Source organism: Streptomyces boncukensis (assembly GCF_011045075.1).
GTDB classification, from domain to species: domain Bacteria; phylum Actinomycetota; class Actinomycetes; order Streptomycetales; family Streptomycetaceae; genus Streptomyces; species Streptomyces boncukensis.
The window spans coordinates 1-56,625 of sequence record NZ_JAAKZZ010000001.1; the positions used below are offsets into that span (position 1 = coordinate 1).

At 70.5% G+C, this 56,625-nt stretch carries 62 protein-coding genes; 55 read left to right on the forward strand and 7 right to left on the reverse strand.

Annotated features, from left to right (window positions below; translation table 11 throughout):
• Nucleotides 1–2 precede the first annotated feature (2 nt).
• The gene (locus tag G5C65_RS00005; protein ID WP_165296445.1) at nt 3–290 is read right to left on the reverse strand and encodes a sigma-70 family RNA polymerase sigma factor; all 288 of its coding nucleotides are present in this window, start codon (nt 288–290) and stop codon (nt 3–5) included.
• 173 nt (nt 291–463) lie between these two features.
• Here G5C65_RS00005 and G5C65_RS00010 point away from each other — a divergent pair, with 173 nt between their 5' ends.
• The 40 genes from G5C65_RS00010 (at nt 464) to G5C65_RS00205 (ending at nt 36,237) form a co-directional block, all read left to right on the forward strand.
• Complete coding sequence (locus G5C65_RS00010) at nt 464–1,111, forward strand: hypothetical protein (RefSeq protein ID WP_165296446.1); 648 nt, start codon at nt 464–466, stop codon at nt 1,109–1,111.
• A gap of 64 nt (nt 1,112–1,175) precedes the next feature.
• Entirely contained in the window at nt 1,176–1,628 is a 453-nt protein-coding gene (locus tag G5C65_RS00015) for a hypothetical protein (protein WP_165296447.1), read from the forward strand.
• Nucleotides 1,629–1,689: 61 nt separating this feature from the next.
• Nucleotides 1,690–3,063, forward strand: coding sequence for a DUF3560 domain-containing protein (locus G5C65_RS00020; RefSeq protein ID WP_165296448.1), 1,374 nt, complete (start codon nt 1,690–1,692; stop codon nt 3,061–3,063).
• Nucleotides 3,060–3,365, forward strand: coding sequence for a hypothetical protein (locus G5C65_RS00025; RefSeq protein ID WP_165296449.1), 306 nt, complete (start codon nt 3,060–3,062; stop codon nt 3,363–3,365). Before G5C65_RS00020 ends, G5C65_RS00025 begins: the two co-directional genes overlap by 4 nt.
• A gap of 148 nt (nt 3,366–3,513) precedes the next feature.
• Nucleotides 3,514–3,855, forward strand: a complete 342-nt coding sequence (locus G5C65_RS00030; RefSeq protein ID WP_165296450.1) for a hypothetical protein — start codon at nt 3,514–3,516, stop codon at nt 3,853–3,855.
• Between the two features lie 55 nt (nt 3,856–3,910).
• Nucleotides 3,911–5,086, forward strand: coding sequence for a ParB/RepB/Spo0J family partition protein (locus G5C65_RS00035; RefSeq protein ID WP_165296451.1), 1,176 nt, complete (start codon nt 3,911–3,913; stop codon nt 5,084–5,086).
• A gap of 67 nt (nt 5,087–5,153) precedes the next feature.
• Complete coding sequence (locus tag G5C65_RS00040) at nt 5,154–5,984, forward strand: rRNA adenine N-6-methyltransferase family protein (protein WP_165296452.1); 831 nt, start codon at nt 5,154–5,156, stop codon at nt 5,982–5,984.
• Nucleotides 5,985–6,113: 129 nt separating this feature from the next.
• The gene (locus tag G5C65_RS00045) at nt 6,114–6,545 is read left to right on the forward strand and encodes a hypothetical protein (protein WP_165296453.1); all 432 of its coding nucleotides are present in this window, start codon (nt 6,114–6,116) and stop codon (nt 6,543–6,545) included.
• Nucleotides 6,546–6,621: 76 nt separating this feature from the next.
• Entirely contained in the window at nt 6,622–7,059 is a 438-nt protein-coding gene (locus G5C65_RS00050; RefSeq protein WP_165296454.1) for a hypothetical protein, read from the forward strand.
• An 85-nt stretch (nt 7,060–7,144) separates the two neighbouring features.
• Nucleotides 7,145–8,221 carry a hypothetical protein gene (locus tag G5C65_RS00055; RefSeq protein WP_165296455.1) on the forward strand — a complete coding sequence of 359 codons (1,077 nt, stop codon included), beginning with the start codon at nt 7,145–7,147 and terminating at the stop codon, nt 8,219–8,221.
• A 70-nt stretch (nt 8,222–8,291) separates the two neighbouring features.
• Complete coding sequence (locus G5C65_RS00060; RefSeq protein WP_165296456.1) at nt 8,292–8,741, forward strand: hypothetical protein; 450 nt, start codon at nt 8,292–8,294, stop codon at nt 8,739–8,741.
• Between the two features lie 86 nt (nt 8,742–8,827).
• Nucleotides 8,828–10,546 (forward strand): DNA cytosine methyltransferase, encoded by a 1,719-nt coding sequence (locus G5C65_RS00065; RefSeq protein WP_165296457.1) that lies wholly within the window; start codon nt 8,828–8,830, stop codon nt 10,544–10,546.
• A gap of 202 nt (nt 10,547–10,748) precedes the next feature.
• Entirely contained in the window at nt 10,749–11,258 is a 510-nt protein-coding gene (locus G5C65_RS00070; protein WP_165296458.1) for a hypothetical protein, read from the forward strand.
• Nucleotides 11,259–11,281: 23 nt separating this feature from the next.
• Nucleotides 11,282–11,551, forward strand: coding sequence for a hypothetical protein (locus tag G5C65_RS00075; RefSeq protein ID WP_165296459.1), 270 nt, complete (start codon nt 11,282–11,284; stop codon nt 11,549–11,551).
• Between the two features lie 2 nt (nt 11,552–11,553).
• Nucleotides 11,554–12,597 (forward strand): magnesium chelatase domain-containing protein, encoded by a 1,044-nt coding sequence (locus G5C65_RS00080; RefSeq protein ID WP_165296460.1) that lies wholly within the window; start codon nt 11,554–11,556, stop codon nt 12,595–12,597.
• A gap of 94 nt (nt 12,598–12,691) precedes the next feature.
• Nucleotides 12,692–13,366 carry a hypothetical protein gene (locus G5C65_RS00085; RefSeq protein ID WP_165296461.1) on the forward strand — a complete coding sequence of 225 codons (675 nt, stop codon included), beginning with the start codon at nt 12,692–12,694 and terminating at the stop codon, nt 13,364–13,366.
• A gap of 172 nt (nt 13,367–13,538) precedes the next feature.
• On the forward strand, nt 13,539–14,486 hold the full coding sequence (locus tag G5C65_RS00090; protein ID WP_165296462.1) for a phosphoadenosine phosphosulfate reductase family protein: 948 nt from the start codon (nt 13,539–13,541) through the stop codon (nt 14,484–14,486).
• A gap of 168 nt (nt 14,487–14,654) precedes the next feature.
• Nucleotides 14,655–16,019: a putative antirestriction adenine methyltransferase gene (locus G5C65_RS00095; protein ID WP_165296463.1), complete on the forward strand. Its 1,365-nt coding sequence runs from the start codon at nt 14,655–14,657 to the stop codon at nt 16,017–16,019.
• Entirely contained in the window at nt 16,016–16,201 is a 186-nt protein-coding gene (locus tag G5C65_RS00100) for a hypothetical protein (protein ID WP_165296464.1), read from the forward strand. Before G5C65_RS00095 ends, G5C65_RS00100 begins: the two co-directional genes overlap by 4 nt.
• Nucleotides 16,198–17,151 carry a ParB N-terminal domain-containing protein gene (locus tag G5C65_RS00105; RefSeq protein ID WP_165296465.1) on the forward strand — a complete coding sequence of 318 codons (954 nt, stop codon included), beginning with the start codon at nt 16,198–16,200 and terminating at the stop codon, nt 17,149–17,151. The genes G5C65_RS00100 and G5C65_RS00105 overlap by 4 nt, the downstream gene beginning before the upstream one ends.
• Nucleotides 17,148–17,774 (forward strand): hypothetical protein, encoded by a 627-nt coding sequence (locus G5C65_RS00110; protein ID WP_165296466.1) that lies wholly within the window; start codon nt 17,148–17,150, stop codon nt 17,772–17,774. Before G5C65_RS00105 ends, G5C65_RS00110 begins: the two co-directional genes overlap by 4 nt.
• Nucleotides 17,771–19,348, forward strand: a complete 1,578-nt coding sequence (locus G5C65_RS00115; protein ID WP_165296467.1) for a terminase large subunit domain-containing protein — start codon at nt 17,771–17,773, stop codon at nt 19,346–19,348. The genes G5C65_RS00110 and G5C65_RS00115 overlap by 4 nt, the downstream gene beginning before the upstream one ends.
• A 20-nt stretch (nt 19,349–19,368) precedes the next feature.
• Nucleotides 19,369–19,737, forward strand: a complete 369-nt coding sequence (locus tag G5C65_RS00120; protein ID WP_165296468.1) for a hypothetical protein — start codon at nt 19,369–19,371, stop codon at nt 19,735–19,737.
• A 92-nt stretch (nt 19,738–19,829) separates the two neighbouring features.
• The gene (locus tag G5C65_RS00125; protein ID WP_165296469.1) at nt 19,830–20,318 is read left to right on the forward strand and encodes a hypothetical protein; all 489 of its coding nucleotides are present in this window, start codon (nt 19,830–19,832) and stop codon (nt 20,316–20,318) included.
• A gap of 41 nt (nt 20,319–20,359) precedes the next feature.
• On the forward strand, nt 20,360–20,863 hold the full coding sequence (locus G5C65_RS00130; protein WP_165296470.1) for an NUDIX domain-containing protein: 504 nt from the start codon (nt 20,360–20,362) through the stop codon (nt 20,861–20,863).
• Between the two features lie 99 nt (nt 20,864–20,962).
• The gene (locus G5C65_RS00135; protein ID WP_165296471.1) at nt 20,963–21,220 is read left to right on the forward strand and encodes a hypothetical protein; all 258 of its coding nucleotides are present in this window, start codon (nt 20,963–20,965) and stop codon (nt 21,218–21,220) included.
• A gap of 131 nt (nt 21,221–21,351) precedes the next feature.
• Nucleotides 21,352–21,690, forward strand: coding sequence for a DUF1360 domain-containing protein (locus G5C65_RS00140; protein WP_165296472.1), 339 nt, complete (start codon nt 21,352–21,354; stop codon nt 21,688–21,690).
• Nucleotides 21,690–23,417, forward strand: coding sequence for a hypothetical protein (locus G5C65_RS00145; RefSeq protein ID WP_165296473.1), 1,728 nt, complete (start codon nt 21,690–21,692; stop codon nt 23,415–23,417). Before G5C65_RS00140 ends, G5C65_RS00145 begins: the two co-directional genes overlap by 1 nt.
• A 44-nt stretch (nt 23,418–23,461) precedes the next feature.
• The gene (locus G5C65_RS00150) at nt 23,462–23,653 is read left to right on the forward strand and encodes a hypothetical protein (protein ID WP_165296474.1); all 192 of its coding nucleotides are present in this window, start codon (nt 23,462–23,464) and stop codon (nt 23,651–23,653) included.
• Entirely contained in the window at nt 23,640–27,428 is a 3,789-nt protein-coding gene (locus G5C65_RS00155; protein WP_338146179.1) for a phage minor head protein, read from the forward strand. The genes G5C65_RS00150 and G5C65_RS00155 overlap by 14 nt, the downstream gene beginning before the upstream one ends.
• Before the next feature lie 334 nt (nt 27,429–27,762).
• On the forward strand, nt 27,763–29,409 hold the full coding sequence (locus tag G5C65_RS00160) for a major capsid protein (RefSeq protein ID WP_165296475.1): 1,647 nt from the start codon (nt 27,763–27,765) through the stop codon (nt 29,407–29,409).
• An 83-nt stretch (nt 29,410–29,492) separates the two neighbouring features.
• Complete coding sequence (locus tag G5C65_RS00165; RefSeq protein WP_165296476.1) at nt 29,493–30,347, forward strand: cupin; 855 nt, start codon at nt 29,493–29,495, stop codon at nt 30,345–30,347.
• A 9-nt stretch (nt 30,348–30,356) separates the two neighbouring features.
• Nucleotides 30,357–30,839 carry a C2H2-type zinc finger protein gene (locus G5C65_RS00170; RefSeq protein ID WP_165296477.1) on the forward strand — a complete coding sequence of 161 codons (483 nt, stop codon included), beginning with the start codon at nt 30,357–30,359 and terminating at the stop codon, nt 30,837–30,839.
• An 18-nt stretch (nt 30,840–30,857) separates the two neighbouring features.
• A complete protein-coding gene (locus tag G5C65_RS00175) occupies nt 30,858–31,511 on the forward strand; it encodes a glycosyltransferase (protein WP_165296478.1) in 654 nt (217 codons plus the stop codon).
• Nucleotides 31,508–32,932 carry an FkbM family methyltransferase gene (locus G5C65_RS00180; protein ID WP_165296479.1) on the forward strand — a complete coding sequence of 475 codons (1,425 nt, stop codon included), beginning with the start codon at nt 31,508–31,510 and terminating at the stop codon, nt 32,930–32,932. The genes G5C65_RS00175 and G5C65_RS00180 overlap by 4 nt, the downstream gene beginning before the upstream one ends.
• Nucleotides 32,933–33,032: 100 nt before the next feature.
• Complete coding sequence (locus G5C65_RS00185; RefSeq protein WP_338146180.1) at nt 33,033–33,695, forward strand: hypothetical protein; 663 nt, start codon at nt 33,033–33,035, stop codon at nt 33,693–33,695.
• Between the two features lie 13 nt (nt 33,696–33,708).
• On the forward strand, nt 33,709–34,422 hold the full coding sequence (locus G5C65_RS00190) for a hypothetical protein (protein WP_165296481.1): 714 nt from the start codon (nt 33,709–33,711) through the stop codon (nt 34,420–34,422).
• A complete protein-coding gene (locus tag G5C65_RS00195) occupies nt 34,422–35,243 on the forward strand; it encodes a hypothetical protein (protein WP_165296482.1) in 822 nt (273 codons plus the stop codon). The genes G5C65_RS00190 and G5C65_RS00195 overlap by 1 nt, the downstream gene beginning before the upstream one ends.
• Before the next feature lie 16 nt (nt 35,244–35,259).
• Nucleotides 35,260–35,847 carry a hypothetical protein gene (locus tag G5C65_RS00200; RefSeq protein ID WP_165296483.1) on the forward strand — a complete coding sequence of 196 codons (588 nt, stop codon included), beginning with the start codon at nt 35,260–35,262 and terminating at the stop codon, nt 35,845–35,847.
• A gap of 12 nt (nt 35,848–35,859) precedes the next feature.
• Nucleotides 35,860–36,237, forward strand: coding sequence for a hypothetical protein (locus G5C65_RS00205; RefSeq protein WP_165296484.1), 378 nt, complete (start codon nt 35,860–35,862; stop codon nt 36,235–36,237).
• Here the strand turns inward: G5C65_RS00205 and G5C65_RS00210 are convergent.
• The gene (locus tag G5C65_RS00210; RefSeq protein ID WP_165296485.1) at nt 36,234–36,956 is read right to left on the reverse strand and encodes a hypothetical protein; all 723 of its coding nucleotides are present in this window, start codon (nt 36,954–36,956) and stop codon (nt 36,234–36,236) included. The genes G5C65_RS00205 and G5C65_RS00210 overlap by 4 nt on opposite strands.
• Before the next feature lie 136 nt (nt 36,957–37,092).
• On the opposite strand from G5C65_RS00210, the gene G5C65_RS00215 reads away from it, so the two are divergent.
• From G5C65_RS00215 to G5C65_RS00240, 6 genes are all read left to right on the forward strand, one after another.
• A complete protein-coding gene (locus G5C65_RS00215; protein WP_165296486.1) occupies nt 37,093–37,638 on the forward strand; it encodes a hypothetical protein in 546 nt (181 codons plus the stop codon).
• 5 nt (nt 37,639–37,643) lie between these two features.
• A complete protein-coding gene (locus G5C65_RS00220; RefSeq protein ID WP_165296487.1) occupies nt 37,644–37,859 on the forward strand; it encodes a hypothetical protein in 216 nt (71 codons plus the stop codon).
• A gap of 107 nt (nt 37,860–37,966) precedes the next feature.
• A complete protein-coding gene (locus G5C65_RS00225) occupies nt 37,967–41,212 on the forward strand; it encodes a phage tail protein (RefSeq protein ID WP_165296488.1) in 3,246 nt (1,081 codons plus the stop codon).
• A gap of 2 nt (nt 41,213–41,214) precedes the next feature.
• Nucleotides 41,215–42,648, forward strand: a complete 1,434-nt coding sequence (locus G5C65_RS00230; RefSeq protein WP_165296489.1) for a hypothetical protein — start codon at nt 41,215–41,217, stop codon at nt 42,646–42,648.
• A 135-nt stretch (nt 42,649–42,783) separates the two neighbouring features.
• Nucleotides 42,784–43,779, forward strand: a complete 996-nt coding sequence (locus G5C65_RS00235) for a hypothetical protein (protein WP_338146181.1) — start codon at nt 42,784–42,786, stop codon at nt 43,777–43,779.
• A 19-nt stretch (nt 43,780–43,798) separates the two neighbouring features.
• Complete coding sequence (locus G5C65_RS00240) at nt 43,799–44,194, forward strand: hypothetical protein (RefSeq protein WP_165296490.1); 396 nt, start codon at nt 43,799–43,801, stop codon at nt 44,192–44,194.
• An 18-nt stretch (nt 44,195–44,212) separates the two neighbouring features.
• Here G5C65_RS00240 and G5C65_RS00245 read toward each other — a convergent pair whose 3' ends face one another.
• Nucleotides 44,213–44,845 (reverse strand): hypothetical protein, encoded by a 633-nt coding sequence (locus G5C65_RS00245; protein WP_165296491.1) that lies wholly within the window; start codon nt 44,843–44,845, stop codon nt 44,213–44,215.
• A 128-nt stretch (nt 44,846–44,973) separates the two neighbouring features.
• Between G5C65_RS00245 and G5C65_RS00250 the strand changes: the two genes are divergently transcribed.
• From G5C65_RS00250 to G5C65_RS00280, 7 genes are all read left to right on the forward strand, one after another.
• Complete coding sequence (locus G5C65_RS00250) at nt 44,974–45,678, forward strand: glycine-rich domain-containing protein (RefSeq protein WP_338146182.1); 705 nt, start codon at nt 44,974–44,976, stop codon at nt 45,676–45,678.
• A 260-nt stretch (nt 45,679–45,938) separates the two neighbouring features.
• Entirely contained in the window at nt 45,939–47,885 is a 1,947-nt protein-coding gene (locus tag G5C65_RS00255; protein WP_165296493.1) for a right-handed parallel beta-helix repeat-containing protein, read from the forward strand.
• Between the two features lie 17 nt (nt 47,886–47,902).
• The gene (locus tag G5C65_RS00260; RefSeq protein ID WP_206441062.1) at nt 47,903–48,397 is read left to right on the forward strand and encodes a hypothetical protein; all 495 of its coding nucleotides are present in this window, start codon (nt 47,903–47,905) and stop codon (nt 48,395–48,397) included.
• Between the two features lie 9 nt (nt 48,398–48,406).
• On the forward strand, nt 48,407–48,715 hold the full coding sequence (locus G5C65_RS00265; RefSeq protein ID WP_165296494.1) for a hypothetical protein: 309 nt from the start codon (nt 48,407–48,409) through the stop codon (nt 48,713–48,715).
• A 108-nt stretch (nt 48,716–48,823) separates the two neighbouring features.
• A complete protein-coding gene (locus G5C65_RS00270) occupies nt 48,824–49,096 on the forward strand; it encodes a hypothetical protein (protein ID WP_165296495.1) in 273 nt (90 codons plus the stop codon).
• Nucleotides 49,093–50,013: an N-acetylmuramoyl-L-alanine amidase gene (locus tag G5C65_RS00275; protein WP_165296496.1), complete on the forward strand. Its 921-nt coding sequence runs from the start codon at nt 49,093–49,095 to the stop codon at nt 50,011–50,013. Before G5C65_RS00270 ends, G5C65_RS00275 begins: the two co-directional genes overlap by 4 nt.
• 269 nt (nt 50,014–50,282) lie before the next feature.
• Nucleotides 50,283–50,681 (forward strand): hypothetical protein, encoded by a 399-nt coding sequence (locus G5C65_RS00280; protein ID WP_206441064.1) that lies wholly within the window; start codon nt 50,283–50,285, stop codon nt 50,679–50,681.
• 525 nt (nt 50,682–51,206) lie between these two features.
• Here G5C65_RS00280 and G5C65_RS00285 read toward each other — a convergent pair.
• From G5C65_RS00285 to G5C65_RS00300, 4 genes are all read right to left on the reverse strand, one after another.
• Nucleotides 51,207–51,680, reverse strand: a complete 474-nt coding sequence (locus G5C65_RS00285; RefSeq protein ID WP_165296497.1) for a TrmO family methyltransferase domain-containing protein — start codon at nt 51,678–51,680, stop codon at nt 51,207–51,209.
• A 39-nt stretch (nt 51,681–51,719) separates the two neighbouring features.
• Nucleotides 51,720–53,111 (reverse strand): NsdA family TPR-like regulatory protein, encoded by a 1,392-nt coding sequence (locus tag G5C65_RS00290; RefSeq protein ID WP_165296498.1) that lies wholly within the window; start codon nt 53,109–53,111, stop codon nt 51,720–51,722.
• A gap of 153 nt (nt 53,112–53,264) precedes the next feature.
• Nucleotides 53,265–53,804, reverse strand: coding sequence for a GNAT family N-acetyltransferase (locus G5C65_RS00295; protein ID WP_206441065.1), 540 nt, complete (start codon nt 53,802–53,804; stop codon nt 53,265–53,267).
• Nucleotides 53,801–55,078, reverse strand: a complete 1,278-nt coding sequence (locus tag G5C65_RS00300) for an NsdA family TPR-like regulatory protein (protein WP_241265431.1) — start codon at nt 55,076–55,078, stop codon at nt 53,801–53,803. The genes G5C65_RS00295 and G5C65_RS00300 overlap by 4 nt, the downstream gene beginning before the upstream one ends.
• A 467-nt stretch (nt 55,079–55,545) precedes the next feature.
• On the opposite strand from G5C65_RS00300, the gene G5C65_RS00305 reads away from it, so the two are divergent.
• Together G5C65_RS00305 and G5C65_RS00310 are read left to right on the forward strand one after the other, a co-directional pair.
• Nucleotides 55,546–55,980 (forward strand): ATP-binding protein, encoded by a 435-nt coding sequence (locus G5C65_RS00305; protein WP_165296499.1) that lies wholly within the window; start codon nt 55,546–55,548, stop codon nt 55,978–55,980.
• A complete protein-coding gene (locus tag G5C65_RS00310) occupies nt 55,980–56,375 on the forward strand; it encodes a DUF6415 family natural product biosynthesis protein (RefSeq protein WP_206441066.1) in 396 nt (131 codons plus the stop codon). Before G5C65_RS00305 ends, G5C65_RS00310 begins: the two co-directional genes overlap by 1 nt.
• The last annotated feature ends 250 nt before the right edge of the window (nt 56,376–56,625 follow it).

Sequence of the window (56,625 nt, forward strand, 5' to 3'; positions counted from 1 at the left end):
GGTCAGGAGTCGGGCCGGACCGTACGGCGGGGGCCGGGCTGCCGGGTGTGGCCCTGGACGATGTCGCTGACTCGCTGCGGTTTGCAGTTGATGCGCTGGGCGATCTCGTCGCGGCTGTGCGTGTGGCGGAGTTCGGTGACGACGCGGCCCCGTTCGGCCTTCAGCCAGCGCTGGAGCGCGGGCACGTTCTCGAGCGCCCGGGTAAGCGCCTCGGCCTGGGCGAGGGTCGGTTCGCCGTCGGCGAGGCGGGCCAGGTAGGCGTACGGCTCGGGGAGCTGACTGTGATCCATAGACCCATGCTATTGGGTACCCAATAGGCTTGACGATCAAGGTCTCGTGAGTCGTGTTTTCGCAGGTCAATACCCCGATAATCCGTCGCGATCCAGGTACCAAAATGAGTTTTCCAAAGCCGACTTATGGAATGATGTATATAGATCAACAAACCGCCCCGAAAGGACACGAGATGGACGCCGCGACCGCCCTGAAGCGCCTCACCAACCGCGCCGAGGCCCACATCGAGGCCGACGAGAAAGCGCGCACCGCGCTGGCCGACGCTCTCGCGAAGGCGCCCGCCACCGACCTGACCACTCAGATCGACGGCGCGTTCAGGGAGTCCGCGAACGCGAAGCCCTGGCGCCAGCTCATGAAGCGCGTGGAGCGCCACGGCGTGCGCGAGGGGCTGGCCAAGCAGAAGGCCGAGGCGCTGGAAGTCCTGCTCTCCTACGGGATGAGCATGAGCACCAGCATGGTCGCCAACGGCGCGCGCTTCGCCGAGCAGGACGGGCTGCGCCGCTTCCTCGACGTAGTCGACACGTTCGAGATCGACGAGGACAGCGACCCGGCCGGCGCCCCGGTCGAGGTTCCGGAGACGACGGAGAACCAGCGCGCGGTCCTGCGGGCCATCAAGGAAACCGGCGTCGTACTCAAGGAGGCACACGTCCTCGACGGCGGTGTGCGCACCGCGAACCGCGAGGGCACCATCGCGCCGACCGTCGACCGCATCGAGTGGTCGGTCCGGCAGGGCTGGGCCGTGGTGGACACCTCCGCCGAGCTGCGCGACGGCCAGGCCGTGACGCTCACCAGCCTCGGCGAGGCGATCCTCGCGGGCTGACCGCCGCACCCCGGGCGGGGCCGACCGGCCCCGCCCTCCCCACCGCACCAGAGAGAGGTCACCCATGCCCAGACAGCAGCTCACCCCCGACGAGGTCGAACAACTTGGAGAAGCCACCGGCAAGATCGCCGCACTCGCGGCGAAGGCCCTCAACCGCACCTGGCCGCACCTGGCAGTGGAGGACTTGGTCGAGCAGTTCACGCGGGACGGCGCGCTGGAGATGATCGCCGCCACCTACCTGGGCGGGATCGAGCGCGGACGTACGCCGGGCGAGGCGGCGGGCGAAGCGGGCACCGCCCTGATCCGCGTGTGGGCGGACGCGCGGCTGGAGGCCCGCGCCCGGCTCGATGCCCAGCGAGCGGAGGACCCGGCCACCGAACCGGTCGTCGTGTGCACCTGCGGGACCTCAGTCCACGACAACGACGAGGCTCGTCGCGGCCACGCCGATGCCTGGCATTCCGAGAAGTCGCCGGCGGTGTGGGGGCCGCCGGTCATCCGAGGCCGGGCGACTACCTGACCACTGACCCGGGCGGGGCCGCCCGGTCCTGCCCGACCACCAACCGAAGGAGGTTCACGGCATGGCGACCGTGACCATCACCCACACCCCGAAGGACGGGACGCTGCTCGACGGCTCACGGAAGGGCGACGGCGTGTTCGACGTCGTCCGGCACCACGGGTTCCGCTCGTTCCGCTCCCTCGGGATGCTCGGCATCCCCCGGTCGCGCGACAAGGACGCGGACACCTGGCGGATCAACCGCGCGAAGGCGGCGCTGGAGGAGGCCGGGCACACCGTCACCGTCGAGATCGACAACGACGACGAGCGGTCGTTCTCGGAGGCCGAGGCAGAACGCGTCGAGCGGGCCGGTGACCGCGCCGAGCGGTTCGAGGACTACGCCGACAACGCGTCGCGGTCCTCCACCGCCCGGCTGGACGCCGCCCACAAGCGCTCGGAACGCTTCGAGTTCGGGCAGCCGATCCTCGTCGGTCACCACTCGGAGGGCCGCGCCCGCAGGGACGCGGCGTACATCGACAACAACATGCGTAAGGGCATCGCCGACGGCGAGCGCGCAGGGCACTGGCAGGACCGCGCGGAGACCGCGGCGAAGTACGAGGAGTTCCGGAACAACCCGCAGCGCACTCTGCGGCGGCTGGAGAAACTGCGGGCCGACCTGCGGTACCACGAGCGGCAGGGGAACGAGCGGCAGATGCGGCGCCTGCGGGAGGAGATCGCCCACTGGGAGGCCGTCGTCGCCAAGGCGAAGGACGACGGCGTGAAGCTGTGGGGGCCGGACGACTTCGCGCCCGGCGACTTCGCGGTTGTCCTCGGCTCATGGCATCAGGTGGCGCGGGTCAACCCCAAGACGCTGTCGATCGCGTGGAACCTGCGGCTCGCACCGAAGCAGGTGATGAGTCTGGAGGACGCGACGTTCGATGGCGGCCGGGTCGGCACGTTCACCGTCGACTACACGAAAGTGCGCGCCCGTTGCCCGGAGAAGGCGATGGCCGCATTCCGCGCCGAAGGCAAGGTTCCCGGCACCAGGGCAGCCGGCGAGGCGTCGGCGAAGTACCCGGCCGAGGACATCCGCCGGGAACAGGCGGAGGCGAAGAAGAACGCGCCGAAGACACCGAAGAAGCGCAGCGACCCGAAGATCCCCAAGCGCGTGCAGGTCGAGTGCGAGTTGAGCGCCAGCGAGGCCACGCTGACGTGGCTGAACGGCAACAGCCAGCCGCACCCCGCCCACACGCCGGAGACGATCACCGCCCCGGAGGGGGAGAAGTACCACCAGGCGACCTGGTCGCGGAACCTGATGAAGCAGGTGGGCGAGCTGCTGGCTGAGCGCGGATACGCACTCTCCGGAGAGTGGAAGCCGCGCCAGGGCTGGGCCACGGTCGCCGCTATCGTGCCCGCCCCGGCCAAGGACGGCGAGCCGAAGCAGGAGGAGCTGTCGTGATCGACCTCGACGAGCTGGTGCGGATCGGGCGGGAGACCCCGGCGTACCACACCGACGACGACTGCCTGGACTGTGACGCTGCGGCCGGCCAGCCGTGCGCGGTGAACTGCAAGCACCGCGGCGGCGAGGCGCGGCAGGCGGTGAAGGAGCGGATCGCCGACCTGGGCGACGTGGAGTTCCGCGACCTGCTGGACGCTGCACGGCACCGGCGGGGCTTCGACAAGAACGCGCCCGGGTTCTCGTGGGCGTGGCTGGCGATCGAGGACGAGGTCGAGGAGCGGGGCCTGATCCCCGTCGAGTAGGCGCCTGACCTGCGAAAATTCGTGGATTTTCGCGGATCACCAACTGTACGGGGTATTGGGTACCCAATAGAATTGATCTTGTTCACCCCCTCCCAACACCGGTTGGGAGGGGGTGCGACCCGCGCGCATCAAGAGAGAGGACAGCGACGTGATCACCTTCGACGAGCTGGTGAAGATCGGCCGCGACACCCAGAACGACGACCTCGGCGACGAGTGCCTGATCTGCCAGGCCGAGCCGGGCCAGCCGTGCGGCGTCGACTGCGACAAGCGCGGCGAGCTGGCCGCCCGCCGTGTGCGGGAGATGACCGTCAACCTGCCCGGCGAGCAGTTTGAGGAGCTGCTGGCCGCTGCACGCGAAGGCGAGGCCCGCGACGACGAGACGCCCGGCTTCTTCTGGGCCTGGCTCGCGGTCGACGAGGAGGCCACGGCGCGCGGTCTCGGCGCCGCCCGCCCCTCGCCCGCCGAGCACCTGCGGGACCTCTGGTCCTGACCACCCGCGATCTGCACACCACCCGACCGCTCCTCATACCCGAGAGGAACAGGCGATGACCGCCAAGACCGACACCCCGAAGAAGGCCACCGGCCACAAGGCACCCGCCAAGAAGACGGCGAACACGACCGCTCCGGCCCGGGCCAAGAAGACCGTCGAGCCGACGAAGGTCAGCAAGCGCCGCGACGTGGTTGCCGAGCAGGCCAAGGAGACGGCCGAGCAGGTGCGTACCGCCCTGAAGCGCATCCCGGTCGACCGGATCGACCGCGACCCGAAGCAGCCGCGTGAGCACTTCGACCAGGCCAAGCTGAACGAGCTGGCCGGCTCCCTGCGCCGGATCGGGCAGCAGCAGCCGATCAGCGTGCGCTACAACCCGGGCACCCGCCGGTACACGCTCATCATGGGCGAGCGCCGCTGGCGGGCGGCGAAGATCGCTGGCCTGACCGAGCTGGACGCGCTCGTGCAGCACGGCATCAAGGACGGCGACCGCACGATCCTGATGAAGGCCGTCGCCGAGAACGTGGGCCGCGCGGACATGACCGAGCTGGAAGAGGCCAAGGCGTTCCAGCGGCTCGTCGAGGAAGACGGCTACACGATCGAGGAGGTCGCCGAGGGCGTCGGCCGGTCGGCCGCGTACATCGGCTGGCGGATCGACCTGCTGAAGCTGTGCCCGACCGCCCTGGAGGCCATGAGCAAGGGCCACTTGCCGCCCGCGCTGGCCTGGTACGTGTCGAAGCTGTCGGCCGACAACCAGAGCCGGTTCCTCGTGAAGTACATGCGCGGGGAGTTCTCGACGACGCGGGATGCGGAGGCGTTCGTCAACGCGTGCCGGGCCGAGGAGGAACGGCGGGCGTCGCAGGGCAGCTTCTTCGTCCTCGCCGACGAGACGACCACGCCGGGGCGGTCCGGTGCGCAGGACGCGCTGCCGGGCGCGCACGACCTGCCCGAGGAGGAGCGCGAACGGATCGTCGCGGACCGCACGCGGCTGACGAAGCGCATCGACAAGCTCAGCACGGCCGGGGAGATCCTGTCGGAGCTGGTCGCCGCGGACCCCGACGAGCTGGCCGTGCTCCTCGCGGGCTCCGCTGGCGGCGGTCTCGGTGGATACCAACAGCGCATCGAGCACCTGCGCGACTTGACGACCAAGGCGATCAAGAACCTGCGGGACGCGAAGGCCATCGCCGCCGTCCGCGCGGGCGCCATCGAAATCAATCCCCAGGCCGCGGCCTGACGTTCCGCCCGGCCGGGGCGGCCCGATTCCGTCCCGGCCCAGCCCGATTCCTGCACCTGGAGGTGCCATGCAGTTCCCGCCCGAAGTGCTGCGCGTACTCACCGACCCGCGCACGATCATCCGAGACGACAAGGTCGGTGTGCCGTTCGAGATCGACCGGCCGGTGTACGAGCAGATGAACAAGGTGCTGAAGGAGATGGGCGGCGCCTGGGACGGCCGGAAGGCCGTGCGGGCGCACGTTTTCCCCTACAGGATCGAGGAGTTCATGCGGCAGTGCCTCACGGCCGGCGAGTACCCGTCGAAGTACGAGCAGGGGTGGTTCCCGACTCCGCCGAGCCTGGTCATGCAGATCTGCGACCTGGCAGGGATCTGCGCCGGGATGACCGTACTGGAGCCCTCGGCGGGGTCGGGCGCCATGACGCGCGAGATCGCCCGGCGCGGCGGGGTCGTGGACGCCGTCGAGCTGGACTCGCGCCGTGCGGAGGTTCTGCGCGAGCAAGGCGACTGCCGCCGCGTGATGCACGGCGACTTCCTCGACCTTGACCCGCTCGACTACACGGAGGAGGGATTCGACCGGGTGGTGATGAACCCGCCGTTCGCGGGCGGGCTCGACCACATCCAGCACGCGCTGGGGTTCATGAGCGACGACGGGATTCTCGTCTCGGTCATGTCCAACGGACTGATGTGGTGGAGCGACAAGGCGACGGTCGAGTTCCGCGAGATGGTCGAAGAGGTCGGCGGCGAGATCGAGGCCCTGCCCGAGGACGCGTTCGCGGTGTGCGGGACGAACGTCCGCACGTGCCTGCTGTTCCTGCCGGGGTACGCGGGCAGCCGGCTCCAGACGTACGACTGGCTCCTGCGGCAGCCGCGGCAGCTCGACCTGTTCGCCGCAGCCTGACACTTCCCAGATTTTCTGGGCTCGTTCCACTGGTTTATATATTGGGTACCCAATAGACTTGATCATGGAACACTGCTACACCCCCGGTCCGCCCGGGCCGGGGCAGCACAACGAGAAAGCGAGAGCAGCGTGACCCAACCGATCCAGTTGGCGACCTGCACGTACCAGGAATTCGCCCCCGACATGGGCACTCCCGTGCGCACCACGGTCGGTCACCCGCGATTCCCTCTCTCCTACCAGCTCGGCGGTGTCGCGCGCTCCGTGACGCCCACACGGCCTCTGTTGAGGATCGAGGCCGAGGACGCGTACGAGTGGGCGTACCGGCGGCTGCTGGCCGAGCGGGGTGTCGACGCGGTCCGCGAGGAATTGACCGCCATCGCCGGAGCGAACGATCTGGACTCGCCGGTCGTGCTGCTGTGTTTCGACAAGCTCAGCAAGCCCGGCAACTGGTGCCACCGCACGATGTTCGGCCGCTGGTGGACCGAGGAGACCGGCGAGCCGGTGCCCGAGTTGGGCGCCTCGCCGACGCCGAGGCCGACGCCGCCGCCGTCCCTGTTCTGACGACTGCATCCGACCGGGGCGGGCCTGGCACCAACAGTGCCAGGCCCGCCCCGACCCATGAGCGAAGGAGGAGACCGTGCAAAGCGCCATGGTCAGCAACAACGACAAGGACAAGTACCCGGCGGTCGTCGACCCGGACGAGTGCGATGACGAGGGGTACGTGAAGCCGTACTTCGACCTGCACACCGTGCGGGAGCTGGCCGCGAACACGCAGGCCGCCGCAGAGGAGTTCGGGCACGGCTCGATCGACACCGTGCACGTCGTCGACGGCGACGCGCAGGGCGACCCGCCCGCGCTAGTCGTCGTCGTGACCTGGATGGACATCGAGTCCAAGGGCGTCGCGGAGGCCACGACGATCGTCGAGCCCATCCGCCACCGCGAGGACGACAGCCAGGACAACGACCCCGAGGACGCCGGCGAATGGCTCTGGCCGGTCGGCGGCATCGCGTGGCGCTGGTACGCGTTCGGCCCCGACGGCATCCACCCGCAAATCCCGTACCAGCCCGAGCAGTAGAAGTCGGGCCACCTCCGGGCGGGCGCGGGCCGGGAATCCCCGCCCGCCCGGCAGCAGCGAAGAACCTCACCCAAGGAGAGCAGCAATGGCTGTGATCGACACCTACGTGTGCGTGGACGACGAGCACATTTACCCGGCCCTGGTGGACCCCGACAACCGGTGGAACGGCTGGGTCAGCCCCGGCTTCACCATCGACGCCGTGCGACAACTCGCCGCGCACACAGAGGAGATGGCCGAGGAATACGGCCACGACTGCACCGACCAGATCAAGGTCATCGAGGGCGGTCCCGTCCCCGTCGTGCTGCACATCCGGTGGCAGTACCTCGACGAGGAGCCCGCCAGCGCGGCAAACGTCGTCAAGCCGGACGACGACGGCCGGTACTGGATCGGCGGCTGGGAATGGACCTGGTACATCGTCGAGGAAGGGCCGCTGTTCTACAGCAAGAAGCGGGCGTTCAACGCCTGGCGCGGGATGCTCGACGCCACCGCCCGCCGCATCGGCGAGGTTGTACGCACCCAGATGCCCGACGCGCTCGCCGCGATCGTCGACCTCCACGGCCTCGGCCACATCCAGGCCGTCACCTCCGCCAGCGGCAACCACTGGCCAAGCAACGACAGCCGCGACGGCGACGACGGGTACGGCCCGTTCGACACCGAGACGCTGGGCGAGGCCGACGAGCTGATGCGCAAGGCCCTGGACTTCGGCCGCGACCCGGTCGAGCTGGAGATGGGCGGCTGGCGCCGCGCCCGCGACATCGGCCAGAACATGCACCGCCTCGTGTTCGCGCCGCAGGACGCCGAACCGGCCGGCGATGGCCCGCTGGAGGAAGCCCGCGAGCGGTTCACCGAAACCCGGCGGCAGCTCCTGACCGACTACGTGCCAAGCCTGGCCGCCGTGTGCCGCGAAGCAGTCCCGGACGCGACCGGCGTCATCGCCTCGCGCACCGACCCCCGGCGCCTGCTGTGGTTCGCCAGCGCGGACGAGGGCTTTTGTACGCGGACCGTCAGCATCCCCGCCGACAAGGCGCAGGCGGTCATCGACCGGCTGATGGACGTCTTCGCGTACGAGCCGACCGCCGAGGACCTGGCCGCGTGCGGCTGGACACCGGTCAGCGGCGAAGAGGACATCGACGCGCACCTGTTGATGTTCCCAGCCGCGTAACACCCCTGCATCCCGCCGGGGCGGCCCCCGTGCCGCCCCGGCCCTACCCATGCCCTGAAGGAGCACCCGAGTGGACACCGAAGCGAAGTCCTACCCCCTGCCCGACGGACGCGACATCGGCGAGGCCGTCGACTCGGCGCTGAAGGCCAGCCACGCGGCCGACCTGCGCCTCGGCCGCGTCATGGCCGTCGTCACCGCCGCGGCAGTCCGCGACGTCTTGACCGACTGCGACCACGACGCCCCGTTCGACGCCGAGTGGGTGGAGGTCACCGAGACCGGCGACGGCTCACTGTTCGCCACCGGCTGGTACTGGTCGGCGTCCGGCGAGCGCACCGCGTTCGAGGACGTCATCGGCGACCCCGCCAACAAGGTCTTCGACATCAACGAGTGGACGCCTCACCTCGACGAGACCAACCGCGAGGTGTGGCAGCCGATCAGCGAGCGCCTGCCGGACGACTCCGACGGCCGCGCCATGTGGCGCATCAACCTCGCGGCAGCAGCGGCTCTGCCGCTGGCCTGACCCCTTCCCGGGCGGGCGCGGGCCGGGAATCCCCGCCCGCCCGGATGACAGCAGCGATCAACCTCACCCCAGGAAGGCACGCAGCAATGGCGTACCGACACGACGGCACAGACCTCACCGTTCAGGACTGGTTCTGTGGCGCAGGCGGCTCCAGCCAGGCAGCCGAGAAGGTGCCCGGTCTCCGGGTGTCCTTCGCGGCGAACCACTGGAAGCAGGCGATCAAGTCCCACATGTTCAACTTCCCCGGCGTCGCGCACTACACCGGGGACATCCGGCGCGCCCCGGTGTGGTCCTGGCCGGTCGCTGACCTGCACTGGGGGTCGCCGGAGTGCACGAACTGGTCCATCGCGAAGGGCCAGAAGCGCAGCTTCGCGAAGGCCGTGCAGGGCGACCTGCTGGAGCTGTACGCGGACGAGGAGGCGGACAAGTTCCGCACGGCCGGCGACGGCGACCCGGACGGCCCGACAGAGGAGGAGAAGGAGAGCCGGGCGCTGATGGAGGAAGTGCCGCTCTACCTGCGCGGTGTGCAGGAGCGCGGTCGGTTGGTCAAGGCGGGCGTGGTCGAGAACGTGATCGACGTCCGAGCCTGGGCCGAATGGGACCGGTGGCTCGCGGAGTTCCACAAGCTCGGTTACCACACGAAGGTCATCGCGCTGAACAGCATGCACGCCGACCCGCGCAGCGTTCACCGAGCCCCGCAGAGCCGCGACCGGCTGTATGTGGCCTACTGGCACAAGAGCCTCGGAAGGACGCCGGACTGGGACAAGTGGCTCCGCCCGACCGCGTGGTGCCCGGACTGCGATGAAGTCGTGGCCGCGCAGCAGGTGTTCCGGCAGCCGGGCCGGGACATGGGCCGCTACCGGCAGGCGTACGACTACCGGTGCCCGAGGAAGACCTGCCGGGCCACCGTGGAGCCGGAGACGCTGCCCGCGTGGGCGGCGATCGACTGGAGCATCAAGGGCACACCGATCGGGAGCCGCCCCAAGAGCAAGGAAGCGCCCGAGGGCCTGGCCCCGGCGACGATGGCCCGCATCCGGGCCGGGGTCGCCCGGTTCTGGCCGCAGCCCGGCGGCACCGACGAATTCGACGGCCAGGGATCGCTGTTCGGCAACGACGCCGAGCCCATGCCGGTCGGCAGGGCCTCGCCGCTGCTCGTGCCGACGGGCGGCACCTGGCGCACCGGCGCGAGCAGCGTGGACTTCCCGATGCCCACGCGGACGACGACCGAGGGCGACGCCCTGGCGCTCCCACCGTTGCTGATCCCGTGTGAGGGCCGCGACGGCAAGAAGGCGATGCGGCTGGACGCCCCGCTGCGCACCCAGACCTCACGGGCCGAGACCGCCCTCCTGTACGCCCCGTTCGTGGTGCCCATGCGCGGCGGCGGCGACAAGGAGAAGGCGCGACACATCCGGCAACCGCTCCACGCCGTGACGGCCGGCGGCAACCACCACGGGTTGGTGACCCCACCGCTGCTGATGCCGTACTACGGCAACGGGCAGGTCCGCACCGCGCACGAGCCGGTCGGTGCCCTGCCGACGCGGGACCGGTACGCGCTCCTGGAGAACGGCGAGTACGACATCTCCAAGATCCTCTTCCGGATGTTGCAGCCGCATGAGATCGGCAGGGCCATGGCGTTCGCGGACGACTACCGCGTCCTCGGGTCCAAGCGTCAGCAGGTCAAGCAGTACGGGAATGCGGTGACGCCCCCGGCGGCCGAGGTGCTGCTGTGCGCGCTCGTCGAGTGCATCACGGGCCAGGACATCGACCGCTACGCCGACCCGGATCGCATGGCACTGGTCGCCTGACCAGCACATTCTCACCCAAAACAGGGTTACCAAAATGCCCTACGGGAAGAATGTGTATGTACCACCTTCCACAACAGCAAAGCGGCCGACGGGCGCTAAAAGCTGGGAATCCCGTCGGCCGCGCGCCCAGCAGCGATGGGCCTCACGACCCGACCAGGCGTGGCGCCCACCGTACCCGCAATCGAAGATCACGGAGATACGAGTGAGCAGCACAGAGCCCCGCTCCACGTGGAGCATCGACACCATCCGGGCCGCGGACCTCGTCGACAACGACGACGTCCTGATCAACGGCCGCTGGCGCGAAGTCCTCGACACCTGGCAAGACACCGACGACCCGGCCGCCCAGTTCGGCGACGACCACGAGACCACCAAGGCGATCGAGGCCAAGACCGCCTGGTGCTCCCCGTGCTGGATCGCCGTCCGCTACGTCGACGAGGACAACTCGACGCCCAACGAGATCGAGAGCCGCCTGCACTTCTTCCGCCTGCGGGATCTGGTGCAGGTCCAGCGCGAGCACAAGCCGGACCCCGCCGAGGACGACCCCCTCGCGGACGTCCTCGCCCTGATGAGCCCGCTCGACGTGCGCGGCGCACTCCGGGCCGGCGCCGAGCTGCACGCCACGGTCGGCGACCCGCACGACGAACTCAGCTCCTCGCAGCGCGCGAACCTCGACGCGCTCGCCGAGCACTTCACCCACCTCGATGACCAGTGACCGCCCGGAAGGACGACACCAGCATGAGTGACAACACCCGCGAGTTCATCCTCGTCGGTCAGGACCAGGGCGGTCACTACGACCTGTGGGACATCGCCCCGGCGCCGACTGACCCGACCGTCCGCGCGACGAAGCTCGAAGAGATCAGCGTCGACGTCATGGATGCCTTCGGCGACATGAGCACCGTGTGGGCCGCCGACGAGGACGCCGCGATCGAGAAGTTCCGCGCCGAGCAGGCCGAGATCAGCGGGCTGTCCGACTACCGCGTGGTCCGTCACGGACAGGAGGTGTGACCATGGGCTGCACTGTTCCCCGCCACTCCTCGTTCCTCGGCGCGTACTTCGCGGACGCGCACATGGCCGCCGACCGCGCCCGCGCCGACGTCCTCACCCGCGGCGCGCTGCTCCTCGCGCACACCATCCGCGAGGATGTGCCGGACGCAACTGCCATCACCGTCGAAACCAGCGAAGCGCATCTGCTGCGCGTCCAAACGGAGGCCGGTGTCGTCTGGGAGCACGACGCGCCTGCTCCGAACTCGCGGCTGCGCCTCACCACCGTCGACGACGTGCACCGCCTGCTCGCCGGGATGCTGGCCTTCGGCCGCGATGCGGAAGCGCTAGCGGAAGCCGGATGGGTGCCGCACCTGACCCGGGCCGGCGAGTACCACCTGCCGCTGCCGGACGCCGATCCGTGCGCCCCCTGTACCGGCCAGAGTGCCGACCGGTACGGGGTGGTGCTCACCACCTCGGCCGCCGGTGGCGTCCTGTACGGCGTCGACGCCGAAGTCCAGCCCGGGGTGCCCTCGTTCACGATCGAGGGCCTGGGCCGGTCCGCCAACGAGACCAGGGACAGGGTGCGCGCGGGGATCGTGAACGCGGGCCTTCCGTGGCCGCAGGCGCGGGTCACCGTCCGGCTCACCCCGGCCGGTGAGCCCGTCCGAGCCGGGACGAGCGCGCTGGACTTCCCCATCGCGGTCGCCCTCCTCGCGGCATCCGGCCGTCTGCCCGCCGAGTGCCTGGCCGGGGCCGCCATGTTCGGTGAACTCGGACTCGACGGGTCACTGCGCCCGGTTCACGGCATGGCCGCGAACGCGAAGGTGCTGGCACACCGGACGCTGATCGTGCCCACCGGCAACCTCGACGACGCCGAGCTGCCGTCCGACGGGACCGCCGTGCACGTCCTCGGGCTCAACGAGGCGATGGCCGACTTGGCGGGTCACGCCCACCACCCGGCGGACTGTCTGCACTGCGGACGCGGAGACCGGCCGCACGCCCCGTGCACATACCGCCTGCCGTGCCGCCCCTGCCGCGACGACGGCATGGAACCCGTCGGCGCCTGACCGCCGACGAGCCCGGGGTCGGTCGCGACGCACAGCGTCCCGGCCGGCCCCGGCCCATTCCCCTCAGACTTCGCTTCCCAGAGAGGACCCTGTGATGGGTTACGACCTGCCCGCCGTCCGCTTCAAGGCGTACGGCACTGACCGCTTCCTCCCCCACCTGCCGTTCGGCTCGTCCGGCTACCTGTTCACCGTGCCCGGCGACTTCCCGAGCGACCTGCCCGACTTCTTCCACATCACCAACTGGGAGATGGCTGTCTACCGCACCCGCGAGTCCGGCGCCCCGATGTGGGAAGTCCGCGACGTCAACGGCAACCGCCGCGTGTGGGGCGAGGACACCACCCGGCGGGGCGCTGTCGGCCTGGCCTTCGCTGAACTGGGCCGCAAGCGCCGGGAGAAGGCCGACGAGATCCGCGACCGCCGCGTCAACGCCCTCGGCCTGGAGCCCGTACCGCCGTTCCGCGTCGAGACCGCCGGAGGCGTCTGCCTCGTCCTCAGCCCGGCCGGCGTCGGCCGCCTTCGCCGAATCGAGCCCAACGGCGTCGGCACGGCGGCGACGTACCGGTACACCGACCTCGCGACCGGCAAGGAGCGCACGGTCACGGCCGACGGCCCGGTCAAGCTGCACGACGTCACGGCCGGTCTCCTCCACGACCGGTGCGCCTGCCCCGCGCCGGGCCTCGTCGGGCACCACGAGAACCGCGAGGACGCCGTCGCCCACCTCTCCGAGGAGTACGACGCGTGGTGGCCGTGCACCGGCCCCGCGGACTGACCGGCTCCCGCCCACGTGGGGCCGTGGCTGGTGGCCACGGCCCCACACGGCGATCCAAGCCGCCCATCGGCCGATGCTCACCCTCCTCCTCCACGCGGCACCATCGCGGCCGTCACAGGCCCCGTCACCGGCCTTCCCGACCGCGCACCGAACCGACCCGAAAGGCCCCAGGATGACCAGCACTGGACAGATCACGCTCGACCTGCCCGGCCTCGACGATGGCCCCGATCTCGCCTCGTACCGGTGGCTGCTGGCAAACATCAGCGGCGGGAAGGACTCGATGGCGATGCTCTACGAGTTGGTTCGCCAAGCCGACGACGCTGGCGTTCCGCGCGACCGCATCGTGTGCGTGCACGCCGACCTCGGCCGCGCCGAATGGGAAGGCACCCGCGAGCTGGCCGCCGAGCACGCCGCCGCGTACGGGCTGCGGTTCGAGGTCGTCGCCCGCGTCGGCCTCGACCTGGTCGACCGCATCGCCGAGCGCGGCATGTTCCCCGACGCCTCAAACCGCTGGTGTACATCGGACTTCAAGCGCGGCCCGGTTCGGCGCCTGATGACCGCCCTCGTCCGCGAAGCCGAAGAGGCCGGGCACCTCGGCCGCGTCCGCATCCTCAACGTCATGGGGCTGCGCGCGGATGAGTCCCCAGCCCGCAGGCGGCTTCGCGTCTTCTCCCACGACGGGGCACTGACCTGCCCCTGCCAGGACTGCCTGCTGCGCCGCACCGCCCTGGAGAGCGCCGAGCGGCACGGTGTGCCCTGCCCCAAACACAAGAAGCCCGGCCACGGCGCCTCGAACACCCTGCGGCACGTGGACACCTGGCACCCGGTGCACTCGTGGTCGACCGCCGACGTGTGGACCGTCGTCGCCCGCTCCGGGCTGCGCCCGCACCCCGCCTACGCCGACGGGATGCCGCGCCTGTCGTGCTCGTTCTGCGTCCTCGCGTCACGGCCAGCCCTCGTCCGCGCCGCCCAGCTCCGGCCCGACCTGGCCGCCGAGTACGCCGCCATCGAGGAGCGCATCGGGCACCGCTTCAAGAACGACGTGTCCATGAAAGAGATCATCGCGGAGGCCGCAGAGGCATCGCCCAAGGTCACAGCCATTCCGTGCTGGACGGGATGACCACGCGGAGTGTGTGTATCATCCCTCTCCGCAGTCGGCCGTCCTGAGCAGCGGCGCGGCCGACCGCAGGCGCCGGTGGTCGTAAGTAGCACGCTCGCCTTCCGGGCGAGAGGTCCAGGTGCAAGTCCTGGCCGGCGCTCTCCCCGACACCCGTTTCCAGGGGGCGCCATGTTCCACGGATCTATCCCGGCTCCCCTCCGCTCGATCATCTACGAGCACGCGGGGGCCTGGCCGGAGACCGACATCTACGTCGGCTGCTCGGGCAACTTCACCATCGAGCGCGTGCTGCACAGCAGATTCGGCAACGCGCGGCCGGTGCACGGCAACGACATCACCGCGTACTCGTGCGCGCTCGGCTGGTTCCTCGCCGGGGAGGAGCTGCCGTACAAGCTGCGCGAGGAGTACGAAGACGAGCTGGGGTGGGTCGCTCCGTACCTGGAGGACCGCACCGACCGGCTCGCGACGCTGATGCTCGGCACGCGCTTCCTCCAGTACGTCGGCAAGGAGGGTACGTATTACCGGCGGATGCTCGACGCGACCCGGGCGCAGTGGCCGCGGATGCACGAGAAGACCGCCACCAAGCTCCGGGCGCTGGAGACCAGCCTCGGCAGCTTCTACGCCGGCGACGTCCTGGACTACCTCCGCGACGAGGTGCCCCCGGAGGCGCCCGTCGTGATGTTCCCGCCCTTCTACGCGAAGGACTACCAGGCCCAGTTCGCGCCGATCGACGCCGCGTTCTCCTGGCCCGAGCCGCAGTTCGGCGAGCTGACCGAGGACGGCAAGGAAGAGATCATCCACCAGGTGCAGGACCGGCCGAACTGGGTGCTGGGCCTGCACATCGAGAGGCCCGAGCTGCGCCACCGCCTCGCCGGAGTCGTGCAGACCGCGAACCGCGGCCTGCCGATCTACGTGTACGCGGCCGGAGGGCACCGCCGCATCGTGCGGCCCCGGCAGCCGGTCGAGCCGATCCCCATGCCGAAGGTCGGCACGGACGAGGAGCTGGGCGACCGCATGACCCTGCACGTCCTCACGGGCGGTCAGTTCGCGGGCATCCGGTCCCAGTTCATGTCCAAGACGATCAAGCCCGGGTCGCCGCTCCTCGCGTGCGGTGTCGCCGTCGACGGCAAGCTGATCGGCGCCTTCGCGTACCTGCCGCCGAAATTTGACCCTTCGACGGCGTACCTCATGTCGGACTTCCCCGTGAGCTGGACGAAGTACCGGCGCCTGGCGAAGTTGATCGTGATGGCCGCGAGCACGTCCGAGGCGCAACTGCTGCTCCAGCGCAGCCTGTCGAAGCGGCTCACCGCCTGGTCGACGACGGCGTTCACCGACCGGCCCAACTCGGCGAAGTACGGGCGCGGCATCCCCGGCGTGAAGCTCCAGAAGCGCAGCGAGCCGGGCGACAAGGGCGACGGCATCCACCGCTACCAGCTCCAGTACGGCGGCCCCCTCGGCGGCTATGACCTCGCGGGCGCCCTGGACCTGTGGAAGCGCAAGCACGGCAACGACATCAAGAAGGACGGCGCCCGATGAATACCCCCAGCGAGGACGGCGCCTCAGCCACCCCCACCTACCGCGCCGAGATGGCCTTCTACGAGATCCGCGACGGCCGCCGCGTGAACGAAATGACCGTCGACGTACGCGGCTCCAGCAATGTCGTCACCCGTATGGCCGAGGCGGCTGCCGGCGCCTTCGAGGAGGAGACCACGCGATGAGCACCGACAACGCCCAGCCCGCCGGGAAGATCCGGCCGCGCCTCGTCCGCCGCTCACCGCGCGACCTGACCCCGCTCCCCGTGAACGCGAGGTACATGCGCAAGGAGGAGTGGGACAGGCTCGTCGAGAACGTGAAGGCCGACGGCTGCCTCACGAGCGTGCCGCTGATCTACGGCGCCGGCGAGTACCCCGAGGGCCACGAGCTGATCCTGTCCGGCAACCACCGCACCGCCGCCGCAGTGGAAGCGGAGCTGGACGAGATCGACTGCATGCTGATCGACGACCCGCAGGAGAAGGACGAGCTGCTGGCCCGCCAGCTCTCCCACAACGCGATCAACGGCCAGGACGACCCGGCGACCCTTCGCGAGCTGTACGACCAGATCGAGGACGTCGACTGGCGCGCCTACTCGGGCCTCGACGACGACCAGCTCAACCTGCTCGCCGAGGTCTCGCCCGAGGGCTTGTCGGAGGCCAACTTGGACTTCGCCACCGTGAGCCTGATCTTCCTGCCGAACGAGCTGGAGGCCGCGCGCACCGCGTTCGCCGACGCCCGCATGGGCCAGAACGAGAGCTGGCTCGCCGCACGCGCCGACTACGACCAGACGCTGGACACGCTCGCGTCCACGCACGCCGCGCACAAGGTCGGCAACGTCGCCACCGCGCTGCACGCCATCCTCGGCATCGTCGAGAACCACCTGACCGACCTCCAGGCCGGCTACCAGTCCCCAGACGGCGAGCCCCTGCACACCGGGCACGTCGGGCTGGAGACCGTTCTCGGCGCCCGAACGCTGCCCGCCCCCGCGGCCGTCACCCTCAACAAGGCCATCGCGGCGGCGGAGGGCAGGGGCGAGATTGAGACCGGGCAGGGCTGGCGGCTCCTTGAACGCCTCGCCGGTGAGTACCTGTCCGGCCCGGACCGTACCGCGGACGAACCCGCGTCCTCGGCATGAGCGCCCCCACGCCGATCACGCTCGACTCCACGATCCCGGCATGGGAGCAGCAGCCCGGCGAGACCGCCAAGCGCTACGGACAGTTCGTGACGTACCGGGATCTAGGCCGCGCCCGGACGCTACCGAAGGCTGCCGAACTGCTACAGCGGCACCCCGTGACCGTGCGGAAGACGAGCGCCGAGTTCCGGTGGCTGGAGCGCGCCGAGGCGTACGACCGGCACCTGGACAAGATGTACGAGGCGATGTGGCTGGAGGAACGCCGCAAGGCCGCCGAAGCCGACGCGAAGATCCTCGGCGCCGCCATCGGCAAGGTCGCGCAACGGCTGCCGTCGCTGAACGCGCAGGAGATGAGCGCGAGCGACGTGATCCGGCTGATGGACGTCGCGATGCGGCACCGGCGCGTGCTGTTCGGCGACCCCACGGACACGGTCGTCGTCACCGACCAGCCGTCGAGCCCGCTCGCCGGGCGCCTGGCCGAGTTCGCCGATCTGCCCGCCGACCAGCGGCACGCACGTCTCGCCGAGATGGCCGCCGCCGTCACCCGCCGCGTGCAGGCCGTCGAGGGCGACGACGATGACGACGAGGAGGCGTACCCGGCCGGCGAACAAGGAGGTGCGGGGTGAGCGTCGCCTACGCCGAGGAGCTGCCATATCTCGACGACGTGACGGTGTACCAGCAGCTCGCGGCGGCCGAGGAGTCCGTCAGCCGGGAGCTGCTGCGCGACCCGGTCACGCTCGCCCGTGGACTGGACCCGACGTACCGGATGCGCCCGCACCTGCGGGTCATCGGGAGCGCTCTGGCGGAGGTGGAGCGCGGCGAGTACGACCGGCTGCTGATCCTCACCCCACCCCAGGTCGGCAAGAGCACCACGGTCGCGGAGTGGTTCCCGTTCTGGTGGCTGGCCCGGCACGAGCGTGACAGGGTCGCGGTCACCTCCTACTCCGACGACCTGGCGCTGAAGCGCGGCAAGGCGATCCGGTCGTACGTGGAGGAGTACGGCACCGAGTACGAGCTGCTGATGAAGGCCGGGTCCGGCGCCATGCAGGACTGGGAGGTCACCAAGGGTGGCGGTGTGCGCTCCGTGTCGGTCGGCAAGGGCCTGACCGGCCACTCGGTGAACCTGTTGATCGTCGACGACCCGCACAAGGACAGGGCCGACGCCGAGTCCGAGGCGAGCCGTCGCGCACTGCACGACTGGTACAGCTCGACCGCGTTGAAGCGGCTCCAGCCGGACCGCAACGCGGTGGTGGCGATCCAGACCCGCTGGCACCCGGACGACTTCGCCGGGCGTCGCCTGGCCGAGGAAGGCCGCTTGGAGGACGGCGGCCGGTGGAGGGTCATCCACCTGCCTGCACTCGCGGACCCGAGGTTCGGGCCGGACCCGCTCGGCCGCGCACCGGGCGACCCGCTGCCCCACCCGAAGATCCCCACCCGCGACAGGCGGGCGCTCCTGGCGTGGTGGGCCGACATGAAGCGGACATCCATCGTGCGGGACTGGCACGCGCTCGCCCAGGGCGACCCGCAGCCTGCCGAGGGCGCGCTGGTCTCCGAGGAGCTGCTGCGGCTGCTGCGGGACACGAGCACCGCCGTGGAGCCCCAGAAGATCGCCGTGGCGATCGACCCGTCCGGCGGCGGCCGGGACGTCGCCGGCGTCGTCGGCGGCTTCCTCGGCGAGGACGGACGGGTGTGGATCACCGACGACGTATCCGCGGCGATGTCCTCGGCGGACTGGTCGATGGCCGCCTGCCGCCTCGCGCACCGCACCGAGGCCGCGATCATCTTCGTGGAGTGGAACTACGGCCGCGATATGTGCGAACTCGCGATCCGTACGAGCTGGGAGACGTTGCAGCGCGAAGGTGAGATCCCCGACGACGTCCTCATGCCGCAGATCGCCCCGGTCCGCGCGAAGCAAGGCAAGCTCTTGCGCGCCGAGCCCGTCGCTCAGCAGATGGTGCAGGACCGCGTCAGGCTGCGCGGTGTGTTCACCGACCTCGAACGGGAGTGGGCGACCTGGATGCCCACCGACCCTGACAGCCCTGGCCGCATCGATGCCTCGACCATCCTCGTGTACGGACTGATCCCCGACGCGAACAAGGGGGCCATCGTGCACGCGCCGCTGCCGCAGGCCCCACAGCCCGGCCGTTCCCCGCAGCCCCCGCAGGCCGCGTCGGCGTACGAACGCCGGATTGGCCGCTGACCGGTGGGACACTGACCCTCATGACCGACGACGAACTGACCTCGCTCGTACGGAGCCTCCCGTCACCGGACGCCGACTTGCTCGCCGCGCGCCGTGCCGCCGAGGAGCAGCCGGCACCCGAGCCAGACGTCGTACCGATGCCCGAGTTCGTGCCCGGCGGCATCGTCCGGTTCCACTGCGCCCACGGTTGCGGTTGGCACCACGACGAGAACCCTGGCCTGGACGACGCCGCCGAACCGTACGCAGTCCGGCTGCCCGCCGATCCGACGTCCGCCGACATCTCCGCGGCCCTCACCGAGGTTGCCGACTCCCGCGCGCAGGCAGTCCGCACCCGCGTAGAGGACACGATCGTCGAGCACTACCGCGAGAAGCACGGCACCGCAGCCTGACCATTCCACGATCAGGTTGGTCGCTCGGCGGATAGCGCCCGCGCCCTGTGGGTAACGTGTCGCTTCCACCTGTACAGCTCGGAGGGGGATTCATGCTCGGATGGAAGCGCAAGCCGCCGAAGAACGAGCGGCAGTTGGCGTGGCGCGTCCAGTTCTCGATCGCGACCCGGACACCATTCCTCGCCCCTGCCAACAATGCAGACCCTGATTCCCACGTCGGGGCGGTGATGTACGACAGCGGGCCGCTGGCCGACGCCCTGCAAGAGCTGGCACATGGTGTCGACCCCAACCGGCCCTTCGTCGTTACGTTGGTCGAGGCCGAGCGGGAAGTCATCAAACTCGCGGACATGCGCCCGTCGTGGATCGACTACTGCAACGAGCGTTCCGGGCTCGACCCGTCCGCCATCGACCCCAACAGCGAGATGTCCCGGCAGTACGTGAACGGCCCCGCCGTACGAGCCTGGCCCCGGTTCAACGAGGCACAAGCCGTTGTCGGCCCCGCCACGGAGGCCCTGCGCAAGCTACAAACGGAGCTGGCCAGCTTCTGCGGCAGCGACATCACCGGGAGCAGGGCCGCCTGATGCGAGGATCGCCCACGGGGTGGACACGAACGGCGACCGAGGTGGTGCATCGCGGCCCCTTCATCACCCTGAACCGCGACTCGGTGATCCGGCCGGACGGCAGCAGCGGCACCTACGACCACATCACGGTCAACAACGGGGTCCGCGTTGTTGCTCTCGACGACCACGGTCGGGTTGTCCTGGTCGAGGATGACTTCTACCTCCAGCGGCGCCGTGTCCTCCACCTGCCAGGAGGCGGCACCGGCGGCCAGGAACCGCAAGAGGCCGCATTGCGCGAGCTGGAGGAGGAGACGGGCCTCGTCGCAGGCAGCGTACGTCCGCTCGGCGTGATCGACCCGCTGCCCGCCGCGACGGTCGCGACAACGCACCTCTTCCTCGCCACTGACCTGCGCCCCGGCACGGTCCACCGAGACGACACCGAGATCGGCATGACCGTGCACTGGTGGAAGCTGAGTGAGGCCGTGGACGCCGTTCGTGCCGGTCACATCACCGAGGCAGGCAGCGTTGCCGCGCTGCTCCTGGCCGCGACTGCGTCAGGTGGCTGATCACCTCCCGGCTGACCCGCTGCTTGACCCTGGCCACAGCACCCGGGGAAGCGCGGAAAGTCACAGCGCGCCGGAGGCCGGCCGCGCCACACTGAGAGCATGAAGCTGCCCCGCGTCCCCTGCCCGCGCTGCGGCCGGCCCACCGCGGCCGGCCCGGTCGCCGGACGCATCAGCAAGGGCCGTCTGTGGCGGCACGACGACCCGGGGATGCTGCGCGTCCCGGACGGGCCGCTGGTCTCCTGCTCCGGCTCTTTGAGCCTGGTCGACATGCCTCTGCCGGGCCGTCAGCTCGAACTCGACGTCGAGCCGGAGGAGCTGTCCGACGTCGAGCCTGAGCCGACGATGGCCCTGTTCTGACCTCCACACCGCACAGTTATTGATCAGAAAACCGGGGTTGAGCTGCGGAAACTGTGCGGAATCGGGGCGCGCGGAGTGGTCTATCATCCACCGCTGACGTTGGCCGGATGATCTCCGCATAGGGGGCGGCAGTGCTCCAACTCCCCGAACTCGCCCTCCTTGCCCTGGCCGGGTACAGGGCGACCCAGCTCGCGGTGCACGACAGCATCCTCGATCCGGTGCGTGACCGGATCTTCGCCTGGTACGAGAAGCGGCCCGAGTCCGGCCCGCGCACAGCGGTCATCACCCTGATCTCGTGCGTTTACTGCATGGGCTGGTGGATCGCCGGGGCTCTCCTGGCGACCTGGCTGCTGGCGACCGGCGCCTGGCACGGTGAGCCGCTGGTCGTGCACGGTGCCGAGTGGCTGGCCGTCGCCGGGTCGGCTGTCCTCCTCAACCGGTGGGACGACTCCCTGAAGGACAGCGACTGATGACGCGCAGGGAGATCGTTGCCGCTGCCTCCCGGTACACGTCGCGGAAGATCCGCGGCCGGGGCACAGGTGACCAGTCGTGGCAGCTCCGCGCCTACGACATGTATCACCAGGTGCCCGAGGTGCGGTTCGCTGCGAACTGGATCGGCAACGCCATGTCCGGTGCCCGCCTGTACGCGGGGCGCCGCGACGACGACGGCAGCGTGGACCCGGCACCGCCCGGGCACCGCGCCGCCGAGATCGTCGACCAGATCGCGGGCGGCGCCGACGGGCAGGCCAAGCTGCTCGGACTGTTCGGGAAGCACCTGACCGTGCCCGGCGAGGGCTGGATCGTCGTCCGCCCGAACGAAGAGGTGCTGTCGCCGTACGTCCCCGAGGACGGGCACGACTGGCGCGTGCTGTCGGTCCGGGAAGTCCGGCAGCAGCAGGGGAAGTTGATCGCCGAGATCGACGGCGAAGAGGTCCCGATCCCCGAGGGCGACCCCGAGACGATGGACCCGGCTGGTCCGGTGGCCATCCGCGTGTGGGAGCCCGACCCGGAGCGCTCCATCGAGGCCGACAGCCCCGTACGGTCCTCACTGGAGCTGCTGGAGGAGCTGCTGCTCCTCAACGCCGCCGTGAAGGCCATCGCCCGCTCGCGGATCACCGGCCGGGGCCTGCTGTTGATCCCGAAGGGCACGCGCTTCCCGTCCGCCAAGCAGGGCGGCGAGGAAGACGACCTGATCGAGATCTTCATGACGGTCGCCGAGACCGCCATCCGCGATCCGGAGTCGGCCGCCGCGACCGTGCCGATCGTTCTCGAACTCCCCGCGGACACCATCTCCGAGATCAAGCACCTGAAGCTGGAGTCCGAGTTCGACGAACTCGCCCTGAAGCTGAGGGAAGAAGCCATCCGGCGGTTCGCAACTGGCCTGGAGATCCCCGCCGAGATCCTGCTCGGCCTCGGCGACGTGAACCACTGGGGCGCCTGGGCGCTCACCTCGGAGGCGATCCGCCTCGGCATCGAACCCAAACTCGCGACCGTCGCGTACGCCCTCACACAGCAGTGGCTCCGTCCGATCCTCGAAGCCGAGGGCGACCCGGAATGGCACCGCTGGATGGTCTGGTACGACACCAGCCCGCTCCGCGTCCGCACGAACCGCAGCGAGACCGCGCTTCAAGCGTTCGACCGGGGCGTCATCTCCGCCGACGCCCTCCGCCGCGAGACCGGCTTCGACGACTCCGACGCCCCCGACGAGACCGAGCAGCAGCAGAACCAGGACGAGGAAACCGAGGAGGAGACGCCGGCCGACACCCCACCGAGCGAGCCGGACCTTCCCGTCGACGAGTCCGAGGCCGAACCGGACACGCTGCCCGCCTCGGCCGGCCCGAGCGACGGGCTCCTCGCCGCCGCCGACGGCATGATCTGGGGCGCGCTCACCGCGGCCGGGGAGAAGCTGCGCAAGACCCCCGCCTGCCCACGCAGCGAGCGGGGCCGCGCCCGCGACGTCGAACCCGCCCGGCTCCACACGCTTCTGACGGTCGACAAGGGCCAGGTCGAACAGTGGCGGCTCCTCGACGGGGCATGGACCCGCGCCCCGGAGATCGCCAAGCGGTACGGCCTCGACCCGGACTGCCTCTCGTCGACCCTCGACCAGTACGCCCGCGAGCTGATCGCCGCCGGTGTCGAGCACGAGTACCGCATCGTGTCGAGCGTGCTCACCTCCTGCGTGGGCGGCGACCAGTGAACCGGCCACGCCCTCACACGCCGACGCGCACCCCGCGCGGTGACATGTCGCTGCACGCCGGGCACCTGCAATCCGGCTGGTGCCCGGCCTGCAAGGCGTACACCTACGTGAGCTGCGCGCTGCTGCTCCTCACCGAGCAGGGCGTCGCCACCATCGGCGAGTTGGGCTGGTGCGAGATCTGCGACGACCCCGACGACCCACTCCCGCCGAGGAGGATCGACCGTGCCGGATCGTGACGCCCAACTCGACGCCGCAGAAGCCGCATTCGCCCGGAACGTCGCCGCCGCCCTCACCGCCACGGCGGACGAGTTCACCGACGCCCTCACGGACGCGACCGAGCTGGTCGCCGCCCGGTTCTCCGTCGGCCGTATCGCCCGCATGTGGAAGGCCCGCGTCACCGGCCTCGTGCGCAGGCTCCTCGGCATCAGCGAGGAAGCCGCGCAGGCGGCGGCGGACGACGCCGGCACCGACCTGCCCGGCGGCTGGGACGACCTGCCCGGTCGTCACGCCGACGGCACCCTGCCCGAGGGCATCGGCCGGTACGCCACCGTCACCGAGGAGCTGCTGAACGCAGTCGGTGACCGCCTCGCCGACGCCGCCCGCCGGGAACTCGCCGCCGGGCTCGACGCCGGGGAGGACATCGACCAGCTCCGCGACCGGCTGCGCGCCGCGTTCGCCCGAGACGGTGCGCAGCTCGGCCCGGCGCGAGAGCAGCGCGTGGCAGCGACCGAAGCGACCCGGGCCTGGAACACCGCCACGCTGGAGGCCGCCAAGGCGTCGACCGATCCCGGCCGCGCCCTGGTCAAGCAGTGGCTCACCCGCCGCGACACCCGCGTGCGGGACTCCCACGCTGCCGTCAACGGGCAGCTCCGTCTCCTCGATGAGGAGTTCACCGTGGGCGGCGTCCCGATGCAGGCGCCCGGCGACCCGTCCGCGCCGCCCGGCCTCACCGTGAACTGCCGGTGCAGGATCGGTATCGCACCCGAACAGCCAACAGCCGCCTTGGAATCTCAAGCGCCGCCGTCGGCGGCGGTTTCAGACCGAAGGATGACCATGGAGAATCGGGTGACCGCCGCTGCGGGCGCGCAGACCGGCGCGATGATCGCGCTGGTGCCGACTACCGAGGACGCCGAACGCCTCGCCCTGCACTCGCCCGGAGCGGAACCGCACCACGAGCTGCACCTGACGCTGTTCTACCTGGGTGAGGCCGCCGACTGGGACGAGGAGCACCGCGCCGACCTGGTGCAGCGCCTCACCGACCAGGTCCCCGGCCTCGAACCCCTCACGGGGCGGGCCTTCGGCGCGAATCAGTGGAACGCCGACGGCGACGAACCGTGCTGGGTGTGGGCGGTCGGCGACGACCGTGACGCGGACGGCCCCGGTCTGGAGTCGGCCCGGCGCGCGGCCACGTCCGCCCTGGAGGACATGCACCAGCAGCCGGAGCTACCTGCCCAGCACTCGCCGTGGCAGCCGCACGTCTGCGCCGCGTACTCGCGCAGCCCGGCCCTGCTGACGGCGATGAACGAACGCCTCGGCCCCATCTCGTTCGACCGCCTGCGCGTCGCGTTCGCGGGCGAGCACACCGACATTCCGCTGGGACCGCCGACGGAGGAGGACCCCATGGAGGACGACCAGCACGACCAGGAGCAGGCCCTCGCGGCCCGCCCGTGGTCCACGCCCGGCGACACCGCGCTCGCCTTTGAGAACCAGCAGACCGGCGACGGACGCGTGTTCCGCCCCGGCTCGCTGTACTGGGACGGTGCCGGCCCCTGGCCGCTCCAGCACGCCGACGAAATGCTCATGGGCCACGAGGGTGCCGAACTCGCGGGCGCCATCCAGCAGATGAGCCGCGAGGGCGACCGTCTCATCGGCACCGGTGTCCTCTACCCGGGCCGCCCGGCCGGAGCCGACGCGCTGATGCTCCTGGAAGAGGGCGCACCGCTCGGGGTGTCTGTCGACCTGGACGACGTCAGCCTGGAGTTCGTCGACAACAGCGGGGAGGTCGTCGACGAGCCCGACGACGAGGTGGTGCTGCTCGCCGCGTCCCTGCCCAGCGCCTCGTTCCTCCGCCTGGAAGACGGTTCGTGGGCGGTGACCGCCACGGCGACCGCCGGGTGGACCGCCTCGGGACAGGTCATGTCCCGTACGGCGGCCGGGACGCAGCTCATCACCGGCCGCGACGGGCTCGTGCCCGCCGCCGCCGTACGGGCCGCGTTCGGCCCGACCGGCACCCTCACGGCTGGGGCAGGCGACCCGGACGCCGAGGACGGCGTCGTGCTGCACTCCGAGTCGTCCGGCGACCTGCTGATGCGCGTGACCCGCGCCCGGGTGCGCGGCGCGACCCTCGTCGCGATGCCCGCGTACGCGAACGCCCGCATCGTGCTCGACGACCCGCCCGAGGCCGACGACGAGCGCGAGGACGTGGCGGCGGCGGGCGGCCCCTCGGCCGCGCACCTACGCGTCGTGAACTACGTGAAGGCCGCCCCGGTGCCGGTCGGCGCCCGCGAGGTCGCCAAGGCTCTCGGCATCCGCATGGAAACCGCACGCGGCCACCTGACCCGCGCTGTGAAGGCCGGCCGTCTCGTCCGGCTCGCCCGGGGCCTGTACGTCGGTCCGGCGAATGAGGGCACCGAGCTGGCCGCCTCGGCGGTCGGGAACTTGGACCTGCCGATCCACGACGACCAGGACCGCACTTGGGACGGGCCGGGCGCGAAGAAGCGCATCCTGGCGTGGGCCACCAGCGGCGACGAGGTCGACCCGGACAAGCTCGCGCAGGGCTTCCTGTACCGCGACGACGAGGCCGACCCGGCGACGCAGAGCGCGTACAAGCTGCCGTTCGCGGACGTCGTCGGCGACCGCCTGGAGATCATCCCGTCCGGGGTGTACACCATCGCAGCCGTTCTGCAGGGCGGCCGGGGCGGCGTCGATGTGCCGCCGGACGACGAGAAGGCCATCCGCGGCCGGGTCGAGACGCTGTACAAGCGGATCGCGGAGAAGTTCGGGGACGAGTCGATCGTTCCGCCGTGGATGGGCGACGACGGCGACGGCACCGAGGACCGCGACGACGACAGTACGGCGTCGATGCGGGAGTTGGAGGCGTCGGCCTGGACGGCAATGCGCGAGGCCGCCCCCATGCCCGCCGAGTGGTTCCGCGAGCCGACCGAGGCCGAGCTGCCGCCCGGCAGCGGCGGCGTGCACTACGCCGACGGCCGGATCTACGGTTGGGTCGCGCAGGCCGGCGAGCCACACGCAGGATTCCCGGGCAAGAACCTCACGATCGAGAGCCTGGGCCGCATCGACCTGACGCACTTCCTGCGCGCGAAGTTCAAGCTCGACGACGGCAGCATGATCAAGGCGGGCGCCTTCACGATGAACGCGCCGCACCACCGCGACGGAGCCGAATGCGAAAGCGCCGCCTGCCAGTTCGACGATACGAGGACGGTCGCCGGGATCGTCACCGTCGGCATGAACAACAGGGGCATGTGGTTCTCCGGCGCGGCTGCGCCCTGGCTGTCCGAGTGGGACCGGAACGTGTTCTCCGCGTGCCAGCCGAGCTACCACATGAAGCAGGGCAGCGGCGGCGGTTGGCAGCTCCGCGCGGTGCTGTCGGTGCCGGTGCCCGGGCACTCCTCGCCGCTGCTCGCCACTGCCGTGGCCGAGCGGGCGAACCTGGCTCTGGCCGCGTCGGCGGCGGCTGTCCTGCCCGACCTGGACACCGTCCCGGACATGTCCGGCCAGTCCGTCGCTGACCTGCCCGGACAGCGCCCGGATGGTGTCCTGGACATGGCCGGACAGCGCCCTGTGCCGTCCGGGGACGTCGACCAGGTCGCGTACTCGCTCCTCGCGTCGGTGCCGTTCGTCGACGCCCTCCTGACGGCGATGGACCGCCGCCAGGAGCAGCGCGAGCAGGCCGCCCGCGCCGAAGCCGAACAGCTCGCGGCGTCCGTCATCGCCCCGGCCCGCGAGGAGATCGCCGCCGGGAACGCCACCGAAGAGAAGGGAGCCGCCTGATGTCGTGCTGCTCGAAGAACAGAGGCAAGAGGTTCCAGGTTGTCACCGCTGGCGGGAAGGTCGTATTCGAGACCGCCTCCAAGCCGACCGCAGACGCGGTCTCGAAGCGGTACCCCAACAGCAAGGTCGAGGAGAAGGCACCGCCCTCCACGACCGTCTCTACGCAGAAGACCCCGGGTGGTGCGTGACACCACAGCTTGACACCAGCCCGAACGGCACCCCTGGTTCGGGCTAGACTGATCCGCGGGGCGGCCGTCCGGCTATGCCGGGCCGCCCCGCAAAGCCGCTGGTTCTGGGCCGGGCACTCCACTGCTTCACCGGAGGCCCGGCTTTCATGGCTGATTTCGAGATCCCCGAGGACGTCACCGCACTCAGCGACGATGAGCTGAACGAGGCGCTGGAAGGCGCCGTCGAAGCCTTCGACGCCAAGTCGCAGTCCACCAGCGTCACCAGCAAGGATCTGGAGTCGCTGCGGTCCCTGGCGACCGCCGTCGACACCATCCGCACCGAGCAGGCCGCGCGCCGCGAGGCTGCCGAGCAGGCCGCCGCCGAGATCGACGCCCTGGCGGCGCAGGTCCGTGGAGGCGACGACGAGCCCGAGGCTGACCCGGAGCCCGAGGGCGACGGCGACGCGACCGCTTCGGCCGACGCCGAGCCCGAGGCCGAGCCGGAGCCCGAGCCGGCCCCGGCGAAGACCGCCAGCGCGGTCGTAACCCGCCCGGCCCTCAACCTCGCGGGCGTACGGCGCCGCCAGCCCCGGGTGCTGCCCGAGGCCCCGCCGCCCACCACGAGCATCACCGCGGCCGTCGACGTGCCCGGCTACGCCCCGGGCGCGCCGCTGGACTTCTCTGACATCACGGCCGGCATCATCTCCCGCGCCAACGCCTTGAAGACGGCGGGCGGAGGCGTGGGCCAGGTCATCAGCTACAGGCACCCTTACACGCACGACCTGATCGTCACCGACTCCAGCTCGGCGCCCGAGGGCACCACCGTGGCGATCAACGCGGCGAACCAGAGGCGCCTGCCGCAGGGCGACCTCATCGCCTCCGGCGGCTGGTGCGCGCCCAGCGAAACGATCTACGACATCGTGGATGTGGCGTGCCCCGACATGCTGTGGGACGCCCCCGAGATCCAGCTCGCCCGTGGTGGCCTCCGCTACTACAAGACGCCGTCGCTGGACGTCGGCGCAATGACGTGGATTCACACCGAGGCCGACGACATTTCCGGCGCGACGAAGCCCTGCTTCAAGATCCCGTGCCCGGACCCCGTCGAGATGCGCTGTGACGCGGTCGGTGTCTGCCTGGAGGCCGGCATCCTGACACAACGCCACTTCCCTGAGCTGGTGTCGTGGTACTTGCGCAACGCCATGGTCGCGCATGAGATCAGGATCAGGCAGGCGCTGTTCCAGCAGGCTGTTGCCATCGCGACGCCGGTCATCGTGCCCGAGACGATGGGCGCCCTGTCCGCCGTGTTCGCGGCCGTCGCGCTCCAGGCCGCCGACATGATCGAGCGTCACAGCCTGTGTGACGGCACCGCACTGGAGGTCGTGTTCCCCTGGTGGTCGCGGAACCTGTTCCTGGCGGACCTCGCACGCCGCAACGGTGTGACGATCGACCAGGTGTCGGCGCAGCAGGTGCAGGACCTCTTCACGCCGCTCGGCGTGATGATCCAGTGGGCGCGCGGCATCGGCCCCGCGGTCCCGACCGACATCGGCGGCCCCACCCCGGCGGCCAACTGGCCGGACGCGCTGAACTTCCTGATCTACCCGGCCGGTCAGCTCCAGATCGGCCGTGGTGAGGAGGTCAACCTCGGCGTCGTCCACGACTCGACGAAGTTCTCGACGAACGACTACACCGCGCTGTTCGCGGAGGAGTGCGTCGGCCTGGTCGATCGCAGCGTGGACACGCGGATCGTGACCGTCCCGGTCTGCCCGAGCGGTGAGTCCGGCGCGCAGACCCTCATCTCCTGCGACGCGTCCTGACCGGGCTCGTCCGTGACCGCGGTGGGCCGGTGCTTCGGGTGGCGCCGGCCCACCGCCCCCAACTCAGAAGGAGGTGAGGCGCGGTGGCTCCAGGACTGCGGAAGGCCGTCGAGGCCATCCCCGGCCGGCCCCTGCCGCACGGCATCCTCAACGCCGCGTGCACAGAGGTACGCGACGTCTCCGACGAGCACGAGCTGCTGGGCGTCGAGTGGCTGGCTCTCGGCTGCTGCCCGGTGCTCGCCTGGACCGATCCGTGCCTCGATGAGTCCCCGGGCGAGGAGTCGCCGGGAGACGTGTCCGGCGCGCTCGGGCGGAAGGAGTATTGCCGCCCCGAAATTGAGTTCGCCGACCCGATCAACCTGTACGCGGGCTCGGAGTGCTCCACGATCGGCTGGACCTACGCCGAGGCCCGCGCCCACGCCGAAGCGACGCTGGAGCTGGGCGAGCAGTACGGGCTGGAGTCCGCGTTCTGGCGGCAGAAGCTCACCGCCGATGCCATCGACCTGACGCCGGCCGACGGACCGCTGACGGTCCCGCAGGGCGTCGCCAGGCTGGAGGGATGTCTCGCCGAGGCGTACGGCGGCGTCGGCACCCTGCACGTCCCGGCCAGCGTCGCCGCCCTGCTGGGCTGCTGCGACCTGGCCCGGGAAGACCCGGGAACCGGTGGCCCATCCACCCTCGCGGGGAACTGCGTCGTCATCGGAGCCGGGTACAGCGCGGAGAACACCGGCCCCGGCCAGACCCCCGCCGACGAGGGCACGGCCTGGCTGTACATCACCGGCCCGCTCGTGATCCGCCGCGGCCCGCCCGTCGTCACCCCGGACCGGCCCGCCCCGTCAGTGAACACCCGAACCAACGACCGCAACGTGCTGGTCGAGCGCACCTACGTCGTGGGCACGACGTGCACCGTGTGCGCCGTGAACGTGCTGGTCCAGTAGGAGGCTGCTGTGTCTGACCTGATCCGCGTCGAGCCTGCGCGGGAGCGCCGTGTCGAGTTCGCTGCGTGGGCCGTGGCCCAGGACCCCAAGATCCGCACCGTGGCCGCGCACGCGTTCGCCGTCCCGGCCGCGCTGTTCACCGAGGCGCCGGAGGAGCTGCTGATCGGCGCCCTCGTGGACGGGCGGCCGTACGTCTCCCCGGACGCCGACGAGGACCAGGAGCCGCAGGACGACGTGCGCGCCGAACTGCTGGGCGTCGCCACCCCCGAGGGCCTGACCGCCCCTGTGGCCGAGGAGCGGACCGCCGATCCCGGCGAGCCGCTGCCCGAGGTGAACCCGGCGGCGTACGGACCGGACTCGGTGTCGCTGGACGCGCCGGACACAGCCTCGGACGACCAGCCGGAACGGTTCCCGTGCGACCTGTGCGACCGGACGTTCTCCACGGAGCGCGGCCGGGACACCCACCGTCGCCGCGTCCACGCGGGTGCGTGAGCGAGACGGCGACCGCAGGTGAGCCAGACCATCCCGCGGGTCATCCACTGGATCTGGGTGGGCGGCCCCGTCCCGAGCCGGTTCGCGGTCTACCGCGACACCTGGGCCAACCACCACCCCGGCTGGAAGGTCCGCGTCTGGACCGACGACAACCTCCCGCCGATGCGGAACCAACGGCTGTACGACCGGGCCGCCGAGTACGCGCCGCCGCCCGCCATCGGCCAGTTCCGGGCGGACGTACTCCGCTACGAGCTGCTGTGGCGGTACGGAGGCGTCTACGTCGATGCCGACTTCGAGTGCCTGCGCCCCGTGGCGCCGCTCCTTGACGGGGTCGACTGCTTCTCGGCGTGGGAGTCCGAAGGCCGGCGCATCGCCAACGGGCTCATGGGCTCGACACCTCGGCAGCCGTTCATCGACCGGCTGATCCAAGGGCTGGCGGCGCACGCCAACGAGCACAAGGGCAGCCGTCCGGCGATCTCCACCGGCCCGGCCTACCTGACCAAGACGCACCGTGCGCACCGCGGGCTCACGGTGTTCCCGTCCCGCTTGTTCTACCCGTACCTGTGGAACGAGCTGGACACACCGAAGGCCGAGCCTCCGTGGCCCGGCGAGTGCTACGCCGTCCACCACTGGCACAACCGCCGGAAACTGCGAGGGGAGCTACCACATTGAAGCGCGTCACTCTGTCCGCGCACGGAGCCACCGTGCGGCTCGATGTCGACTCGGGCGACCACATCGGCTCGCGGATCGCCCGCCGCCTGGACTGGTACGAACGCGACCTCCTGGAGGACGCGCGCAACCGCGTCCGGCGCGGCGGTGTCGCGGTGGACGTCGGCGCGCACATCGGCAACCACACGACATGGTTCGCCGCCGTGTGCGGCCTCCGGGTTGTGGCCATCGAGCCCAATGCGCAGTCACGTGCCCAACTGCTGCGGAACGTGCACCTGTCCCGGCTCGCCGACCAGGTCGACGTCATCGGCGCAGCCGCCGGCGCCGCCAAGGGCAAAGCGCGGCTCCAGCAGCCCCGCCGCAGCAACACCGGGATGGCCCGGGCGGTCCGCGACCGGGCAGGGAACATCCCAGTCGTCCCGCTCGACAGCCTTGGCCTGCGCGACGTGACCCTCATCAAGATCGACGTCGAGGGTGGGGAGATGGACATCCTGCGCGGCGCCCGCGAGACGATCGAGAGGGACCGGCCGGTCCTCTACATCGAGACCGAGGGGAAGCGGCTGCGGCAGGTCGACGACTTCCTCTCCGAGTACGGCTACGCGAAGTTCGGGCAGTACGCGATCACACCGACGTACGGGTACGCCCCCGCCGGGCACGGTCAAGTACGCCTGAGTACGGCGGTGATGGCACATCCCAAGCGGGAGCACTTCGTTCACGAGCTGCTGGAGGACCTGGACGGCCCGGCAGAGGTCGTCTGGGACCGCTACAACGACCGCTGGGACACCGGCCGCCGCTCCCTGCTGGCGCACGCTCCCGAGGCCACTCATCACCTGGTGATCCAGGACGACGTGCAGCCCTGCAAGGAGCTGCTGGCCGGGTGCGCCGAGATGCTGCGGCACGTGCCTCCCGGCAACCCCGTGGCGCTGTACATGGGTCGGTCGCGGACCCAGCCCCACCGGTTCCGCATGAGCGAGCTGGTCACGGCCGCGCAGGCGAGGGACGCCTCGTTCGCGGTCTTCGAGGGTCCTTGGTGGGGCCAGGCCGTCATCGTGCCGACCATGTCCATCCCCGGCATCGTGAGCTACGGCGACACCCACCCGGAGATCACGAACTATGACCACCGCATCGCCTACTACTTCGCCAGCATCGGCACGCCCTGCTACTACACGATGCCGTCGCTGGTGGAGCACCGCACCGGCCCGGACAACCCGTCACTGCTGGCCCACGGGAACGCCGTTACGCGGCGCGCCTCGTGGTTCGTCGGCCTCGACGAGACGCCCGCGAGGGTCGACTGGTCGCGCGGGGTGGTGACCCCGTCCGATCTGCCGGCGAAGGTGCGGGAGGCGTTTCCGCCCACGCCCAGCTATCCCCGCGTGCCCGTCCTGAGCAGGCCACGCCGCACGCGTACCCCCGTGCGCGGCTAGACTCCTGGTAGCCGCTGGTTATGGGCCGGGCCTACACCACATCACGTAGTGGAGGCCCACGATGCCCTGCCCCTTGATCGCGAATGCTGACGTGATCCGTGTGACCAGGGTCGACCGATGCGGTAGGCCGGTCTGCGGCGAGGACAACGGGTTCGTCTTCGACTGCTTCGCCACCCTGGCCATGAACGCGAACGTGGAGGAAGGCGAGGACGTCGCCTACACCGCCGCGAACGGACGGCAGTGCGGCTTCAAGCGCGGCTGCCCCACCTTCAACGGGTACGACATCGAGCTGAACTTCTTCTCTGTGAGCCCGGAGTTCGTGGAGATCACCACCGGCAACCCGGTGGTGTACGGCTTCGACGGCGAGCCGATCGGCTACGACGACTGCTCAATCCAGTGCAACAGCGGCTTCGCCCTGGAGCTGTGGGCCGAAGTCCTCGGTGAGGACGTCTGCGACGCCGACGCGACCGGTGATGGCGCGTGGATCTACTTCCTGATGCCGTGGGTGACCAACGGGCAGCTCGGGGACCTGGAAGTCGGCAACGAGGCCGTGTCCCTCGTCCTCAACGGCGCCACGCGGGCGGGCGGCGGCTGGGGCACCGGCCCGTACGACATCATGCCGACCGACGCGGCCGGCACCCCCGGCCCGCTGCTGACGCCGCTGGGCTCGAACTGCCACCGCCGTACGTTCGTGACGAGCGTCGCGCCGCCCGAGCCGGTGTGCGCGTACACCCCGGTCCTGTGCGGCGCCTCCCCCTCCTGAACGGCTGGACACGGTGACCACACCCGAGGTCGACATCGTCGTGCCGGTGCGGGTCGGCGCCACGAACCCGCAGCTCCGCTACGCGCTGCGCTCGTGGGCCGAGAACCTGCCGCACCGGCACGTCTGGCTGGTCGGGCACAAGCCCCCGTGGGTGCGCGGGGTGAAGCACCTGCCGACCCACCAGTCCGGCACGAAGTACCAGAACACGACCCACGCGGTCCGTACGGCGTGCATGACGGCCGGTGTGAGCGACCAGTTCCTGCTGTGCAACGACGACTTCTTCGTCATGCGCCCGCAGGACCAGGGGATGCCGGTGCTGCACCGCGGGCCGGTGTCCGCCGTCGAGACGTACTACGAAGGCCGGGCGTCCGGCCGGTACCTGCGCGGGCTGCGCGAGACCCGCGACCTGCTGGTGAGCCTCGGGCACGAGGACCCGCTGTCGTACGAGCTGCACGTCCCGCTGCCGGTCGAGAAGGAGGCCATGCTGAAGGCCCTCGGCATCGCGAAGCGGCTGGACGTCGTCCATAAGCGCACGCTGTACGGGAACTTGGCGGGGATCGGCGGCGACGAGATCCGCGACGTGAAGATCCTCAAGCGCGGCCCGAAGTTCGACCGCGCGAGCCCGTTCCTGTCGACGATGCCGGACAGCTTCGAGAACGGCTTCGTCGGCCAGCACATCCGCCAAGCCTTCCCCCGCCGTGGCCGCTACGAAGCGGGAGGCCGCTGATGCCGAACGTGTGCGACCCGTGGCCGACCGACCTGACGTGCTGCGACCTGCCCGAGGGCACCGAGACCGAGACGATCGACCGGTGGACCCGCGTCGCCAGCATCATGCTGTGGATGCTCTCCGGCCGCCGCTGGGGGCCTTCCTGCCCCGTGGAAGTGCGGCCGTGCCGCCGCTCCTGCCTCGACGGCTGGGGCTATGGCATCCGCTGGGACTCGTCCGGGCCGTGGGTGCCGTACAAGGGCGTCGACGGTCTGTGGCGCAACGCCTCCCCCTGCTCCTGCACGGGCGGCTGCTCATGCGGCGAGCTGTGCGAGGTGTACCTGCCCGGCCCGGTGTACGACATCGTGAAGGTCGACGTCGACGGCGACGAGCTGCCCGCCCCCGACCCTGACCAGGGCGTGATCGGCGCGTACCGGGTGGACGCGCCGGGGATGCTGGTGCGCACCGACGGCGAGTGCTGGCCGACCTGCCAGGACATGGCCGCACCGTCGGGCACGCCGGGGACGTTCACCGTGACGTACCGGACCGGCCTCCCCCTCGATGAGGCAGCCATCGCCGCCGTGTCCGACCTGGCGTGCCACTACATCAAGGGCTGCGGCGGCAGCTCGTGCGGCTGCAAGTCCAACAAGAACGTCTCCCGGCTCAACCGGCAGGGCTTCGAGATGGAGTTCGCCGACCCGACGCTGATCTACAGCGAGGGCCGCACCGGACTGCCGCTCGTCGACGCCTGGCTCGCGGCCGTGAACCCCGGCCGGCTCGCCTCCGCCTCCCGCGTGTACAGCCCTGACCTCCCGCGCCCCCGCGCGACGACCTGGCCGTGAACGGAGGCCCCCACTCATGCCGCTGACGCCGATGTCGCTGCACGAGCTGACCGAGACGGTCCTCGGCTGCGTGTGCGCCGCGCTCCAGGTCACCGCGGCCCAGGTCCCCGGCCAGCCGGGATGCCCGTGCCGGTCGTGCGTCGTGCCCGGACAGCCCGCATGGGACTGGTGCGACGACCCGTGCGGCGACCCGGGCGACGGTGGGCAGCTCTCCGTGAACCTGATCCGCCTGTTCCCCACGAATCCGTTCCCCAACGAGGACCGGTCCGTGATGGGCTCCCGGAACTGCCCCATGCCGACAACCACCGCGGCCGAGATCGCGGTGACGCTGCTGCGCTGCGCTCCGACACCGGACGAGCAGGGATGCCCGCCGTCGTGCGACGAACTCGACCAGGCCGCGAAGGTGCTGCACGTCGACTCGATGACCGTGTTCAACGCCCTGTACTGCTGCCTCAACGGCTCGGAGCCCGGCCGGCGACGCGGCCGGAAGTACGTCATGGGCCAGCAGCGCACCGTCGGCCCGCAGGGCGGCTGCGTCGGCATCGAGCAACGGGTGACGGTGGCCCTGCCCGGCTGCTGGCCCTGCCCCGAGGATTCCCCGTGAATGGAGACCGCCATGACGGTTGAAATGCGTATCGAGCAGGGACGGCTGGCGCGGGCGCTGCGTGCCCGGGGCGGGATCGCTGAGCGCTTCCTGGCCCGCCGTACGCGCCGCGTCGCCGACATCGCGCGCCGCGAGGCCCCGGGCCGCATGGGCGCCTACATCGACTGGAAGATCGAATCCGCCCCGAGCGGGCTGGAGGGCGTCATCGTCTGCGACCACCCGGCGACGCTGTACGTGCTGTACGGGACTCGGCCGCACATCATCCGGCCGCGCCGTGCGAAGGCGCTGCGGTTCGACGTGGGCGGGCGGACCGTGTTCGCCGCCGTCGTCCACCACCCCGGAACGAAGGCGAACGACTTTCTGGGCCGGGCGCTTCGCGCGGGCCGCTAGCCCTCGACGGCCGGGGCCGCGTCGGGCGCCTCGATGTCCGGGTAGAAGGCGCGGTAGTCCGCGACGTGCTCGGCGTAGTGCGCCCGGCCTTCCTCGGTGAACCGGTAGCGGCGCACGGCGCGACTCGCCTGACGGCCCGTGTAGGGCCGACCGTCGAAGTCCCGGGGCGTGTACGTGACGGTCTGCTCGTGGACGTGCAGGTAGGGCCGGTTCCCACGGTGCATGTCGTACCCGGCGACAAGGTAGAGGTGCGCGGACCCGAACAGCTCCTCGGTCGGCAGGCCCTCCGCCCCGGCCCGGGCGACCTTGGCCATCTCGCGCCACAGCCACTCGGACAGCTCCCACGGCTCCTTGCGCGGCGTCGGCACAATGCCCAGCCCGGCGCGGATCGCGGCGCGGCCGGCGCGGGTGAGGAGCGCGTACGGCGCTCCGCTGTCGGTGGTTCCCAGCTCGATCAGGCCGCGGTCGGCGAGCGCCGCCAAGGTGGAACCTGCGCCCGACTCCCACACCCCGCGCGCTCTCAGCGCCCTCGGGGTCGGGGCGTACTGCCCGGAGAGGAAGATCCGCCGCCACACGTGGGCGGGGTTCTTGGTGAACCGGCCTTGGGCGCCGAGGCGGCGCTGCTCCTCCTCCAGCCCTTGGTCCTCGGCGTACAGGACTTCCATGTAAGTGCGCTGACGGGCGTTCAGCTCGTCCCAGGCTAGTTGGGCTTTCCCCATCTCGGTCCCTCCCCTTCTCGTTCACGGTAGGGCGTCGCTCTGACGCCCAAGCAGACCCTCGCCGACCGCGTACCCTTCGGTGCGCGCCGCTGGTTGTGGGCCGGGCGCTCAGTACGAGCACCACGGGAGCCACCCGATGAGCCAGCGCCGCCAGTTCACCCTCAACACCGAGCCCCACGTCGCCGAGATCGGTTCGACCGAGCTGCTGTTCCAGCCCGAGGTGATGGGCGCCCAGTTCCTCGACGCGTACGAAGATCTGCAACAGACGCAGAAGCAGCTCGGCGTCGACATGAACGACCTCGCCAGGGTCGAGCCGGAGAAGCTGCGCTCCATCGTCCGGTCCCTGCGCGTGTTCCTCGCGCGGCTGATGCTGCCCGAGTCCGCTGAGCAGTTCGCCCGCTGGGATGTAGTCCAGGCCGGCGAGGTCGTGGAGTCGTTCGGCACCCCGGAGGAGGCCGTCGAGCACGCCGACGGCCTGGAGGACGCCGCGGTCGTCGACGCCGGGATGCAGCTCCCCGACCGGGTCCTGGTCGAGCTGCTGGAGTGGGCCGTCGAGCTGTATGGGGGCGGCCAGCGCCCTACTGGGTCATCTGGAGGCTCTGCGGCAGCATCGCCTCCTCCTGGGACTCGTGGGAGGGCGGCCTCGCCCTCCAAGGCGTCGACCCGCGCTCGTGGACGCTGACGACCATGCTCAACGCCTCGGAGGCGTCCATGGACGCCGCAGCCGAGGACGACGCCGAGCGGCAGCGGAACCGGGCCAAGCTGTACGCGCCCCCGGCGAGCGAACGCGGGCGCGGACGGCGCCGCCGACGGCCACCCGGCATGGGCATGGACCGGGCTCAGGCCCAGTCCCTCGCCGCTCAGCTCGCCGCTGAAGACGCGCGGCTGGGCGCCGGTGGCTAGCGGCTAACCTGGGGACACGCGCCCCGGGCCGGTCTATCAAGGCCCCTGCGGGCGCGTGACGCCGCTGGTTGTGGGCCGGGCACCTTCCTTGACGCGAGGGGTGCCCGGTGGCTGGCGAGGACATCGACTACGGGTCCGCGCGCATCACGATCGTCCTCGACGACGACGACACGGCGTCGGATTCGCGGCAGGTCGCCAACCGCATCCAGAACACCCTGGACCGGGGCACCCGCAACGTCGGCGTCCAGATCAGGCGGAACATCCAGCGCGGCCTGAACGCGGCGGCCGTGACGGTCCGCGTCGAGCCGGACCTGCGCCGATTCGACGCGGCGCTGATCAACGGGCTGCGTGACCTGGGCGGCATCAACGTCCCGGTCACCCCCGATCTGACGGGATTCGTCGAGCGGGTCCGGGCCGTCCTGGCCGGTGTCTCGATTCCGGTCCGGGTGGTCCCCGACCTCGACGGCTTCGACGCCCGTATCCGGGCGCACCGGCCGCCGGACGTCACGGTCCACGCCAACGTCGACACCGACCGGCTCAGCCGCACGCTGTCCGGCCTCGGTGGTATCGCCGGGCGGGTCGCCGGTGCGCTGCGGGGTCTCCTCGTCTTTGGCGCTGTCGGCATTGCAGCCGCCAGCGCTGCGTCCGCCGTCGGCGGCCTCGTCGCCGCGCTCGCCCCTGCGGTCGGGATCATCGCCGCAGCCCCGGCGGCGATCCTCGGCACCCAGGCCGCCCTCGGCGGCCTGCGCCTCGCCCTCATGGGCGTTTCGGACGCCTTCCAGGCGGCCTTGACCGGCAGCGCGGAGGAGTTCGAGGCGTCGCTTGAGTCGCTGTCGCCGAAGGCACGCGCCGCCGCGCTCGAAGTGCGGGCACTCAAGCCCGCGTTCGAGGACCTGCGGAACACCGTCCAGGACTCCTTCTTCGGAGTCTTCGAGGGGGAGATCACCCAAGCCGCCGAAGCGCTGAGCGGGCCGCTCACCAAGGGCCTGTCCTCCGTCGCTTCGCAGTGGGGCGTCATCGCCGGCAACGCCCTGGAGGCCATCCAGGCGCAGCGCTCCATCGCGGCGGTCAACAGCATCTTCGCGGGCACGTCCTCGGCCCTCGCCGGGGTCGGTGCGCAGATCGGGGAAGTCGTCAAGGGCTTCCTCGAAGTCGGAGGTGCGGTCTCCGAGGCGTTCGGGTCCCGGCTCGGCGCGGCGATCTCCAGCGCGTCGGCACGGTTCGCGACGTTCCTCCAGCAGGCGGCGCGCGGCGGCCAGGCGGTCGCGTGGGTGGAGACCGCCCTGGGCGTCTTCCAACAGCTCGGCGGCGTCATCAGCAACGTCGGGAGCATCATCTCCGGTGTCTTCTCCGCCGGGAACGCTGCCGGCGCGGGGTTCCTCGCCAACCTCCAGAAGGTCACTGGCGCGTTCTCCGACTTCGTCAACTCCGCCCGCGGCCAGGAGGCGATCGGAAACATCTTCGCCACGGTCGGGACGATCGCCGCGCAGCTCGGCCCGATCCTGGCAGCGCTGGTCACACAGGTCGGGGCGATTGCTCCCGCGCTGGCGCCTATCTTCACGGCGCTCGGCCCGGCGCTCACGAATCTGATCAACGCGCTCGGCCCCGCTCTTGCGGCCATCGCCCCGGCGGTCGCGGAGATCGGCGCGGCCCTGGCCGAAGGGCTCGGCATCATCGGCCCGTCCCTGGCCCCGCTCGGCGCGGCGATCGGATCAGTCCTCTCCGCGCTGGCCCCGCTCCTGCCGCTCGTCGGGCAGCTCGTCGCGGTCGTCGCGCAGATGCTCGCGCCGGTTCTCCAAAACCTCGCGACGCTGTTCCAGCCGATCATCTCTGCGCTGGTCGGCGCGCTGATGCCGGTTCTGCCGCAGATCAGCCAGGCGTTCACCACGCTGGTGCAGGCCATGGCGCCGCTGGCCGCCGGCGTCGGCCAGGCGGTCGGCCAGCTCGTCTCGTCCCTGGCTCCAGTCCTGTCAACGCTGGCAGGGGTGCTCGTGCGGGTGGCGACCGCGCTGGTGCCGGTCTACACGGCATTCGCGGACGCACTGCTGCCGGTGCTCCCGCCGATCGTGGAGGCGTTCAACGCGATCCTCCAGGCGCTCCTACCGATCCTGCCGCCGATCGCCGGATTGGTCGAGGCTCTGGCTCCGCTGGTCGTCCTGGCGATCCAGCTCCTGGCGCCCGTCCTCCAGCTCGCCGCCGGGTTCGCGTCCTGGCTGACGATCAACGCAGTCGTCCCGATCATCCAGGGCGTCGTCTCGGTGCTGACCTGGCTGATCAACGGCCTGTCGTCGGTGCTGACGTTCATCACGAACCTGCCGACGACGATTGTTACCGCGCTGACGACGCTCGGCACGACCATCGCCACGTTCTTCACCAACCTGGTGACGACGATCGGAACGTGGATCTCCACCGCGTTCACGTCGGTGGTGAACTTCTTCACCAGCCTTCCGGGCCGGATCATGTCCGCGCTGGCCGCGCTGCCCGGCTTGCTGGTGGACCTGTTCGTCAACGCGGTCGCGGCGGTCGGGATCGCCCTGCTGACCGCGCTCGCGGGCGTGATCTACCTGTTCACCTCGCTGCCAGGCAAGATCGTGTCCGCGCTGGCGTCGCTCGGCTCCGCGATCGGCGGCGCGTTCTCCCGCGCCGTGTCCTCCGCCCGGTCAGCGATCTCCTCGTTCATCAGCAGCGCGGTGTCGTTCTTCGCGTCCTTGCCCGGCCGGATCGGTGCCGTGCTGGCCGCGCTGCCCGGCCGGATCGCGGGCTTGTTCCGGTCGGCCGGTTCGTCCGCGCTGGCCGCTGCCCGCTCCTTCGGCTCGTCGGTCGCCTCGTTCTTCTCGTCGCTGCCGGGCCGGATCGTGTCCGCTCTGTCCGGGCTCGGTAGCCGGATCGCCGGGGTGTTCCGGTCAGCAGTCGGCGCGGCGCGGCGCGCCGTCTCCTCGCTGATCTCGTCGATCGTGAGCCTGTTCTCGTCGCTGCCCGGCAAGATCGTCTCCTCACTCGGGAACATCGGCTCCAGGATCGTCAGCAAGATCAAGAGCGGGTTGCCGTCAGCGGTCCGGTCGGTCCTTCCCTTCGCGGACGGCGGGATCGTCAAGTCGCCCGTCGTCGGCCTGGTCGGCGAGGCCGGCCCCGAGGTCATCATCCCGCTGACCAAGCCCGCCCGCGCTCGGCAACTGGCCGAGCAGTCCGGGCTCGCCGACATGCTGTCCGCCGCCTCTGGCAGCGCAGACAAGACGGGGCCGCCCGCGCCCACCCGGCAGGGACCGGTGTTCCACATCTACGAAGCAGGCGACGGCCGTGTGACGGCGCACCGCGTCGCGTCCCGTCTCGCCCTGGCCGCTGGAGTGATCTGACGATGGCGATCGAGGACTACCTGACTATGGGCGGCGTGGAGATCACCAACAGCGCGCGGCTGGCCACGTATCTGGAGACCGTCGGTTCGCCGCTCGCAGACCCGGGCGTGTGCGGCTGCCCGACCCTCACCGCGGAAGTCCTGGGCGACGCCCCGTACAGCACACCCGACGCGGACGAAGCCCCGTGGTACGACCCGGATGTGCCCGAGTCCGCCGACTTCGCGGGGTTCCGCATCCTGTCCATCGACGGGCTGGACGACTACCCGATGCGGCGGGCCACCACCAGCGCCGTGAGGGGCGGCGCCGCGCTCGGACCGTCCCAGGTGATGCCGCGGACCGTCACCATCACCGGCATCCTCCTCGGCGCCACGTGCTGTGCCGTCGAGTACGGCCTGCACTGGCTCGGTGAGGCGATGGCCGGGTGCGCCGGGGCCGGGTGTGACGGCGACTGCATGGAGGTGTTCAACTGCTGCCCGGGCGACGACGAGGACCCGGAGCTGTTCCGGGCGCGGCACCTGCGCACCGTACGGCGCGTGGCGCTCACCCAGGGGCCGACGGTCACCGCCCGGAACGGCACCGGCTGCACCGTCGGCGAGTGCTCGATCGGCGCCGACGTCATCACCGTCGAGATCATTCTCGTTGCCGCCACCCCGTGGTTGTGGACGGAGCCCACTCCGGTCCTGGACGTGCCCCTGCCCTCGGACGACTCCGACGCGTGCGTGACCTGGTGCATCCACGGGGCGACGCCGCCGAGCTGGTGCGTGGAGATCACGGACGCCGAGTGTGCGCCCGGCAGTATCGCGGCGGCCGTCGTCGACGATGACGCGGCGTGCGCCCGGGCCTGGCCCGTCACCGAGATCGAGCGGGAGACCTGCGGGGGCACGTGCCGCTTCGCCGCATGCATCGACCCGCTCAGCCGGTGCTCCGACCCGCTGTGTGACATGCCGGCTCCGCCCATGCCGACCTCGCTGGACACCTGCTACTGCCTGCCCTTGGCCGTGGAGCGCGAGGTGTACGAGATCGACCTGTCCGACCGCCCCGGCTGGTCGCGGGACGTGCCGGTGATCACGGTTCGGTCCGGGAGCACGGATCTGCGGAACGTCACGCTCACCTTCTACGAACGGCCCCTCGGCGGCGAGGAGATGACCTGTGAGGAGGTCGTCGAGTTCCAGCGCTGCAACCCTCATAGCCAGTACCACATCAGCTTCGTGCCAGCCCAGGGCGCCGTCGTGCTCGACGGGCAGATCGGCCGGTCCACCGTCCAGTGCGGGGCGTTCTGCGAGACCTCCCGCGACGTGTACGGGATCGACGGCGCCCCACCGACCTTCAAGCCGTTCACCTGCGGAACGCTGTGCCTGTCCATCGAGACGGACGTGATGCACCCGCCGTCCGAGCTGGCGAGCATCACCTTCTCCGTCTCCGGCCGGGGCTACTGACCGCCGATACCCTGTCTCCGCCGCTGGTTGTGGGCCGGGCACCTTCCTTGACGCGAGGGGTCCGGCATGGCCGTTGCGGGCTGCGGTACACACAGCGCATCAATCACCGACCGGAGCGGGTCCACGGTCAGCCCCGTGCAGATCCTCACCGAGATCGAATGGACGCGGGCGCTGGACGACACCAGCACCGCCCGGGTCGTCGCCATCCCAGAAGGCGACTGCTGCGAACGGCTCGGCCAGGTCCGCGCCTGGCGGCACTACCTCAACATCTGGCGGGACAGGCAGCCGGTGTGGTCCGGCCCGATCCTCCAAGTGGAGTGGTCGCCCGGTTCCATCGAGATCTGGGCCGGCGACATCCTGGCGCTCCTGGACCGCCGGGTGCCGCACGACACGGTGAACTTCGGCGAAGCGGACCTGGCCGACATCGCCGAGTGGCTGATCCAGGACGGATTCGCCCCGGACGACCCCGGGCACAGCGTCGAGACGATCGGCCGTACTCGAGTACGCGGCGGCCGGTCGTACCGTCGAGGCATCGGGCAGACCGGTGACCATCTGCGCGACCTCGCCGAAGGCGGACTCGACTACACCGCGGTCGGCACCCGCATCATCCTGCTGCCGGAGACGCACACCGGCACGGTCGGAGCGCTCACGGACGCCGACCTGCCCGAAGGGCTCATCGTCGCCGAGGACGGCACCGCCCTCGCGTCGCGGTGGATCGTCGCCGGGGACGAGGACGGCGACGTGATGGGGGAAGCCGGCGGCACCGACCCGTACTACGGCCTGCTGGAGCGGTACGTCGAGCAGACCTCGATCACCACCGACCTGGCGGCCACGGACGCGGCGCGCTCCCGGCTGCGCGGGTCGCTGCCGGTGCCGGTGTTCATCGACACCCAGCAAGTCACGATCTCGCCGGAGGCCGCCGTCAGCGTGCCGACGCTGGTGCCCGGCTGGTGCCTGGACATCGCCACCCAGGCCACCTGTCGCCCGATCACCCAACGCTTGAAGATCACCGGTCTGAAGGTCACGGAGAACGGCGGTACGGAATCGACGGCCGGCAGCGAAAGCGTGCAGGTGCAGGTCGCCGCCACGGGCGCCGAGCGCACGGCCGCCACGCCGTTCGGGGCGGTGTGACATGGCGCTGCGAGGAGGGATGAGCCGCCGGGTGCCGGGCAACCCCATGGCCAGCATCCTGCGGGACATTGACCGGCGGACCCGGGCGACGACGCGGCGAGCCCGCCCCGCCCGTCCCGAGGCCGAGGAGCAGCCCGCCGCGCCCGCGCAGGCCGCGCAGGCCGCGCCGAAACCCACGCCGCCCGGAGTCGCGGCGTTCGCTCTCGTCACCGGCGAAGACGGCGGGGCGCGGGTGGAGTTCGCGCGGCCCTTCGCTGCGCCCGTGGTGGTGGCCTCGGTGATCGGGGCGGGAACGGGCGTGGCCGTGGTGGAGGAAGTGACATACCGCCACGCCGTCGTACGGGTCGTCAGCAGCTCCGGCACTCGTACTCCGCGCGTGCCGGTGCACGTCATCGTCACGGAGGCGACAGGCTGAGCCCTCGCCCGAGCGCGGTCAGGCGCTCGCGTTGTACCTCATGCTGAGCTTCCGGAACCAGTCGCTCTCCAGCAGCCGGTCCCACACGGCCGAGCTGGACGCCGTCGGCGGCGGCGTATCCGTGTCGAAGGCCCCCCACTTCGCGCCGTCCTTGGGGGCGATGACGGGCGTGAACGGACGACGGCGCCCGTCGGCGTCCCTCGGCTCGTACCAGTCCTCGGTGCACAGGCCCCATACCTCCTCAAAGAGCCGGCCCGAGAAGTCGCATCCCTCGCGGTGGGAGGCCACGCAGGCGCCCTGCGTCTCGAAGTCCACGGCCGTTGCCACGAAATACGGCCATGTGCCGCTGGGCTCGTCGTACGGCCCCCACGCCTCGATAGCCGCGACTCCGGTGCGCGTGACGGCTGCCAGGACCTCGGACAGCGCGTAGGTGTCGGGGCGTACGGCGGATATCTCCACGCGCAGCGTCTCCCACGCCTCCGGCTGGTCCTCGCAGCAGATGTCGCCGAACTCGGCTATGACTTCGCGCTTCGTTCTGTGACCGGTGGTGAGCACGGTTCGCCTGCCGGCGAGCGTCAGGGCGTCCCGCTCGATGAGGTGCCAGCGAGTGTCCAGCGGGGTGAGGCGCAACGTTTCTGCCTGGAAGATCATGGCCGAAATGTAGTGCCGCGAGCGGGGAGTACGCGACAGGTTCGAGCCGGATACCCTTCCGTTGTGCCGCTGGTTGTGGGCCGGGCCACGCGAGTCTGCCGGAGGAGGCTGACGTGGCATCAGTGTGCGTGTGCTCGGACTACTTCAGGATCACTGACGACGGCGAGCTGTGTCTGGTCCCGGGCACCATGGGGCTCCGCCTGACCCTCTTCTTCAAGGATGCGGGCACCTACCAGTTCGAGAAGGCTGAGTACCCCTGGCTGGCCCGTGTCCGCGTCGAGGCGCAGGGCGCAGGCGGCGGTTCCGCGGGTGCCAACGCGGCGGCTGATCAGTGCATTGTCCGCCCCGGTGGCGCGGGTGGCGGCTGGTCGCAGGCCACTGTGGAAGCGTCCGCGCTCGGGGCCGTGGAGACGATCGTCGTCGGCGCGGGCGGAACCGCGGGCACGGGCAACGGCACGGGCGGGGCCGGAGGCAGCAGCAGCTTCGGCGGCTTCGTCGTTGCCAACGGCGGCGACGGCGGAACCGCCGCGCAGTCCTCGGGAACTGTGGCGGACGCCGTGCAAGGCCCGGCCGGCCCTTTCGCTGGCACGGGACAGTACGCCTCCGGCGGCGGCGCGGGCGGCGCAGGTATCCGACTGTCGGGAACCAACGGTCAGTCAGGCGCGGGCGGTGAGTCCCGGCTTGGGCACGGAGGCTTTGCCCGCGCTGCCGACGGTGTCGGGACGGCGCCCCGCGGCTACGGCGGCGGCGCAGGCGGCGCCCTCTCATACGGCGGCGACTTCGACGGAGCGGACGGCGGCTCCGGCCTCGTCATCGTCGAGCTGTACGGCTGACATTGACGTTCCGGCGAGGGTTCGCCGGGGCAACGTAGACTCGATACCGCTGCTGGTTGTGGGCCGGGCCGAGAACACCCCGAGAGGTGATCATGGCCCGTTGCGGATGCGCTGGCGACACTGCGACGACCACAGTCCTGACGGAGAACTCGGAGTGTGTCGCGCTCGCGGGCAACGGCAGTATCGCCAGCCCGCTCGTTGCGGCGCCGATCATCTCCCCTCAGCCGGGGAACCAGATCTCCTGCGAAGACGGTCTGTACGTGTCCAACGGCGGCACCTGGACCCCGCAGGACTTCGGCGCGGTCGGCAACGGCGTGGCCGACGATGCCCCCGCGTTGCAGTTGGCGCTGAACTCCGCGCTCGACGCGGGGGGCGGCACCATCTATGTCCCGGCCGGGATCTACCGCCTGGCTACCCTGCCGGTGCGGATCTACCGCCGTACCCGGCTCGTACTCTCGCCCGGCGCCACGATGAGGCGCGGGGCCACCGGCACGATGCTCCTCAACGGAGACGCGGACCAGTCCTTCCCCGCGTACTCCGGGCACGGGGACATCGTCATCGAGGGCGGCACCTGGGACGCCCGCGGCACTCAGTTCGCCGAGCCCGGCATGTGCATCAGCATCGGCCATGCGGAGAACGTCCTGATCCGGGATCTCACCATCAAGGACGTCGGCGGCTACCACGGCATCGAGATCAACAGCACCCGGCACGCGGTCATCCGGAACGTCAGGGGACTGGGCTACGTCGACACAGGCGGGCGGGAGTTCAGCGAGTTCATCCAGCCTGACCTGGCCAAGGGTTCTTCCTATTTCGGTGGATTCGGCCCGTACGATGACACTCCGGTCATTGATCTGCTGGTCGAGGGCTGCGTGACCGGCCCGTCGGACACGCCGGGCACCACGGCGTGGCCGCGCGGCATCGGCTCCCACTCCGCGTCTCCCTCCCGGCCGCACCGCGACATCCGCATCCGGGACTGCGAGTTCCGGGGGTGCAGCCAGTTCGCCATCGGCGCCTACACCTGGGAATCGCTCGTCATCTCCGGCATGCAGTTCCGCGACTGCGGCGGCGGAATCCGCTTCCGCACGCTTGACTCCAGCATCACCAGCCACCGCACACCGGCCGGCGGGAGCGGGCCGACCATCACGGGCAGCCAGCCCCTCGCCGGGCTCGTGATCGACGACGTCACCATGACCGGCGGCGGAGGGTACGGCGCGGCCGTGGAGCTGGTCGGCGAGGAGACCGGCTACGTCCAGGACGTCTCGGTCGGGCACGTCACAGCGCGCGACGTCGACCAGCAGGCCGTGCGCATGGAGTACGTCGAGGACTACGTCGTGACCGAGGTTGTCGCGCACACCACCGGGTTCACCTCCATCAGCACCCTGGGGACGCGACGCGGCCGATTCGCCGACTGCCACGTCAACGGCAGCGGCGGCGCCGGCATCACCGTCGACTCGCGGTCGACCCCGGCTACTGACGCGACGGACGTGCAGATCGTCGACTGCACCGTCACCGGGACCGCCGCGAACGGCGTGCACATCTGGGACGGGGCGGACCTCCTCGTCGACGCGTGCGAGCTGTACGCCATCACCGGCTACGGGGTGCAGGTCAGCACGTACACCGAGCGGGTTCTCGTACGGGACACCCGCACCAACGCAACGACATCGACGCCGATCAACTTCACCGGCACCGTCACCGGCGCCGTTCGGCGCGGCAACAGCGCGGACGCGCCCGGCGCCATCACCACCGGCACCGCGGCGAACACGACCACGGAGACCGCCGTGGCGAGCCTCCTGATCCCCGCTAACGACGCGCTCCCCGGGACCGGCTACCGGTTCTCCGTCCACGGCCAGGCGTCCACCACGGGAACGCCGACGCTGACGATCCGGGTGCGCCTCGGCGGCGCGACGGGGACGGTCCTCGCCGCGTTCTCCGCCGTCACCACCGCGTCGGGCATCGCCGGCCGCGGTTGGTCCGTGAGCGGCGTACTGCACGCCGTGGTGCCCGGCTCCACGGGGACTTGGACGGCGAACGGGCAGCTCGTCCATCGCTTGGCCTCCACGACCGGCCAGGCGCTTCAGGAGGTCACCGACGGGACGGTCACGCGGGACAGCACCGCGGACCAGGCCCTCGTTGTCACCGCCCAGTGGTCAGCCGCTTCCGCATCCAACACGGCGCAGGTGCTCGCCGCGAGCCTCAACCGGGTCTGAAGGAAGGGACGTTACTGATGACCTGCACCACGAGCGGCGTCGCGGTCTGCTCGCTGAAACGGGACACGGACCAGATCATCCAGCCCGGCCGCTACACGATCGTGCACTTCCCCTTCGGCTACAGGGAGTCGTACGACGTTCACGCGATGCACCAGGTGCAGCAGCCCGACGGCTACACGATCACCGACTGGGACAGGGACGACCGGTCCGGCCTCATCTGGCCGAGCCGGTCCGGCTGGGGACAGCTCCACGCCATGATCCAGTGGGAGGCCGGGGGCTACACCGAGCTGCGGGACCAGTTCGTGCGGGACGCGCTCGCGTTCGGGCCGGACCCGGAGAACACCACCGCGACCGACCACCGCACCCCGACGCCGGGGATGCAGTGCTTCACCAAGACCCACGGCATCTTCGTGAACCCTGCCGTGCCGCTGTCGCTGCGGGTCGCGCACAACGACAGCCGCCCGAGGGCGATGGTCCTCGCCGAGTTCAAGCTCGTCATCAACGACGCCTAGGAGGCGTACATGGCTACTTCCCAGATTCCGTCCGTGGGGCGGATCGTGCGGTTCGTATCGACGGTCAGCGACGTCCCGGAGGGTGGCACGACGCCGCTGCCGGTGACGGACCTCGCGGCAATCATCACCGCGGTCGAGCCCCTGCCGGAGGGTACGACCAGGTCGGCGCGCAAGGCGACGGAGCACCCGCAGGTGTCGCTGACGGTGTTCGCCGAGACCGGGGTGATGTTCCGGCAGAACGTCGAGTTCGACGAGGCCGGGACCGTGCCGGGGACCTGGCACTGGCCCGGGCCGATGCCGGCCGAGGACGGCGCGTGACGCAGGTCGCGCGCACGGCGTGGGGAGCGGCCAGCTCCTCCGCCGCTCGGCCAGCCCCGACACAACGCCAGCGCGCCCGCGCCGGCCTTCTTCCCACGGAGATCCGCCATGCTCGTCCCATCCCTGCCGTCGGTCGGCGACGTGGTGCACTACGTCAGCCACGGCACGCCCCTGCGCGGAGACGGTTCCCAGGCGTTCCCCGCGGCCTGTCGCGCCGCCGTCATCACCGAGGTTGACCGGGACGACCCGGGGCGTGTTGGCCTCGCAGTCCAGAACCCGACCGGGACGTTCTTCCATCCGCTCGACGCTGGCGGCTCTGTGTACGCGGACCCATCGACCGCGCTTGGCGGCTCCTGGCACTGGCCGGAGGTCGCCCAGTGAGCGCGCCGATGTCCGCCACCCGGTTCATCCAGGCGCTCCGCGAGGAGGGCGTGACCGTCGTCGAGGAATGCAACTGGCGTACCCACAACAGGAATCGGATGGGGCCGTGGGGCAGCGTGCACGGGGTGATGATCCATCACACCGTGACGAAGGGAACCGCGGCCACCGTACGCATCGTGCGCGACGGATACAGCGGCCTCCCCGGCCCGCTGGCGCACGGCGTGATCGCCAAGGACGGGTGCGTGCACCTCGTCGGCTACGGCAGGGCGAATCACGCCGGGCTCGGAGACCCGGACGTGCTCTCCGCCGTCATCTCCGAGAGCGCCCTGCCGCGAGATGACGAAGCGACGGTCGACGGCAACCGCGCCTTCTACGGGTTCGAGTGCGAGAACCTGGGCGACGGCTCCGACCCGTGGCCCGGCGCGCAGCTCGACGCGATCGAGCGGGTGAGCGCGGCGATCTGCCGTGTGCACGGCTGGGGCGCCCGCTCGATCCTCGGGCATCTGGAATGGCAGCCCGGCAAGTCCGACCCGCGGGGTTTCTCGATGGACGGCATGCGCGATCGGGTCGCGGCCCGGCTCGGCGAGAGCGAGCCCGGTCCGCTCCCCACACCGAAGCGGCCGAAGGTGTCGTTGTCCCGGCTCATCGCCGCCGCTCGGTCCAACCCGCAGGCGCCGGGACAGCCGGTCACGTACGCCGGCGTCAGAACGTACGAGGCGGCGCTCGTCGACGAGGGTCTGCTGGCGAAGGCGTTCCTGGACGGACACTTCGGCACGACGACCGTCACCGCGACGAGCCTCTGGCAGGAGCGCTTGGGCTACCGCGGCAGGAAGCCGGGGCAGGCGGCGGACGGCATCCCCGGCCGCGACTCCGTCACCAGGCTCGGTGCCCGGCACGGCTTCGACGTCATCGACTGAAAGGTGCAGACCATGGCTGGCCGTCGAGCGCGCCCAACCCCGCCCATCGAGCGGAAGGTGACCTTCGCGACTGCTGCCGCCTACCTCGGCTCGACCGGTCTTCTCGGGGCGCTCGCCGCAGTGCAGGACAATGCCCGGCTCTTGGAGTGGATGCCGGATGGGCTAAGTCCATTCGTCCTCGCGCTTGTCCCGACGGTGATCACTGCCGTGTCCGGCTGGAAGGCGAAGCACACTCCGCGCACCGGCGACGAGCCCGGGCCGAGCGGTCGGTGAACGTGGACGCGACCGGCATCCCGGCCCTGGACGTCGCCCTGGTGTGGGGCGGCGCGGTGACGATCCTCGCCGGAGTCGGCACGGTCGTATGGCGAGCTGTTCGGGGGATGGTCCGGCTCGCGGGCCGGGTCGACGACTTCATGGACGACTGGGCCGGCGAACCGCCCCGCGCAGGTGTGCCGGGACGCCCCGGCGTCATGGAGAGGGTGTCCGCGATCGAGGAACGTCTCCAGCGCGTCGAGGACGAGCTGTACCCGAACAGCGGCGGCTCCCTCCGGGACGCCGTCGACCAGGCGAACGAACGGCTCGCCCGGCTCTGCCCGGAGCTGGAGGACTGCGGGCCGGCCCCCACACCAAGCGATCCGCCTCCGGACTCTCCTCCGGCCGCTCCCTGACCGGCCGCCCGCCCCACGGCTCCGGGGGCGGGCGGCCTCCTCCGCCACAGCCGCACGAACGATTCCGCCGTTGCGCAGACGACAAAGGCGCCTGTGATGGACACTGAAGAAGGAACCGGCCTTCCCGGCCGGAATGCGCCGCATACCCCCCCGTGCGGCCAGGAGACGAGCCCGACCGTGTTCCCCCGCATGGCCGGGCTCTCTCATGTCCGGTGCGCGGCCGAGAGGTGGCCGCTGGCCCTACCCTGTCCCTCAATCCATGTACACCGCTGCTGGCGTGCTGGAGGAAGACGCCTCGCCCTCGGAACCCGGACGGGGCGTCTTCTCTCTGTGCGCACGGTCGGCGGCGTTCCACAGCGCGACCAGGCGGGCGTACTCGCCTGCCCGGCCGTCTGCCCCGGGCCGGGACATGAGCAGCCGGATGCACTCGTTCAGTGCGTCACGGCAGGCGTGATCTGGCAGCACATCCGGGGAGGTCACACCGAGAGAGTACGGCCGCCCACTGACAGTGAGTGAGCCGCCGGGTCAGGCTGGCTTCGCCCAGTAGTCCGTCAGCATCTCGCCCGGCCACGCGGGCTCGTGGACCGCTCCGCGCGGCCCCATTTCCGTGAAGTAGGGCGACAGGTCGTAGATCTTCGTGCCGACCACGGCGTCCAGGTCGGTCACGTACAGCCTCAGCCCGTCGACCTTCAGCAACCGCGGGAAGCTCTGCGCCAGTTGGTTGGGGCGCCGGTGATTACGATGGGCAAACGTGCCCGTGGCCGGCCACTGCGTGTTTCCACGCGGGCTGCGGGCGTGGTGCTCGACGTCATCGGGTGACGCCTGGTCGAAGTGCCACACAACGACCAGGTGGGAGAACTCCTCCAGGCCCTGTACCGAATCAAGGGGGAACTCTGCTTCGTCGAGCTGGATCACCGACTCGACGCCTCCCCAGTAGTCATCGGCGACCTCGGTACGGCCCGCGACAACTTCCCCGATCGGCTTGATCTCCAAAGCCATGGCTCCAGCCCTTCGATTCGGTCTCAACGGCACACGTGATCAATCTACTTGCGCCAGGTACGAGGCCGCACGGGCGTCGAGCGCGCCCATCGCGGGGATGCCGCGCTTACGGTAGGGCGACAGGAGTTTCCGCATGTCAACGACCGTCTGACGGGCTCGGCCCGAGTAGATCCCGTCCTCCATCGCATCCAGGACGTTGGTCCATGTCGCACAGGCTTCTTCGACGCCGCCCTGCGCGATCTGCGCGGCACCCATGTATCCGAGGGTGACCGCGTGCGTGCGCCGGAACGCAGCTCCGCGCGTGCGTACGGAGCGCCGGAACTCCTTGACCGCACGTTGCTGATCACCGAGATCACGCAACGTGCACGCGGTCTCGTGGGCGAGGGATGCCTCGCCGAAGAAGAAGGTCCGGTCCGGCTCTCTGATCCCGTCGTTGGCGTTCGACAGGTCGTCCTCAGCGCGGACAAGCGCCCTTGCGGCCTGCTGCTTGCGGCCGTTCGCGGCGAGGGTGCGCGCGTGCACTACGCCGAGGAGTGCTCTCTCGCGGGGGGTGGCCGCCGCGTAGCGCTCGCCGTGCACCGAGGTCTCCGCGATCTGGAGGGCTTCACGGCGAAAGCCCAGGTCGAGCGCCTGGTGCGCCATGGCGCGCAGGATGTGACCGCTGAGGGGTTCGTCACCGGCGCGGGCGGCGAGCTTCACCGCGGTGTTGAAGCGCTGGAGCGCGACCGCGTGCTCGCTGTTGTCGAAGGCCATCCAGCCGGATACGTAGGCCAGCTCTGCGGAGGCAGAGAACATCGCGCGTCGGGTCGCGTCGTTGGCGAAGCGTCCCCGAAGGAAGTCGTGGGCATCGTGCTTCAGGTACTCGTCGACCGCCCTCCGGCCGTGGCCGCCGCCGCGCCGCTGGTCCATGCGCGAGAAGGCCAGCGTCAGCTCGCGCACCATCTCGACGTCGCCGTGGCCGACACGCTTGCCAACCGAAGGCTCCTCTGCTGGCCGCCTCGACATGGCCTCCCACCACGTTTCGTCCGGCAGAAGCAAGGCCGCTGCGGAGTACACGCCGCTCGTCAGCACCCCACGCCGGTCCGTGTTCACTCCACTCTCCAAGTCGTTCAGCGCGATCAAGGGATCGACGCGCCAGTCCAGCGCCCCCTGCGCTGGTGAGGTGGAAGCTGCGAACCCGGCCTCTTGTGGCGTGATCTCACGCTTCAGACGACGGGACAGCGCCTGGCACAAGATAGCGGGCGCGACCCCTGTCGGTTCGGTGCCTCCCACCCACATGCTCACGTGGGAGCGACCGACCTTGGAGTTCTCCCGCACCTCGCCGTTCAGCGTCTCGACGGCGACCCGGTTGTACGCGGCTGCTGCCTGTGCCCGTGACCAGCGAGCTTCCACGAGAAGTGCGGCCAGCCGCTCGTTTCTCTCGCGCGCCATCCTGCGCCCCCGCCATTGAAAGCGATCTTTGACCACGTTGACCGACCCGCCCCGGCACGTAGCTGGGCGGGCGCGGCTCCAACGTAGTGCTCAACTGACCTCTGGAGTAGGAGAGATGGCGCAGAGTCGCCCCTACGAGGTCGGGAGCAGGGGTCAGCCCGTTGAGCGGATCATCACCGTGAGGCGGGGAGAGGCTGGCGACGGCTGACTGTGGCCGATGTCCTCATAGCCCCACGACCGGTACAGGGCGTGGACCTTCCCGTCGCCGGCTGCTTCGTTGACCATGAGCGTCACGTACGGTTCATCGCGGCTGGCGAGGAGGGCGTCGTGGATGCGTCGCGCCACCCCGGTGCCACGCCATGCGGGGCGCACACCGATCTCCTTCAGCGCCACAGCCGCGTGCTCCGTGTACTTCTCGCTGGGAGCTGGGTTGGTGCGCTGCCAGTACCGGTCCCCATCTTCGATCCTGTTGCCGTACGCGTACCCCACGGGGTGCTCGCCCTCGTAGGCAAGTACCGCCTGGAAGCCCGGCTCAGCGCCATGCCTGTCCAGCCGCTCACCAAACGAAGAGACCGCGTAATTGGCGAGATGGAGCAGCGGTGCCCGCACCTCGGCGTACACATCGAGCAGGTCACCGCGAACGGCGTCCAGTTCGGTGAAGGAGCGGAGTTCGATGGCAGGTGCCGAGGTCATGCGTGGGGCCTCCAGGCGACGGTGTGCTCGGTCCAGGTGCTCGCGCTGGCGCTACCCGGTGCGGTGGCACGGAGGGCAGCACCGAACTCCTGAAGCATGCGCGATACGCGGGGGTGATGGGTAGCCGCCTCCGCCGACACCTTCATGGCCGTATCCGTGGCGGTGTCGACGTCGCCCTGGGCGAGCTGCGCCTGTGCGAGGCGGCTAGTGGCGATGGCGCGCGAGCGCTGCATGTGTGGCCTGAGTACGGCCAAGCACTGGTGCGCGTGGTACTCGGCAGTGGTCCAGTCGCCAGCGGCGAGATGGGCGGTGAGAGCGAGGGAGTGAAGCTCCGCCTCATCGTAGAAGGCCAGGAGCCATACCGGCCGGGACGTACCTCGATCAGCACGGTCCATGGCTTCATACGCCTGATCGAAGGTACGAGGCAGGCCCCGCCTCTCGTGGGCGGCGCCTTGGATAGCCATCTGACGGGCCATGCCGAGGGAGGCGAACATCGGGTCGCGCCGCGTGATGTGCAGATTCCGTGCGACGTCGTTGGCAGCTCGCGCGTCGGCAGGGCGCCCCATGTGCCGGTAGAGGCTGCCGGCGTGCGACCAGATGCGGAACTTGATCGCCTGGTCGCCGGAAAGCTCGGCGAGGGCCTGGGCTTCCCGCATGTGGGCGACGGCGTCTTGGAAACGGCGGCCGTCGATGGCCGCCCACATCGCGGATGAGCGGAAGCTGGCCGCGGTGGCGTATAGGCGGCTCCGCACCCGCTGGGTGGCGCTGCCGGAGTTCTGGAGATTCAGCGCTGAGTCGGCGAGGTCGGCGGCACGCTTCTCGATGTCGAGCTGTCCGCCGCGCTTGTGGTCACTGGCGACCACGGCGGCGAACTTCTCCTCCAAGCGTCCGACGTCGCTCATGCCGATCTTGCGCGTTGAGGCGCCGGCTGGAGTGGCGGCAGCCACGGCCGCCGAGATGGTTCCAGCGACGAGGGTGCGGCGGTGCATGGGGTCCTCCTGCGGTGGGGCTGCCGTGGGTGAGGAGCGGCCCCGTGGCACGAACCCTAAGTCGACGGCGGACACCCCCGAGATGTCCTCCAGGACCTTCCGCGTTGCCGTGTTGGGCCACCGAACCCGTCCAGATCGCCACTCCCGGACGTGCCGGCCGTCGTAGGTTCCGGGCTTTCCAGTGAGGTCCTCCAGGGCCGAATTAATGGCTCTGGCCAGGCTGTTGGAGCTGTGCTGATGGTCTTCCATCCACGCTTCAAGAGCCTGGTTGCGCGTGGTGTCCATGACCGCACCGTAGACCGTTGCGCACTCAGCGCAAGGTAAAGGGATTACCAAAATCACCTAGGGGGCTCATCGCGGTTCTGCGTCAGATCCCCTAACCAGCCGCAGGCGACGGGGAGTTATCTGTTTCACCCGGCACCGGATGTGGCTCGCGGCCCTGTCGCAGATCTGCGTGACGGTGCCCGCCGGGAACGAGCAGACGACCCACAAACGATCTTTGACCACCTTGACCGCCTCCAAGCCCTTGACCCCATGCCGAACGCGGCGGTTAAGCGGTTCGCTCTTGTAGGCCAGCTTCACGACGGGCGGGAGTACCCCACATGAACTCCTCCACCGGCAGCTCCAACGTCACGAGTGCCGTGTGCCCGGCCAGCGTCAATGGGCGGCATCGACGGGGCTCAAGTGCCCCCGAGCCACAGGCACGCCGCTCATCGCACGATGCCCCGACCTGTCCACCTGGGAGGCTACCGATGACCTCGGCCACAGCAGACGTACCGGTTGCGCCGAAGCCGCTGCCGCAGACGTCGCGCGCCTTCGAGGTTGCTTTCGCCCCCGCGCGGTCCCGGGTCGGCCGCATGCGCCGAATGACCCTGGCTCACCTGGAGCGGTGGGACGTGCGTGGCCCGCTGGCCGAGAACGTCGTGCTCGCCGTCTCCGAGCTGGTCACGAACGCTGTCGAACACGGCGAGGGAGACGTGGCCTTGCGGGTGCAGTGCGCGGACAACGAACTGCACGTCGCGGTCACCGACGGAAGCACGGCCCTGGCCGATCTGCGCTCCCCGGAGGATGAGGACGATTCCGGCCGCGGCCTGCTCCTCGTCGCCGTCCTCGCACACAGGTGGGGCACCAGCGACGGCGGCAGGACGACCTGGTGCGTCTTTCGCGTCCCCGCGAGGAGGCCGTGATGGTCGCAATCACGCGCGAGGCCGCAGCGCAGATGAGCGGGCGATGCTCCGCCGACGACGTGACGGCCGGCATGGTCCTCTTCGGCCTGCGCCGCTCTCTCGCACGCGAGGCAGTCACCGACGAGCTGTATGACGACCTGGAAGCCGTTCTCGGCGAGAACGCGAAGCCCGCGCCCGACGAAGTCCCGGCCATCGCAGACCGGTTGCGGAGGGCCACGACGAAGCTCGTGGAGATCGTGCCCTATCTCGTTGCGCCGTACCCGATCGAGGAGATGCGGCGCGTGATCGACATGAGCGTCCAGCAGCCACCGCCGGAACAGGCCCGCGGGCATCTCATCCGCTTCGCCATGGCCATCCTCACGCTCCTCGACCTGATGGGAGATGACGCCGCATGACGCGCTCTCCCACCCACAACGTCGGACGTGCCCTGAGAAACGGCTCTCCACGGCAGCAAGTCCGACTCCACGCCCGGCGCCGAGAAAACGAGGCTTCAAACGCTCTGGGAGGCCGTCGCGCCTCGGCGCCGGGCAGCTATCTCTGCCGGTTCGCTCCCATACTCCTCGCCGCGCTCGTCCTCGCCCACGCACAGCGGACGCGGCGTCGACGGCCGGCACCGGCGATACGTCGCTTGGCAGACAACGACGA

Coding starts and splice junctions, on each gene's coding strand:
- G5C65_RS00125 (WP_165296469.1), top strand. CDS start 19,830: ATGCTCGGATGGAAGCGCAAGCCGCCGAAGAACGAGCGGCAGTTGGCG.
- G5C65_RS00010 (WP_165296446.1), top strand. CDS start 464: ATGGACGCCGCGACCGCCCTGAAGCGCCTCACCAACCGCGCCGAGGCC.
- G5C65_RS00040 (WP_165296452.1), top strand. CDS start 5,154: ATGCAGTTCCCGCCCGAAGTGCTGCGCGTACTCACCGACCCGCGCACG.
- G5C65_RS00065 (WP_165296457.1), top strand. CDS start 8,828: ATGGCGTACCGACACGACGGCACAGACCTCACCGTTCAGGACTGGTTC.
- G5C65_RS00285 (WP_165296497.1), bottom strand. CDS start 51,680: ATGGCTTTGGAGATCAAGCCGATCGGGGAAGTTGTCGCGGGCCGTACC.
- G5C65_RS00300 (WP_241265431.1), bottom strand. CDS start 55,078: ATGGACACCACGCGCAACCAGGCTCTTGAAGCGTGGATGGAAGACCAT.
- G5C65_RS00265 (WP_165296494.1), top strand. CDS start 48,407: ATGGCTACTTCCCAGATTCCGTCCGTGGGGCGGATCGTGCGGTTCGTA.
- G5C65_RS00205 (WP_165296484.1), top strand. CDS start 35,860: ATGACGGTTGAAATGCGTATCGAGCAGGGACGGCTGGCGCGGGCGCTG.
- G5C65_RS00270 (WP_165296495.1), top strand. CDS start 48,824: ATGCTCGTCCCATCCCTGCCGTCGGTCGGCGACGTGGTGCACTACGTC.
- G5C65_RS00150 (WP_165296474.1), top strand. CDS start 23,462: ATGTCGCTGCACGCCGGGCACCTGCAATCCGGCTGGTGCCCGGCCTGC.
- G5C65_RS00015 (WP_165296447.1), top strand. CDS start 1,176: ATGCCCAGACAGCAGCTCACCCCCGACGAGGTCGAACAACTTGGAGAA.
- G5C65_RS00160 (WP_165296475.1), top strand. CDS start 27,763: ATGGCTGATTTCGAGATCCCCGAGGACGTCACCGCACTCAGCGACGAT.
- G5C65_RS00085 (WP_165296461.1), top strand. CDS start 12,692: ATGGGTTACGACCTGCCCGCCGTCCGCTTCAAGGCGTACGGCACTGAC.
- G5C65_RS00005 (WP_165296445.1), bottom strand. CDS start 290: ATGGATCACAGTCAGCTCCCCGAGCCGTACGCCTACCTGGCCCGCCTC.
- G5C65_RS00200 (WP_165296483.1), top strand. CDS start 35,260: ATGCCGCTGACGCCGATGTCGCTGCACGAGCTGACCGAGACGGTCCTC.
- G5C65_RS00215 (WP_165296486.1), top strand. CDS start 37,093: ATGAGCCAGCGCCGCCAGTTCACCCTCAACACCGAGCCCCACGTCGCC.
- G5C65_RS00095 (WP_165296463.1), top strand. CDS start 14,655: ATGTTCCACGGATCTATCCCGGCTCCCCTCCGCTCGATCATCTACGAG.
- G5C65_RS00080 (WP_165296460.1), top strand. CDS start 11,554: ATGGGCTGCACTGTTCCCCGCCACTCCTCGTTCCTCGGCGCGTACTTC.
- G5C65_RS00290 (WP_165296498.1), bottom strand. CDS start 53,111: ATGGCGCGCGAGAGAAACGAGCGGCTGGCCGCACTTCTCGTGGAAGCT.
- G5C65_RS00195 (WP_165296482.1), top strand. CDS start 34,422: ATGCCGAACGTGTGCGACCCGTGGCCGACCGACCTGACGTGCTGCGAC.
- G5C65_RS00230 (WP_165296489.1), top strand. CDS start 41,215: ATGGCGATCGAGGACTACCTGACTATGGGCGGCGTGGAGATCACCAAC.
- G5C65_RS00295 (WP_206441065.1), bottom strand. CDS start 53,804: ATGACCTCGGCACCTGCCATCGAACTCCGCTCCTTCACCGAACTGGAC.
- G5C65_RS00245 (WP_165296491.1), bottom strand. CDS start 44,845: ATGATCTTCCAGGCAGAAACGTTGCGCCTCACCCCGCTGGACACTCGC.
- G5C65_RS00135 (WP_165296471.1), top strand. CDS start 20,963: ATGAAGCTGCCCCGCGTCCCCTGCCCGCGCTGCGGCCGGCCCACCGCG.
- G5C65_RS00020 (WP_165296448.1), top strand. CDS start 1,690: ATGGCGACCGTGACCATCACCCACACCCCGAAGGACGGGACGCTGCTC.
- G5C65_RS00145 (WP_165296473.1), top strand. CDS start 21,690: ATGACGCGCAGGGAGATCGTTGCCGCTGCCTCCCGGTACACGTCGCGG.
- G5C65_RS00075 (WP_165296459.1), top strand. CDS start 11,282: ATGAGTGACAACACCCGCGAGTTCATCCTCGTCGGTCAGGACCAGGGC.
- G5C65_RS00035 (WP_165296451.1), top strand. CDS start 3,911: ATGACCGCCAAGACCGACACCCCGAAGAAGGCCACCGGCCACAAGGCA.
- G5C65_RS00210 (WP_165296485.1), bottom strand. CDS start 36,956: ATGGGGAAAGCCCAACTAGCCTGGGACGAGCTGAACGCCCGTCAGCGC.
- G5C65_RS00120 (WP_165296468.1), top strand. CDS start 19,369: ATGACCGACGACGAACTGACCTCGCTCGTACGGAGCCTCCCGTCACCG.
- G5C65_RS00240 (WP_165296490.1), top strand. CDS start 43,799: ATGAGCCGCCGGGTGCCGGGCAACCCCATGGCCAGCATCCTGCGGGAC.
- G5C65_RS00105 (WP_165296465.1), top strand. CDS start 16,198: ATGAGCACCGACAACGCCCAGCCCGCCGGGAAGATCCGGCCGCGCCTC.
- G5C65_RS00110 (WP_165296466.1), top strand. CDS start 17,148: ATGAGCGCCCCCACGCCGATCACGCTCGACTCCACGATCCCGGCATGG.
- G5C65_RS00100 (WP_165296464.1), top strand. CDS start 16,016: ATGAATACCCCCAGCGAGGACGGCGCCTCAGCCACCCCCACCTACCGC.
- G5C65_RS00055 (WP_165296455.1), top strand. CDS start 7,145: ATGGCTGTGATCGACACCTACGTGTGCGTGGACGACGAGCACATTTAC.
- G5C65_RS00305 (WP_165296499.1), top strand. CDS start 55,546: ATGACCTCGGCCACAGCAGACGTACCGGTTGCGCCGAAGCCGCTGCCG.
- G5C65_RS00310 (WP_206441066.1), top strand. CDS start 55,980: ATGGTCGCAATCACGCGCGAGGCCGCAGCGCAGATGAGCGGGCGATGC.
- G5C65_RS00260 (WP_206441062.1), top strand. CDS start 47,903: ATGACCTGCACCACGAGCGGCGTCGCGGTCTGCTCGCTGAAACGGGAC.
- G5C65_RS00090 (WP_165296462.1), top strand. CDS start 13,539: ATGACCAGCACTGGACAGATCACGCTCGACCTGCCCGGCCTCGACGAT.
- G5C65_RS00220 (WP_165296487.1), top strand. CDS start 37,644: ATGCTCAACGCCTCGGAGGCGTCCATGGACGCCGCAGCCGAGGACGAC.